The organism is Streptococcus halichoeri (assembly GCF_009870755.1).
Lineage (GTDB): Bacteria > Bacillota > Bacilli > Lactobacillales > Streptococcaceae > Streptococcus > Streptococcus halichoeri.
This window is the reverse complement of the sequence record NZ_WLZU01000014.1, coordinates 1-51,738: the sequence shown is the minus strand read 5'-3', so window position 1 is coordinate 51,738 and position 51,738 is coordinate 1. Positions and strand designations below refer to the sequence as shown.

52 protein-coding genes, 1 tRNA gene, 1 other RNA gene and 2 pseudogenes are annotated in these 51,738 nt (G+C 44.1%); 21 read left to right on the top strand and 35 right to left on the bottom strand.

Annotated elements, in window-relative coordinates:
- Nucleotides 1-265 precede the first annotated feature (265 nt).
- Both GWD08_RS04920 and GWD08_RS04915 read left to right on the top strand, forming a co-directional pair.
- Entirely contained in the window at nt 266-691 is a 426-nt protein-coding gene (locus tag GWD08_RS04920) for an HIT family protein (RefSeq protein WP_159544378.1), read from the top strand.
- Nucleotides 682-984 carry a hypothetical protein gene (locus GWD08_RS04915; protein WP_159564540.1) on the top strand — a complete coding sequence of 101 codons (303 nt, stop codon included), beginning with the start codon at nt 682-684 and terminating at the stop codon, nt 982-984. Before GWD08_RS04920 ends, GWD08_RS04915 begins: the two co-directional genes overlap by 10 nt.
- A gap of 181 nt (nt 985-1,165) precedes the next feature.
- On the opposite strand, the gene lytR is transcribed toward GWD08_RS04915, so the two are convergent.
- The 4 genes from lytR to GWD08_RS04895 all read right to left on the bottom strand — a co-directional run bounded on the left by lytR (nt 1,166) and on the right by GWD08_RS04895 (nt 5,127).
- Nucleotides 1,166-2,470: a glycopolymer--peptidoglycan transferase LytR gene (gene lytR / locus GWD08_RS04910; RefSeq protein ID WP_159564538.1), complete on the bottom strand. Its 1,305-nt coding sequence runs from the start codon at nt 2,468-2,470 to the stop codon at nt 1,166-1,168.
- Between the two features lie 11 nt (nt 2,471-2,481).
- Nucleotides 2,482-3,000: a GNAT family N-acetyltransferase gene (locus tag GWD08_RS04905; RefSeq protein ID WP_159564536.1), complete on the bottom strand. Its 519-nt coding sequence runs from the start codon at nt 2,998-3,000 to the stop codon at nt 2,482-2,484.
- Nucleotides 2,993-3,436: a tRNA (adenosine(37)-N6)-threonylcarbamoyltransferase complex ATPase subunit type 1 TsaE gene (tsaE, locus tag GWD08_RS04900; protein ID WP_159564534.1), complete on the bottom strand. Its 444-nt coding sequence runs from the start codon at nt 3,434-3,436 to the stop codon at nt 2,993-2,995. Before tsaE ends, GWD08_RS04905 begins: the two co-directional genes overlap by 8 nt.
- A gap of 269 nt (nt 3,437-3,705) precedes the next feature.
- Nucleotides 3,706-5,127, bottom strand: coding sequence for an NCS2 family permease (locus GWD08_RS04895; protein WP_159564544.1), 1,422 nt, complete (start codon nt 5,125-5,127; stop codon nt 3,706-3,708).
- A 240-nt stretch (nt 5,128-5,367) separates the two neighbouring features.
- On the opposite strand from GWD08_RS04895, the gene GWD08_RS04890 reads away from it, so the two are divergent.
- The 5 genes from GWD08_RS04890 to GWD08_RS04870 all read left to right on the top strand — a co-directional run bounded on the left by GWD08_RS04890 (nt 5,368) and on the right by GWD08_RS04870 (nt 10,028).
- The gene (locus GWD08_RS04890) at nt 5,368-6,180 is read left to right on the top strand and encodes an HAD family hydrolase (RefSeq protein WP_159544390.1); all 813 of its coding nucleotides are present in this window, start codon (nt 5,368-5,370) and stop codon (nt 6,178-6,180) included.
- Between the two features lie 368 nt (nt 6,181-6,548).
- Nucleotides 6,549-7,550: a PTS sugar transporter subunit IIB gene (locus GWD08_RS04885; RefSeq protein ID WP_159564532.1), complete on the top strand. Its 1,002-nt coding sequence runs from the start codon at nt 6,549-6,551 to the stop codon at nt 7,548-7,550.
- A gap of 295 nt (nt 7,551-7,845) precedes the next feature.
- On the top strand, nt 7,846-8,658 hold the full coding sequence (locus GWD08_RS04880) for a PTS mannose/fructose/sorbose transporter subunit IIC (RefSeq protein WP_159564530.1): 813 nt from the start codon (nt 7,846-7,848) through the stop codon (nt 8,656-8,658).
- Between the two features lie 14 nt (nt 8,659-8,672).
- Complete coding sequence (locus GWD08_RS04875; RefSeq protein ID WP_159544396.1) at nt 8,673-9,584, top strand: PTS system mannose/fructose/sorbose family transporter subunit IID; 912 nt, start codon at nt 8,673-8,675, stop codon at nt 9,582-9,584.
- 84 nt (nt 9,585-9,668) lie between these two features.
- Entirely contained in the window at nt 9,669-10,028 is a 360-nt protein-coding gene (locus tag GWD08_RS04870) for a DUF956 family protein (RefSeq protein ID WP_159544398.1), read from the top strand.
- 305 nt (nt 10,029-10,333) lie between these two features.
- Here the strand turns inward: GWD08_RS04870 and GWD08_RS04865 are convergent, their stop codons facing one another.
- The gene (locus tag GWD08_RS04865) at nt 10,334-11,401 is read right to left on the bottom strand and encodes an acyltransferase (RefSeq protein ID WP_159564528.1); all 1,068 of its coding nucleotides are present in this window, start codon (nt 11,399-11,401) and stop codon (nt 10,334-10,336) included.
- Between the two features lie 370 nt (nt 11,402-11,771).
- Between GWD08_RS04865 and serS the strand changes: the two genes are divergently transcribed.
- A complete protein-coding gene (gene serS / locus GWD08_RS04860) occupies nt 11,772-13,049 on the top strand; it encodes a serine--tRNA ligase (protein WP_159564526.1) in 1,278 nt (425 codons plus the stop codon).
- Between the two features lie 196 nt (nt 13,050-13,245).
- A pseudogene (locus GWD08_RS08785) lies at nt 13,246-13,371 on the top strand (ISL3 family transposase); the annotation flags it as partial.
- Nucleotides 13,372-13,556: 185 nt separating this feature from the next.
- Here the strand turns inward: GWD08_RS08785 and GWD08_RS04855 are convergent.
- The 16 genes from GWD08_RS04855 to GWD08_RS04780 all read right to left on the bottom strand — a co-directional run bounded on the left by GWD08_RS04855 (nt 13,557) and on the right by GWD08_RS04780 (nt 27,662).
- A complete protein-coding gene (locus GWD08_RS04855) occupies nt 13,557-14,327 on the bottom strand; it encodes an acetyl-CoA carboxylase carboxyl transferase subunit alpha (protein WP_159549947.1) in 771 nt (256 codons plus the stop codon).
- Nucleotides 14,320-15,192, bottom strand: a complete 873-nt coding sequence (accD, locus tag GWD08_RS04850) for an acetyl-CoA carboxylase, carboxyltransferase subunit beta (RefSeq protein ID WP_159544408.1) — start codon at nt 15,190-15,192, stop codon at nt 14,320-14,322. The genes GWD08_RS04855 and accD overlap by 8 nt, the downstream gene beginning before the upstream one ends.
- 8 nt (nt 15,193-15,200) lie before the next feature.
- Nucleotides 15,201-16,565: an acetyl-CoA carboxylase biotin carboxylase subunit gene (accC, locus tag GWD08_RS04845; protein WP_159544410.1), complete on the bottom strand. Its 1,365-nt coding sequence runs from the start codon at nt 16,563-16,565 to the stop codon at nt 15,201-15,203.
- Between the two features lie 41 nt (nt 16,566-16,606).
- Nucleotides 16,607-17,029, bottom strand: a complete 423-nt coding sequence (gene fabZ / locus GWD08_RS04840) for a 3-hydroxyacyl-ACP dehydratase FabZ (RefSeq protein ID WP_159549944.1) — start codon at nt 17,027-17,029, stop codon at nt 16,607-16,609.
- Entirely contained in the window at nt 17,019-17,453 is a 435-nt protein-coding gene (locus GWD08_RS04835) for an acetyl-CoA carboxylase biotin carboxyl carrier protein (RefSeq protein WP_408022837.1), read from the bottom strand. The genes fabZ and GWD08_RS04835 overlap by 11 nt, the downstream gene beginning before the upstream one ends.
- Nucleotides 17,454-17,481: 28 nt before the next feature.
- Nucleotides 17,482-17,718, bottom strand: a complete 237-nt coding sequence (locus GWD08_RS04830; protein WP_159564522.1) for a hypothetical protein — start codon at nt 17,716-17,718, stop codon at nt 17,482-17,484.
- 2 nt (nt 17,719-17,720) lie between these two features.
- Nucleotides 17,721-18,953: a beta-ketoacyl-ACP synthase II gene (gene fabF, locus GWD08_RS04825; RefSeq protein ID WP_159564542.1), complete on the bottom strand. Its 1,233-nt coding sequence runs from the start codon at nt 18,951-18,953 to the stop codon at nt 17,721-17,723.
- A 13-nt stretch (nt 18,954-18,966) separates the two neighbouring features.
- Nucleotides 18,967-19,701 (bottom strand): 3-oxoacyl-[acyl-carrier-protein] reductase, encoded by a 735-nt coding sequence (gene fabG, locus GWD08_RS04820; RefSeq protein ID WP_159564520.1) that lies wholly within the window; start codon nt 19,699-19,701, stop codon nt 18,967-18,969.
- A 1-nt stretch (nt 19,702) separates the two neighbouring features.
- On the bottom strand, nt 19,703-20,632 hold the full coding sequence (gene fabD, locus GWD08_RS04815; RefSeq protein WP_159564518.1) for an ACP S-malonyltransferase: 930 nt from the start codon (nt 20,630-20,632) through the stop codon (nt 19,703-19,705).
- A 15-nt stretch (nt 20,633-20,647) separates the two neighbouring features.
- Nucleotides 20,648-21,613, bottom strand: a complete 966-nt coding sequence (fabK, locus tag GWD08_RS04810) for an enoyl-[acyl-carrier-protein] reductase FabK (RefSeq protein ID WP_159564516.1) — start codon at nt 21,611-21,613, stop codon at nt 20,648-20,650.
- 142 nt (nt 21,614-21,755) lie between these two features.
- A complete protein-coding gene (locus tag GWD08_RS04805) occupies nt 21,756-21,980 on the bottom strand; it encodes an acyl carrier protein (protein ID WP_159544425.1) in 225 nt (74 codons plus the stop codon).
- Nucleotides 21,981-22,042: 62 nt separating this feature from the next.
- Nucleotides 22,043-23,017: a beta-ketoacyl-ACP synthase III gene (locus GWD08_RS04800; RefSeq protein WP_159564514.1), complete on the bottom strand. Its 975-nt coding sequence runs from the start codon at nt 23,015-23,017 to the stop codon at nt 22,043-22,045.
- A complete protein-coding gene (gene fabT, locus GWD08_RS04795) occupies nt 23,017-23,451 on the bottom strand; it encodes a fatty acid biosynthesis transcriptional regulator FabT (RefSeq protein WP_159544429.1) in 435 nt (144 codons plus the stop codon). The genes GWD08_RS04800 and fabT overlap by 1 nt, the downstream gene beginning before the upstream one ends.
- 73 nt (nt 23,452-23,524) lie before the next feature.
- Nucleotides 23,525-24,319 (bottom strand): trans-2-decenoyl-ACP isomerase, encoded by a 795-nt coding sequence (gene fabM / locus GWD08_RS04790; RefSeq protein ID WP_159560824.1) that lies wholly within the window; start codon nt 24,317-24,319, stop codon nt 23,525-23,527.
- A 664-nt stretch (nt 24,320-24,983) separates the two neighbouring features.
- Nucleotides 24,984-25,427 (bottom strand): D-aminoacyl-tRNA deacylase, encoded by a 444-nt coding sequence (gene dtd / locus GWD08_RS04785; RefSeq protein ID WP_159564512.1) that lies wholly within the window; start codon nt 25,425-25,427, stop codon nt 24,984-24,986.
- A gap of 15 nt (nt 25,428-25,442) precedes the next feature.
- On the bottom strand, nt 25,443-27,662 hold the full coding sequence (locus tag GWD08_RS04780; RefSeq protein WP_159564510.1) for a RelA/SpoT family protein: 2,220 nt from the start codon (nt 27,660-27,662) through the stop codon (nt 25,443-25,445).
- Between the two features lie 246 nt (nt 27,663-27,908).
- Between GWD08_RS04780 and nrdI the strand changes: the two genes are divergently transcribed.
- From nrdI to GWD08_RS04755, 5 genes are all read left to right on the top strand, one after another.
- The gene (gene nrdI, locus GWD08_RS04775; RefSeq protein ID WP_159544439.1) at nt 27,909-28,373 is read left to right on the top strand and encodes a class Ib ribonucleoside-diphosphate reductase assembly flavoprotein NrdI; all 465 of its coding nucleotides are present in this window, start codon (nt 27,909-27,911) and stop codon (nt 28,371-28,373) included.
- A gap of 106 nt (nt 28,374-28,479) precedes the next feature.
- Nucleotides 28,480-29,526: a M42 family metallopeptidase gene (locus GWD08_RS04770; RefSeq protein WP_159560830.1), complete on the top strand. Its 1,047-nt coding sequence runs from the start codon at nt 28,480-28,482 to the stop codon at nt 29,524-29,526.
- 371 nt (nt 29,527-29,897) lie between these two features.
- Nucleotides 29,898-30,224, top strand: coding sequence for a hypothetical protein (locus GWD08_RS04765; RefSeq protein WP_159564508.1), 327 nt, complete (start codon nt 29,898-29,900; stop codon nt 30,222-30,224).
- A gap of 158 nt (nt 30,225-30,382) precedes the next feature.
- Entirely contained in the window at nt 30,383-30,883 is a 501-nt protein-coding gene (locus tag GWD08_RS04760) for a hypothetical protein (protein ID WP_159564506.1), read from the top strand.
- A gap of 23 nt (nt 30,884-30,906) precedes the next feature.
- Entirely contained in the window at nt 30,907-31,314 is a 408-nt protein-coding gene (locus GWD08_RS04755) for a protein kinase family protein (protein ID WP_159564504.1), read from the top strand.
- Between the two features lie 128 nt (nt 31,315-31,442).
- Here GWD08_RS04755 and GWD08_RS08850 read toward each other — a convergent pair whose 3' ends face one another.
- From GWD08_RS08850 to GWD08_RS04700, 12 genes and pseudogenes are all read right to left on the bottom strand, one after another.
- Nucleotides 31,443-31,565, bottom strand: coding sequence for a hypothetical protein (locus GWD08_RS08850; RefSeq protein ID WP_268892466.1), 123 nt, complete (start codon nt 31,563-31,565; stop codon nt 31,443-31,445).
- A gap of 393 nt (nt 31,566-31,958) precedes the next feature.
- Nucleotides 31,959-32,153: pseudogene (locus GWD08_RS08955) on the bottom strand (LPXTG cell wall anchor domain-containing protein); the annotation flags it as partial.
- 1,312 nt (nt 32,154-33,465) lie between these two features.
- On the bottom strand, nt 33,466-34,293 hold the full coding sequence (locus GWD08_RS04745; protein WP_159548057.1) for an endonuclease/exonuclease/phosphatase family protein: 828 nt from the start codon (nt 34,291-34,293) through the stop codon (nt 33,466-33,468).
- A 79-nt stretch (nt 34,294-34,372) separates the two neighbouring features.
- Entirely contained in the window at nt 34,373-36,559 is a 2,187-nt protein-coding gene (locus tag GWD08_RS04740; protein ID WP_159564500.1) for a PTS transporter subunit IIBC, read from the bottom strand.
- Between the two features lie 1,078 nt (nt 36,560-37,637).
- Nucleotides 37,638-38,381, bottom strand: a complete 744-nt coding sequence (locus GWD08_RS04735; RefSeq protein ID WP_159564498.1) for a 16S rRNA (uracil(1498)-N(3))-methyltransferase — start codon at nt 38,379-38,381, stop codon at nt 37,638-37,640.
- Nucleotides 38,381-39,334 (bottom strand): 50S ribosomal protein L11 methyltransferase, encoded by a 954-nt coding sequence (prmA, locus tag GWD08_RS04730; RefSeq protein ID WP_159564496.1) that lies wholly within the window; start codon nt 39,332-39,334, stop codon nt 38,381-38,383. Before prmA ends, GWD08_RS04735 begins: the two co-directional genes overlap by 1 nt.
- A gap of 101 nt (nt 39,335-39,435) precedes the next feature.
- On the bottom strand, nt 39,436-39,870 hold the full coding sequence (locus tag GWD08_RS04725; RefSeq protein ID WP_159564494.1) for an NUDIX hydrolase: 435 nt from the start codon (nt 39,868-39,870) through the stop codon (nt 39,436-39,438).
- A gap of 11 nt (nt 39,871-39,881) precedes the next feature.
- The gene (locus GWD08_RS04720; RefSeq protein WP_159564492.1) at nt 39,882-40,226 is read right to left on the bottom strand and encodes an ASCH domain-containing protein; all 345 of its coding nucleotides are present in this window, start codon (nt 40,224-40,226) and stop codon (nt 39,882-39,884) included.
- A gap of 1 nt (nt 40,227) precedes the next feature.
- Nucleotides 40,228-40,698 (bottom strand): DUF3013 family protein, encoded by a 471-nt coding sequence (locus tag GWD08_RS04715; protein WP_159564490.1) that lies wholly within the window; start codon nt 40,696-40,698, stop codon nt 40,228-40,230.
- 94 nt (nt 40,699-40,792) lie between these two features.
- On the bottom strand, nt 40,793-41,542 hold the full coding sequence (locus tag GWD08_RS04710; protein ID WP_159564488.1) for a tyrosine-type recombinase/integrase: 750 nt from the start codon (nt 41,540-41,542) through the stop codon (nt 40,793-40,795).
- A gap of 198 nt (nt 41,543-41,740) precedes the next feature.
- Nucleotides 41,741-42,571: a KilA-N domain-containing protein gene (locus GWD08_RS04705; RefSeq protein ID WP_121205202.1), complete on the bottom strand. Its 831-nt coding sequence runs from the start codon at nt 42,569-42,571 to the stop codon at nt 41,741-41,743.
- Nucleotides 42,572-42,743: 172 nt separating this feature from the next.
- Nucleotides 42,744-42,953, bottom strand: a complete 210-nt coding sequence (locus GWD08_RS04700; protein WP_159544471.1) for a TM2 domain-containing protein — start codon at nt 42,951-42,953, stop codon at nt 42,744-42,746.
- Nucleotides 42,954-43,327: 374 nt separating this feature from the next.
- On the opposite strand from GWD08_RS04700, the gene GWD08_RS04695 reads away from it, so the two are divergent.
- The 7 genes from GWD08_RS04695 to GWD08_RS04665 all read left to right on the top strand — a co-directional run bounded on the left by GWD08_RS04695 (nt 43,328) and on the right by GWD08_RS04665 (nt 50,350).
- Nucleotides 43,328-43,624: a DUF4298 domain-containing protein gene (locus GWD08_RS04695; RefSeq protein WP_159564486.1), complete on the top strand. Its 297-nt coding sequence runs from the start codon at nt 43,328-43,330 to the stop codon at nt 43,622-43,624.
- A 208-nt stretch (nt 43,625-43,832) separates the two neighbouring features.
- Complete coding sequence (locus GWD08_RS04690; protein ID WP_159564484.1) at nt 43,833-46,004, top strand: amidase family protein; 2,172 nt, start codon at nt 43,833-43,835, stop codon at nt 46,002-46,004.
- 323 nt (nt 46,005-46,327) lie between these two features.
- Nucleotides 46,328-48,070 carry an aminodeoxychorismate synthase component I gene (gene pabB, locus GWD08_RS04685; protein WP_159564482.1) on the top strand — a complete coding sequence of 581 codons (1,743 nt, stop codon included), beginning with the start codon at nt 46,328-46,330 and terminating at the stop codon, nt 48,068-48,070.
- Nucleotides 48,071-48,119: 49 nt separating this feature from the next.
- The gene (locus tag GWD08_RS04680; protein ID WP_159564480.1) at nt 48,120-48,686 is read left to right on the top strand and encodes an aminodeoxychorismate/anthranilate synthase component II; all 567 of its coding nucleotides are present in this window, start codon (nt 48,120-48,122) and stop codon (nt 48,684-48,686) included.
- 33 nt (nt 48,687-48,719) lie between these two features.
- On the top strand, nt 48,720-49,985 hold the full coding sequence (locus tag GWD08_RS04675; protein ID WP_159564478.1) for a replication-associated recombination protein A: 1,266 nt from the start codon (nt 48,720-48,722) through the stop codon (nt 49,983-49,985).
- A gap of 92 nt (nt 49,986-50,077) precedes the next feature.
- A non-coding RNA gene (gene ssrS / locus GWD08_RS04670) (6S RNA) lies at nt 50,078-50,273 on the top strand.
- Nucleotides 50,274-50,277: 4 nt separating this feature from the next.
- Nucleotides 50,278-50,350 (top strand) — tRNA-Lys (locus tag GWD08_RS04665).
- A gap of 100 nt (nt 50,351-50,450) precedes the next feature.
- Here GWD08_RS04665 and GWD08_RS04660 read toward each other — a convergent pair.
- Together GWD08_RS04660 and GWD08_RS04655 are read right to left on the bottom strand one after the other, a co-directional pair.
- Nucleotides 50,451-51,572: a site-specific integrase gene (locus tag GWD08_RS04660; protein WP_159564476.1), complete on the bottom strand. Its 1,122-nt coding sequence runs from the start codon at nt 51,570-51,572 to the stop codon at nt 50,451-50,453.
- A 49-nt stretch (nt 51,573-51,621) separates the two neighbouring features.
- Nucleotides 51,622-51,738: DUF771 domain-containing protein (locus tag GWD08_RS04655; protein WP_159564474.1), on the bottom strand; the 117-nt coding region annotated here is incomplete at its 5' end.

Genomic DNA, 51,738 nt, shown 5'->3' with positions numbered 1-51,738 from the left:
TGCATTTAATTGGAAGAAAGGGCATCAGTGAATATTGTTGACCAATTGTTAAGACAAGGAAAGTCATTATTATCTCCCTTTGGACTATAACAAATTGGACAACAATATTAACTACGGGAATGATTCTGGATTGTAAAGGTTTGCAATATCTAAAGGCACATGCTAAGATAAAACTAAGTAACATGATTATTATTGAAGCGTGTCAAGCCACCATTCATCCTGTGGCTGGCCCTACTAAGCCATTTGCCCTCAGAAAGGATAGCCTATGAATGACTGTATTTTTTGTAAGATAATTGCCGGTGAGATTCCCGCATCGAAAGTTTATGAAGATGACCAGGTTCTGGCCTTTTTAGATATTACACAAACAACCAAGGGTCATACCCTGTTAGTACCCAAAAAACATGTCCGTAATGTGCTTGCCATGGATGCAGAAACGGCTAAAACAACCTTTGCAAGACTACCCAAAATTGCCCGTGGCCTACAAAAAGCAACCGGAGCACAAGCTATGAATATCATTAACAACAACGAGCCTCTGGCTGGGCAAACCGTTTTTCATGCCCATATTCATTTAGTGCCGCGCTACAGCAACAAAGATGGTATTGACATCCACTATACAACCCATGAGCCAGATTTTGCTGCCCTAGAAAGCTTGGCTAAAACCATCAGCAAGGAGGTCGCCCTATGCGATTAAGTACATTAGTAACTTTTGGTCTCTCAAGCGTTTTAGCCTATACCATTTTTCAAAACAAGGATAAGCTCCAAACAGCAGCAAAGCAAACCTTGCAAGAAAAAGAGGCCATTGAGGCGGATTTTAAACGCATCAAAACCAATTTAGCAACTATCAAAGCACAGATGCAAACCCTCGAAGACCTGAGTTCAGACTTAACCTATAAAACACGAGCTTTTCAACAAGATATTCAACCACGTCTTGATCTCATTAGCCAAAAACTGGCTGCACAGCAAAAAACCACTCCTCGCTCTTGATTTTAACTGCCTCGTTGCCCTTAGTAGAAGCGCAACTTAGCTTTTGCTAGTTTTAGAGGCAATTGCTAAAATCGCGCTCACTGGTACTTACGATTCAAAAAACCTCCAAGTGGTTACACCACAACTCACTCTCTAGCCAAATAAGCTAAGGATTGATTAAGTGTAACTAACTTAGAGGTTTTTATTGTGCTGTTTCGGCTGTAGATTGATCAGTAGCTGAACTAGGGGCTGCATCTGTCGTTGATGGGGCATTTGAAGGGGCAAGGCCAGCATCTGCTCCTTCAGAGGGTGTGTCTGCAAGCGAAGAACCGCCACTAAAGCGTGGCGCTGGTTCTTGCGCTTCTGACTGGGCACCGCCATAATACCTACTAGCATCAGGATAGTAATAGCCTTCTGTGTCTGACTGTGTGCCAGAGATGCCGGATCTTACCGAAACATCCGCACTGCTGCTATTTTCTTTCAAACGGCTGCCACCATATAATTCTTCATAAGTGATGGCATTAGTTTTTAAACTGGTTCTAGGACTTAGACCTAACTCCTTGCGAATGCGATTTTGCACCTCCAGCAGGTGTTCCTCGGGAACTAGCTGATAAGAGCCGCCATCAGCCAAGGTCACACCTTCGCCTTTTAGCTGATAGGTTTTGATGTGATTTAAGGCATCCTTGTATCCTAAAAGACTAGGGATTGTCCGCGAGGAAATCTCAATGTTGGTCTGCATATTATTGCTAACGGCTAGCAAGATTTTGCGATAAGAACTGACACTATCTAGGGCCAATACCTTTTTTAGCACCTTTTGAATGACTTCACGTTGGCGCTGTTGCCGGCCATAATCGCCGTCTGGGTCATCGTAACGCATCCGTGAATAAACAAGCGCCTGATGACCATTAATCTTATGGGTTCCTGGCTGTACTGTCGCTTGATATTCTGGCTCATGATCTGCTATGGAAATAGGAAAGTCAAATTTATTAGTAACCGTAATGCCACCCACAGCATCAACCAGATCAATGAGGCCCTGCATGTTGATTCGTACATACTTATCAACATTAATATGTAGCAAATCCTGAACTGTCATAATGGCCATAGGAGCCCCACCTGCGGCATAGGCAGCATTTAGCTTAGCTTCTACCCCTGTCATTTCATTGGACGGGCGGCCAGAAAGCTTGGTGAGAATATCGCGCTCCAAGCTGGTCATAGTGGTGCGTTTGGTTTTAGGATTAATGGTCACTAAAATCATCGAATCACTATTACCTTGCCACTTGGATTTTCGTTCTGCTGAGCCTGTATCAACCCCCATCAAAAGGATAGTGAAGGGTTTGGTCTGCTTGATCACATCTTTGCGTGTGGAATTGGTTGAAAAGTCCTTAAAGGTCTTCGACAGCTCGAGTGTTGAAAACCGATAGGCACTTGTTGCATAGACCCCCAAAGCCACTAAAGTTGAAAGCAAGATAGCTGAGAGCATGACTAAAATTTTATTACGAAGTTTCATATAGTTATTCGTTATAGACATAGACCCATGAGGTCAACATCTATCAATTCTCCATCCTTAGTTTTTATGGCCCGCTTTCGGGTCCCCTCAAATACAAAGCCACAGTGTCTATAAAGCTGTATGGCTCTGTGGTTCCTGCTTTGCACTGCTAATTCAATTTTTGCCACACTAGGCGTCTCTTGGGCCCAAGTAAGGCCCAGCTTAATCAGTTCTCGGCCTAAGCCATAGCCCCAGTAGGTTTTTTTGATGGCAATAAATAGCTCAGCAATATGGCTTGTTGCCTCAAAGTCCGAGCTAACAAGATTCAATAAGCCGGCTATTTGCCCGTCCACACGTAAAATGAGACAGAGCTGATCAAGCGCGTGTAGGCTTTGCAGGAGATAATTCTCAAGTTCCCTAGCATCACCTGTCATCAAGCGCTCAACCTCACTCAAATAATCTGTTTCCAAAGCCATTTGCCTCAGGCAGGCTAACAGTTCTCTTGCATCCTGCGGTTGAGCTTCATCAATAGTAATGATCGCTTCAGGCATGCTTTATGTCCTCGCAAAGCTGCTGTGCTCGCGCGCCTTGCGCCTGCAGGGTGAGTTGCCTTCCCTCTGGAACAATACGCAGCTCAATCGTGACAACATCACTGAACAAGGATTGATCAAGGAGCTCGCCCCATTCAATGACAGTAACACCATCTCCATAGAGGAAATCATCCAAATCAATCGAATCTGGATCATTACCAATTCGATAGACATCTAAATGAAACAAAGGCAGTCTTCCTTGGTATTCTCTAACAATCGTATAGGTCGGACTCTTAATCATTTGCTCAATAGCAAGGCCCTTTGCCAGACCCTTGGTAAAGGTTGTCTTGCCCGCTCCTAGATCACCAGATAAGATAAGCACGTCACCAGCTTTGAGTAGACGCCCTAATTTAGCACCTAGTGCTATCAATTCACTTTCGTTGTGTGTGTAAAACATATAGTCATTATATCAAATTTATTGTGGTCTTCCAATAGTTTCCTAACAGGGCCCACCAAGTGAAGGATTTTGAACACCCAAAAGGAGCAGGAAAGCACCTTTGAAAGCCGGTTTTTTAAAGTCTTTCAAGCTTAATGAGAATTGATGCACAGCTAAATTTTCTAAAAATATCATTTCTATACGAAACAATCCCAATAGAAACAAATAATCAGGCCAGTAAAAAAGGAAACCAGACTCCAAAGCTGATTCCCATAGTGTGAGGATTCTACCTATAAAATAGCTAAGCACAGAAAATTCAATAAAAACAGAGCATCTAATATCCATAAGACCAGGTGAATTTCTCTTGCCTGTCCTTTAATCACCTTGACCAAAGTATAAGTGAGAAAGCCTGCAGCAATCCCATATGTGATACTATATGTAAATGCCATAAAAAGGGATATAAAGAAAGCAGGAATGGCCTCAACAATATTATCCCAGTGAATGGATTTAAGGTGCGAGAGCATCATAATCCCCACAACAATCAAAACGGGTGCCGTAGCTTGGGCAGGAACAATCGAAACAAGAGGGCTAAAGAAGCTTGAAAGAGCAAATAATCCAGCTACTACCAAAGCAGTCAAGCCGGTTCTTCCACCCACACTAATCCCCGCTGCAGATTCAACATAGGTGGTCACATTGGAGGTTCCAAAAACGGCACCTAAAGTTGTCGCAACTAGATCAGAATAAAGGGCTTTGTCTAATTTTTGCGACTGCTGTTTGTCAGTTGTATTAGCTATAATGCCTACTTTTTGGCCTGTCCCAATCAAGGTGCCAATCGTATCAAAAATATCTGTCAACGAAAAGGCCAAAATAGCCATCAAGACACCTGGAATTCGCGATGGAACTGAAAACAAGGACAGCAAGCCCTCTTTTCCTAGAGCTACACCAAATACTTGCTTTAACTCAGCAAAAGAAGCTGATAAATTGGTAGCTTGCCAGTTAACCTGATCCAGCCTAACCACACCCAGCAAAATACCTACTAAGGTTGTCAAAAAAATAGAGATAATAACCCCACCGCGAGTACCTTTGACTGTAAAGAAAATAGTAAGAATTAAACCAATCAAGGATAACAGAACTGCCGGATTATCAAAAGCAACTAAGCCAGGTGTAGCAGCCGAATTTGCGGTAATGGCCGCTAGGCCCTTTGCCGCACCCTTGCCCGCTACGCTATAGGTCCCTGGATCAATGGAAAACTTCAAAAAGCCGGCATTTTTAATGCCAACATAGGCTAAAAAGGCACCAATCCCTGCAGAAATGGCTGCTTTCAGCACTGCTGGAATAGACTCAATAATCAGCTTGCGGACCTTTGTCAAGGTAATGATCAAAGAAATCAAACCACAGATAAATACCATCGCTAAAGCTTGTTGCCAGGTATACCCTAAGGCAAAAACCACAGTGTAGGTGAAAAAAGCATTCAAACCCATTCCTGGCGCCTGAGCATATGGGAGATTAGCATAAAAGGCCATCACCAGGGTACCAATAACCGCCCCAATAATGGTGGCTAAAAAAACGCCCTGGGTCGGCATACCAGTTTGAGACAAGATGGCCGGATTAACAAATAATATATAGGACATGGCAAAAAAGGTTGTCAGCCCTGCCGTCACTTCCGTACGCACATCTGTCCCATGTTCACTAAGTTTAAAAAACGTTTCCATCACTGTGGAATCTCCTTATCTTTTATTAGCACATCTATTAGCACATCAAAGTCAATCACAAGAGCGCAAACCTTGCTTAGTTTGTCTAGTAAATGAGCTTTTTACGAACATTAATTATATTTTAACAGTTTATCGTTCATAAATCAATCCTAAAAAGAGAAGCAGAGCTTTTTTCAGAGATAAGGTTTTCTTTTATCATTCTTTGCTCTCCTTTCGCGACTTTTTTGGTATAATCAATCTATGACCAAAAAAATTATTGCACTTGATTTAGACGGAACCCTGTTACGAAACGATAGCACCTTATCACATTACACAATCCAAACCATTAAACAAGTTCAGGCCAAAGGCCACCTCGTAGTCATCTCTACCGGGAGACCTTATCGAATGGCTTTAGATTATTATTTGCAACTGGAACTCAAAACACCAATGATTTCCTTTAACGGAGCCTTGACCCATCTACCGGAACAAAAATGGGCCTTTGAGCACAATGTTACCCTTGATAAAGCTTACCTCTTAAAACTCTTACAGCATCAAGATGATTTTCAGTTGGATTTTATTGCCAGTGAGTACCGTAAAAATTTCTATATCACCATGACTAACCGCCAAAAAATTGACCCCCAATTATTTGGCGTTGATGCTATTACTGATCAGATGGCCCTGGTCCGCTCTAAAATCACACGAAACCCCAACGCCCTCTTGCTGCAAACCTATCACGAAGATAAGTATGCTCTTGTCAAAAGCATGCGTGCTTTTTTCAAGGAAGAAATCGAAATTGATTCGTGGGGTGGCCCCCTCAATATTCTTGAAGTTTCTTCGAAAAATATCAATAAAGCCTACGCACTCAATTACTTATTAACCATCTTTAAAAGAGATAAACGTGACTTAATAGCCTTTGGTGATGAGCATAACGATACCGAAATGCTGGCCTTTGCTGGAACAGGTTACGCCATGAAAAATGCTAGCCCTGTACTTTTGCCCTACGCAGATCACCAACTAGACACCAGCAACGAAGAAGACGGCGTAGCTAAAAAACTTGAGGAACTTTTTTTATAAGTTAAAACGAAAGCAAATTTTCTGAAAGCTGCTTTCTTTTTTTGCACTTTTACGGCCAAATCGCTGCCGCATTTTCAATAATTGTAATAGTTTTTCAGGGAATTTTCTCTACCAAAAGCACAAAAGAAGGAGACTGACCACTTCTGTCTGATGCCTATTTATAGCCATTTCTTTCAGCTATATGAAAGATTTTTCATATTCATTATTATTTTTACGAAAGGTATTGCTTTTTTAGTGAAAACGTTTTACAATAGAGACGTTCTTGAATTTCGTTTTATTGAAAAAGAATTGCCAAATAAATCGTATTTGGAAAGGAGATTATTCTTCTTCAATTAAGCGAAAAAAATAATTAAGGAGGAAGAACAAGAATGGGTATCGGTATTATTATTGCCAGCCATGGTAAATTTGCTGAAGGTATTCATCAGTCTGGTTCTATGATTTTTGGCGACCAAGAAAAAGTTCAAGTTGTAACTTTTATGCCAAATGAAGGACCAGATGACTTATATGGACACTTCAACAATGCTATTGCACAATTTGATGCTGATGATGAAGTCCTCGTATTAGCTGATTTGTGGAGTGGATCTCCATTTAACCAAGCTAGTCGCGTGATGGGAGAAAATCCTGAACGTAAAATGGCAATCATCACAGGTCTTAACTTGCCAATGCTGATTCAAGCCTACACAGAGCGCATGATGGACGCAAGTGCTGGCGTTGAAAAAGTAGCCGCAAATATCATTAAAGAAGCTAAAGAAGGGGTAAAAGCTCTCCCTGAGACACTCAATCCTCTTGTCGAAGCTGAAAAAGCCGCAGCTGACGTCCCTGCAGAAGCTAGCCGTGGAGGCTCTATCCCTGAGGGAACTGTCATTGGCGATGGAAAATTAAAAATCAATCTGGCTCGTATCGACACGCGTCTCTTACATGGACAGGTTGCAACATCATGGACACCAGCTTCCAAGGCTAACCGCATCATCGTTGCCTCTGACGAGGTCGCAAAAGATGACTTACGCAAACAATTAATTAAACAAGCAGCACCAGGTGGCGTCAAAGCAAACGTTGTTCCAATTAGCAAACTCATTGAAGTTTCAAAAGATCCACGTTTTGGTAATACCCGTGCACTCATCTTATTTGAAACTGTCCAAGATGCGCTTCGTGCTATTGAAGGTGGAGTTGACATCAAAGAATTAAACGTTGGTTCAATGGCTCACTCAACAGGGAAAACGATGGTTAATAACGTTTTATCAATGGATAAAGACGATGTTGCAGCCTTTGAAAGATTGCAAGAACTCGGCGTGTCATTTGATGTGCGTAAAGTACCAAACGACTCCAATAAGAATTTGTTTGAATTAATCAAAAAAGCTAACGTCCAATAAAAGACGCCATTTTTCCATTAAATCCATTTTTTGTCCCATCTTCTGGCGACACGTGTATTTCAATAGAAAACTGGCTGTCTTGCTATGTTTAAGCAAAGGCTTGATGGTTAGCATCACATCTGATAACCACAGTTTATTGCTACATACAAGGCAAAATGCGTCTTAACTCATCTTTTAGCAAAGCAAAAAATAAGAGCTAAGACGACATAAAACACTCAACAATAGAATAAGTTTACTTCTTATAACTGTTCACTAATGGTAGAAACGATTAGTTGACTAATGAAAGGATAACAAAATGGCAGATATTTCAATTATCTCTATGATTTTGGTCGTTATCGTAGCTTTCTTTGCAGGGCTCGAAGGTATCCTTGACCAATTTCAATTTCATCAACCACTTGTTGCTTGTACCTTAATCGGTCTTGTCACAGGTCACCTCGAAGCAGGTATCATGCTTGGTGGTACCCTACAAATGCTGGCTCTTGGTTGGGCTAACATCGGGGCAGCCGTTGCTCCCGATGCGGCACTTGCTTCTGTAGCTGCAGCCATCATCATGGTTAAAGGTGGCGACTTCACCCCTAAAGGAGTAACCTTTGCTTACTCAACAGCTATCCCACTTGCTGTAGCTGGTCTTTTCCTCACAATGATCGTGCGGACAGTATCAACAGCCCTCGTGCATGCCGGAGATAAGGCTGCTGCTGAAGGTAACTTCTCAGCAATTGAACGTTACCACTTTATCGCCCTTTTACTCCAAGGTCTACGGATTGCAGTTCCAGCAGCCTTGCTACTTGCTATTCCTTCTTCAGCCGTGCAAGGCATCTTAGAAAAAATGCCAGAATGGTTAAACGGCGGTATGCAAGTTGGTGGTGCCATGGTTGTTGCCGTTGGTTATGCGATGGTTATCAACATGATGGCAACCCGTGAAGTATGGCCATTCTTCGCACTTGGTTTTGCCCTAGCCGCTCTAAACAACTTAACACTTATTGCCATGGGTACTATCGGTGTAGCTATCGCCTTCATCTACATTAACCTTTCTAAAATGGGTGGTGGCAAAGGTGGATCAGGCTCTAGCTCAAATGATCCAATCGGCGACATCTTAGAAGACTACTAGAAAGGAGTACGCACATGACTGAACAAATTAAATTAACAAAATCCGATCGTCAAAAAGTTTGGTGGCGTTCACAATTCCTTCAAGGTTCTTGGAACTACGAACGTATGCAAAATATGGGTTGGGCCTACTCACTCATCCCTGCTCTAAAAAAACTATACACCACTAAAGAAGACCGCGCAGCTGCACTTGAGCGCCACATGGAATTCTTCAATACCCATCCATATGTAGCGGCTCCTATCATTGGGGTTACCCTTGCACTTGAAGAAGAAAAAGCTAACGGTACGCCTGTTGAAGACAAGGCTATCCAAGGGGTTAAAATCGGGATGATGGGACCTTTGGCCGGTATCGGTGACCCGGTATTCTGGTTTACCGTTCGTCCAATCCTAGGTGCCCTTGGGGCTTCCATTGCTTCATCTGGAAATATCATGGGACCACTCATCTTCTTCTTTGGTTGGAATATTATCCGGATGGCCTTCTTATGGTATACCCAAGAATTTGGTTACAAATCAGGAAAAGAAATCACCAAAGACATGTCTGGTGGTATCCTTCAAGACATTACCAAAGGTGCTTCCATCCTTGGTATGTTTATCCTAGCTGTGCTTGTTGAACGTTGGGTATCTATCAAATTTACAGTAGACCTCCCAGCAACTAAACTGGCTAAAGGTGCTTACATTGAATTCCCTAAAGGCGTTGTTAACGGCACCGAACTTCAAGGAATCCTCGGCAAAGCCCTCTCAGGCCTAAGCCTTACACCTGAAAAAGCCAATACACTTCAAGGTCAGTTAGACTCCCTCATCCCTGGATTGATGGGACTACTCCTTACCTTCTTATGTATGTGGTTATTAAAGAAAAAAGTATCACCAATCGCAATCATTATTGCTTTGTTTATTGTTGGTATTCTTGCTCGTCTTGCAGGTATCATGTAAGAGGACACAAAAAGGGTTTCCGTCAGGGAACTCTTTTATGTTATAATCATAAGGAAATAGACTAAAGGATCGAACACAATAACAATGGTACAATCATTAAACACAACTGTCGACTTACAAACCACTGCCACCTCTTATTTAGGAATGGGAGGTAAGGTTGGTAATATTTTAGTGGGTAATCAGGCTCTGGAATTTTACAATGACAAAAATGTCAATGACTACATCCAAATTCCCTGGTCTTCCATTCAGCAAATTGGGGCTAATGTCTCACGTAAAAAGGTCAGCCGCCACTTTGAAGTCTTTACTGACCAGGGGAAGTTCCTCTTTGCTTCCAAGGATTCGGGCAAAATCTTAAAAATTGCCCGCACCTATCTGGGCAATGATAAAGTCATCAAGCTACCAACCTTGCTCCAGATCCTGCTTGCCAAACTAAAAGGTCACTAAGCCAGCAAAACGAGCTAGATTTAGCATGGGATTGAAGAAAGTAGCCGATTTGGCCACTTTTTTCAATCTTTTTTTGCTTGACGCTGACAAACCGTGACCAACTGATAGACACTTACTAGACGATGCACTGTGGGCACCTGATGCTAAAAACTGCCCAGCTCAGCTGATTTTTTCTGAGAAAAGTCTAAGAAAAGTCAAAAGCCCTCACCAATGAGGTGGGGCTCAGTGCTAGTGAGTGGCTTGGCGGTACAGTTTTTGTCCCGGTCCTTCTTGGGGGAAACAACTAGCCTAGATGCTCTCTTTAGTCAGTCATTATAGGGGAATTTTCTGTCGAACCACGCCAAAAATTGACGAAAATGCACTTGCTTGAAAATATATAGACGCAGGCGCTCCACTGTAAAAGCCAGCAGATAAATGGCGATAGCTGCTCCTAGTATCAGCAAAGGATAAAAGAAAATGGACTCTTGTACAAAGGAAGCAGCAAAATCCCGGACAAAATAACGGACGATGAGAGGGTGAAGATGGCAAAGATAGACACCCAAGGTGGTCGGTGCTAACACAACAATCATTTTATGGAACCAAGTGCCAGGTGTAATTTGGACCTTGGCAAATAAGATAAAAAAGCAAATGGCACCCAGCGTAAGGGTCGGTGACACATACCAGTACCAGATATTGCCAACCAAGAATTTCATGATATAGGTAGCTACTAATGATAAGAGATAAATGCTGATGAGGTAGCTGTTTTTAAAAAGGGATAAATCTAAGCGCCTCAGGTAGGCCCCTAAAATGTAGAGAATCATTAACCAAGTCATCTCAAATCCCTTACTTAAAGAGAATTCACTGACACGATTATTCATTAATGCTGGCAATAATGAAAATACACCAAACATCAAAATAACGAGGTGGTAAAGTTGACGATTGGTTAACGACTGGATGCCATTAGTGATGAGTGGCATAAAGATGAGCAACCCAAAATATGCTGTAATGTACCAATATTGTCCACTAACAATAGGCAAAAAGGCATTGCGCCAATCCATCAGACTAACCGGATAACCAAACAAAGCAAACAAGCTTGTGATGCTAAACGTATAAAAGAAAACCTGAGCCCAGATCGCTAAGAGTTTAGAATAGCGATAAATCGAATGAACTCCGACATAACCACTGATAAGCGCATAGCAATTCACCGCCCCATACACCAGGACCTGGATCATCCAAGTCACAATAAAATAAGCATCCGTCTGCCCTTGCACCGACGAGCGCAGCCCACCCTTGCCTAAAACATGGGTGATAACAATCATAAACATCGAAATAATCCTAAGAAGGTCAAGTCCAGTATTTCGTTGCGATTTTTGTTCACTAAGATAGTTTTTCATATTCCTATTCTAGCATAGGCCAAAGCAGATCCAAAACCTCAAGTATGCTAGACAAAAATGCTGCATGCAGTCTGAACTTACTGACAAAGCTCAGCATTTCCCAAAGGCACAACCCTAGCCCACAGCAAATTTTTATTTACATTTAAAACAAAATGGTCTATAATGGCACTAACGGATAAGTAATATGCTTGTTGCTTTCAGAGAGCCTGCGGTTGTTGTGAGCAGGTAGCAAAAGGATATGAAATTCTACCGTGTTTATTTTGTTATCCTAATTAAGTGCACAGATTGTGAAGCTGGATGGAACCGCGCCTAAGCGCTCCAGCATGACCAAGCTGTGCTTTTTCATTTAATATTTGAAAAGGAGTTAACGATGTTAGATTTAAAACGTATTCGAACTGATTTTGCCCAAATAGCTCAAAAATTAAAAGGTCGTGGTGTTTCAAAAGACACACTGACAACCTTAAAAGAACTTGATGAAAAGCGCCGGCAACTCTTAGTAACTTCTGAAGAATTAAAAGCAGAGCGAAATACCGCATCAACTGCTATCGCCCAAGCCAAACGGGAGAAAGAGGATGCCTCACAGCAAATTGCTGAGATGCAAAAAGTGTCAGCTAAAATCAAGTCTATCGATGCCGAATTAGTAGCTATTGACGACCAAGTAACTGCCATCATTACCACCCTACCAAATCTTCCACATGATAGCGTACCGGTAGGAGCAGATGAAGATGACAATGTCGAAGTACGCCGCGTTGGCACGCCACCGACTTTTGATTTTGACGTCAAAGCCCACTGGGATCTTGGTGAATCGCTAGACATCCTGGACTGGGAACGCGGGGCAAAAGTTACTGGTTCACGTTTTCTTTTCTACAAGGGACTTGGTGCTCGCTTAGAGCGTGCTATCTATAACTTTATGCTTGATGAACATGCCAAAGAAGGCTACACCGAAGTTATCCCGCCTTACATGGTTAACCACGATTCGATGTTTGGTACAGGACAGTATCCAAAATTCAAAGAAGACACCTTTGAATTAGCTGATACAGACTTTGTCTTAATTCCCACAGCTGAAGTCCCCCTAACCAACTACTACCGCGGTGAAATCTTAGACGGTAAAAAACTACCGATTTACTTTACGGCTATGAGCCCTTCATTTCGTTCTGAAGCTGGTTCAGCCGGACGTGACACCCGCGGACTAATCCGCTTGCACCAATTCCACAAAGTCGAAATGGTCAAATTTGCCAAACCAGAAGAATCCTATGATGAATTGGAAAAAATGACGGCCAATGCTGAGAATATTCTTCAAAAATTAAAGCTCCCTTACCGTGTGATTACACTATGTACGGGAGACATGGGCTTTTCAGCAGCTAAAACTTATGACGTGGAAGTCTGGATTCCAGCTCAAAACACCTACCGTGAAATCTCTAGCTGTTCAAACTGCGAAGATTTCCAAGCACGGCGCGCACAAATCCGTTACCGCGATGAAGCCGATGGCAAGGTGCGACTCTTACATACCTTAAATGGCTCTGGGCTTGCTGTAGGGCGGACCGTCGCAGCCATTCTCGAAAATTATCAAAATGAAGATGGCTCTGTCACTATTCCAGAAGTTCTACGTCCTTACATGGGCGGTGTTGATGTGATACGACCAAGCTAATTTCAAAAGAGGCTAGGAAATTAACTTCCTAGCCTTTTGCTGCTCTTAAGTGGATTAACAAATCAATCTTTTTTGGCTCTATCATTTCTGTAGTGGGTAAATCCACTCTGGAAATGATAGGCCTTTTTCATGCAGACAAAAAGTTCCATATGACTTATAATGAAAAGCGACAAAACAACTCATTCGAAAGCATCATATGGAACAACTCTGTCCTACTACAGAATTAATCGGAATTAAAGACAAAAATATAGCTTTAGACAACGTTTTTCAACATAAGACGCACATTGAACTCTATGCAAGGCTGGATTATGAGCCAAAAAAAGCAAGCCGCAAAAACTTACTATAAGCCAAAAACGAATGAAACGATGATAAACCTGTCTCAATCGTAAGCATTCGTTTTTTAGGTAATGTTAATCAGATGATTTGATTGATTCACTGCTGATTATATAGTAAGGGAGTGCTTGCACTGATGCCAGACATGAGCACATCACATTTCCAGCTTACTTCTTAAAATTTGCGGAAACGCTGGTAACGTTGCTCTATCAATTCTGAAATGCTTAGTTGAGACAACTTAGCCAACTCCTCAATAAGCTGGTCTTTGATAGCTTGGATAATTTCACTAGAGAAGTAGCCTCGTTCAGGAATAATCCGGTCAATCACAGTCAGCTCTTTTAGCTCCTTGGAGGTCATTTTCATCAATTCTGCTGCTTGCGTTGCGCGCGAGCCATCCTTCCATAAAATGGAGGCAAAACCCTCTGGACTTAATACAGAATAAATGGCATTTTCAAGCATCCAGACTTGGTCGGCTAGAGCTAAGGCTAGCGCTCCACCAGAGCCCCCTTCACCAATAATGATGGCAATAATGGGGACTTTTAAATCACTCATTTCAAACAGATTTTGCGCAATAGCTTGGCCTTGACCCCGCTCTTCAGCCCCTATGCCAGGATAGGCTCCCGCTGTGTTGATAAAGGTGATAATGGGACGGTTAAATTTTTCTGCCTGCTTCATTAGGCGCAAAGCCTTACGATAGCCTTCCGGGTGCGGTTGACCAAAATTTCGAAGCAGATTGTCCTGGAGATTTTTTCCTTTTTGGATACCAATCACAGTAACCGGCTGACCAGCTAGATAGCCGACACCTCCTATCACTGCACCATCATCACCAAAGTGGCGGTCGCCATGTAATTCCATAAACTCATCAAGAATCAGCTCCGCGTATTCTAAAGCCGTGGTCCGGCCCTGATCACGGGCTTCCTTGAGAATTCTTGACACGTCAGTCATTTCGTGCACCTCCATGCAAAGCAACTAAATAGGCAATGGTTGTGGGCAATTCTGTCCGCTTCACAATAGCATCAACAAAACCGTGGTGGAGCAAAAACTCTGAACGCTGAAAATCTTCTGGCAGATCTTCACGCACTGTCGTTTCAATCACCCGACGTCCAGCAAAGCCAACTAAGGATTGCGGCTCTGCTAAGATAATATCGCCTTGCATGGCAAAGCTAGCCGTTACACCACCAGTAGTTGGATCCGTTAAGACCGTCAAATAAAACAAACCAGCATTAGAATGGCGCTTGACAGCAGCCGATACTTTGGCCATTTGCATCAAGCTCATAATACCTTCTTGCATCCGGGCACCGCCTGAGGCGGTGAAAATAACCACAGGTAACTGTTCGTTGAGTGCCTGTTCAAAAAGCAGCGTGAGCTTTTCTCCCACGACCGTCCCCATACTGGCCATGATAAAATGTGAATCCATAACCGCAAGGGCTACGCGCTGTCCCTGAATGCGGGCCAAGCCGGTCAAAACCGCTTCATGCAAGCCTGTTCTTGCTTGCGTTTTCACCAATTTCTCCGCATAATCTGGAAATTGTAAGGGATCTTGATTCGGTAGATCCTGATAGAGTTCTTCAAACGTATCGGGATCAATCGTAATGGCTAAGCGTTCATGCGCTGAAATCCGGAAATTATAGCCACATTTGGGACAAATCTTGGCAAGACCAAGGTCTTTTTGGTAAATCATATGGCGGCAAGCAGGGCACTTAGCAAATAATTCATCGGGAACTTCTGGAACAGTATCACTCAAAGGACCCTTCTTAGAGTGGTGCGGAGTGATGCGGATATATTTATCTTTGTTACTAAATAAAGCCATGTCGCCTCCTAGTCATTGGTATATTCAGGTAAAAATGTCTCCATCAAAAAGGAGGTGTCATAGTCCCCTGCAATCACCTGCTTATTAGAGATTAAGTCCATCTGGAATTCTGTATTCGTCGCAAGACCACCAATCTCAAGCTCATAGAGGGCCCTTTGCATCTTCATCAAAGCATCAAAACGATTCTCCCCATGGACAATAATCTTAGCAATCATACTATCATAATAAGGAGGGATCGTATAACCTGGGTATACAGCTGAATCAACCCGTAAACCAAGGCCGCCACCTGGCAAGTATAGCTCATCAATCTTACCTGGACTTGGAGCAAAATCTAATTTAGGATTTTCGGCGTTAATCCGACACTCAATCGCGTGCCCACAGATGGTAATATCAGCTTGTTGGTATTCCAGGGGAAGACCGGCTGCAATGGTGATTTGTTCTTTAACAATATCAATCCCTGTCACAAATTCGGTGACGGGATGCTCTACCTGGATGCGCGTATTCATTTCCATAAAATAGAATTGCCCGCTTTCAACGTCTAGTAGAAATTCAATCGTTCCTGCATTTTCATAGCCAACAGACTGGGCTGCTCTAACCGCCGCGTCGCCAATTTTTTTGCGCAAGCTTGGGCCAATAGCAATAGATGGACTCTCTTCTAAGACCTTTTGGTTATGCCGCTGCAATGAGCAATCCCTTTCGCCCAAATGAATAATATGGCCATTATGGTCTCCTAAGATTTGCACTTCGATATGGCGCGCTGGGTAGATGACTTTTTCAATGTACATAGCGCCATCGCCAAAGGCACTCTGGGCTTCTTGTGAGGCCGAAAGAAAAGCCTCCTCAAGATCTAATGGAGACCTGACTTTGCGAATGCCTTTTCCACCGCCACCTGCTGCTGCTTTGAGCATGACGGGATAGCCAATCTGATCAGCTACCGCCTTGGCTTCTTGCGGGCTGGCTAGGGCACCATCTGAGCCAGGAATAACTGGCACACCGGCCTTGCGCATCGTGGCCCGCGCATTGATTTTATCCCCCATTTGGTGCATTACCTTAGCAGAAGGACCGATGAACTTAATCTTCATCTCCTCGCACATGGTGGCAAACTTAGCGTTTTCACTTAAAAAGCCAAAGCCTGGGTGAATCGCTTGCGCACCAGTGACCAGGGCAGCTGAGAGGATGGCATTCATATTCAGATAAGAATCTGTAGCCCGGGCTGGGCCGACACAAATGGCCTCATCAGCTAATACCGTATGTAAGGCATCTTTATCTGCCTCAGAATAGACTGCTACAGTAGCAATGCCTAGTTCTCGTGCAGCTCGGATAATGCGAACGGCAATCTCTCCTCGATTGGCAATTAATATTTTTTGAAACATTTCTTAAACCTCCACAGAAGTTTCCTAAATCAAGGCTGAGATCAGTTAGCAAGGGCAAAGGTCAAGATGCCGCTGGCAGCTAATTGACCATCAACTTCTGCCTTGGCCGAAACCACAGCCATCCGACCACGTCGTTTAAGGAAGGTCACCGTCATCACTAATTGATCCCCTGGTCGCACTTGCTTTTTAAAGCGCACCTTATCCATGCCAGCATAAAAAACAAGCTTGCCTTGGTTTTCTGGCTTGGAGAGCTCCAAAACACCCGCCGTCTGGGCTAAAGCTTCCATAATAAGGACACCTGGCATCACAGGATAGCCAGGAAAATGTCCTTGGAAAAAGGGTTCATTAATGGTGACATTTTTTAAGGCAACAATGTGTTGATCTGTTTGTTCTAAAACACGATCAACAAGCAACATGGGATAGCGATGAGGCAAGGCCTCTTGAATTTTTTCATTATCTATCATCAATTCGCACCAAACCTTGTCCAAACTCAACAACATCCTCGTTATTGACGAGGATTTCTGTAATCACACCATCTGTTGGTGACGGAATTTCATTCATGACCTTCATGGCTTCAATAATCAGAAGGGTTTGTCCTTTGGTTACATGATCACCAATAGCCACAAAGTTAGCCTTATCTGGGCCAGGTGAGCGATAAGCAACCCCAACCAGAGGGCTTTCCACCACTTGACCAGCTTGTGGCTGATTTGCTTGGGATTGACTACCCTCTTTGGTTGCTACTTGCTCCTCTTGTGGTGGCCTATTGTCTTGAGTATCTAATTGAGGCTTAGCTACAAGAGAATGATGATCATTTTTACTAAAGTTAATTTCTTGATCCTGTGTTTTAAAGGAAAATTCTCTTAGACTTGAGGCATCAAATTCGCGCATCAAGTCTTTTAGTTCTGCTAACTCCAAATTAAGTCTCCCAATCTTCAAATTCCAAAATGGTTCCCCGAAAAAGGTGTTCGTCTTGTGTCAGATGATTTACTTGTGACATTTGCTCGTCATTTTGATTGACAGTAATCCTTAACTGCTCTTCTACTGGATGATTCTTTTTAAAAATAAGATCAATTTTTTCAGTCTTTAGTGAAAACTCATGTACACCTAAAGTTTCTAAATAGGAAACCAAATCTTTAATTTCTTCAAAAGTCACACTTAGTCCTCCCAGCGCTTAAATGCTAAAACAGCATTGTGGCCGCCAAAGCCAAAGGTATTGGATAAGGCATAAGGAATATCAGTTTCTAATCCTTGGCCATAAATAACATTCGCTTTAATATCCTCTGACAAGGCCTGGGTGCCCGCCGTCATCGGGACATAATTGTGACGCATAGCTTCAATAGTAGCAATCGCCTCAATCGCACCCGTTGCCCCCAAGGCATGGCCGTGGTAGGACTTGGTTGAAGATACCGGCACCTCTTGGCCTAATACAGCAACAATCGCGCTGCTTTCTCCCGTTTCATTGGCCTGAGTCGAGGTTCCATGTGCATTGACATAGCCAACTTGCTCAGGGCTAATTCCAGCTTCCTCAATAGATTGTTTGATAGCCTTTTGAGCGCCCAAACCAGCTGGGTGGGGTGAGGTCATGTGATAGGCATCACAGCTGCGACCATAACCGACAATCTCCGCATAGATGGTTGCCCCTCTCTTTTGGGCATGTTCTAAGCTCTCTAAAAGCAACATACCAGAGCCTTCACCCATGATAAAGCCATTACGCTCCTTATCAAAAGGAATTGAGCTTCTCTTTGGATCAACTGTGGTAGAAAGGGCTGTCAAGCTTTGGAAACCAGCAATCGCAAAAGGCGTAATCGAAGCTTCCGAGCCACCGACTAGCATCATATCTTGCTGGCCAAATTTGATATGATGAAAGGCTTCGCCAATAGCATCATTAGAAGAAGCACATGCCGTATTGACGGACTTACTAATGCCTTGGGCTTGCATCTTCATTGCAACATTCCCAGCAGCCATATTTGGCAAGGCCTTAGGCAAGGTCATCGGTTTAACACGTTTTGGTCCTTTAGTATTTAATCTTAGGACCTGCTCTTCGATTTCTTCGATGCCTCCAATCCCAGAAGCGACAATCACACCAAAGCGATCTTTGTTAACCTCATCAAGTGACAGCTTAGCCATTGCGACTGCTTCATTAGCGGCATACATAGCATAGAGCGAATAGTCGTCATAGCGATTAGTGTCTTTTTTGATAAAGTAACGATCAAAGGGGAAATCTTTGATTTCAGCGGCATTTTTAACGTCAAATTCACTGGCATCAAACTTGGTAATAGGACCAATACCTATTTTACCATTTTTTAGGCTGGACCATAAGGTTTCAGGTGTATTTCCAATTGAAGAAGTTACCCCATAGCCTGTAACTACTACACGATTCAATGTCATCATTTTACCTCTCTTAATACATGGTCATGCCACCGTCAATAGCCAGCACTTGACCTGTGATATATGTTTGAGCTGCTAAGTAGGTTACTAAATCAGCAACTTCGCAAGCTTGACCAATCCGCTTCATTGGAATTTGGCTTAAAATAGCTTCTTGTGTTTTTTCTGATAGCACACCGGTCATATCTGAAGCAATAAAACCTGGTGCAAGGGCATTGACAGTGATGCCACGGCCAGCAACTTCACGTGCAACAGATTTGGTAAAGCCAATCAAGCCCGCCTTAGAAGCGGCATAGTTAGCCTGACCGACATTTCCCATAAGGCCAACGACACTGGATATGTTGATAATAGCACCTTGGCGTCCTTTTGTCATCGGTTTCAAGACGGATTGTGTCATGTTAAAAGCACCCGTCAGGTTGACACGCAAGACTTGCTCAAAATCCTCTTGGGTCATTCTAAGCATGAGCTTATCATTGGTAATGCCCGCATTGTTGACTAATACATCAATAGACCCCAATTGATCAATGGCTTCTTTGATCATTCTTTGTGCGTCTTTTTCTTGCGACACATCACCGCTAATAGCAATCACTTTATTTTCTGGACCTGCCACTGAGGCGATCAGTTCTTCTGAAATAGCAGAGCGGGCATTTAAAACAACATTTGCCCCTTTTTGCGAAAAAGCTTGCGCAATTGCTAAACCAATGCCGCGGCTAGATCCTGTAATAAAGACATTTTTTCCAGTTAATTCCATATTATCCTTTCTTTCCAGTCAGGTAATGACGTAAAGACGCCACATCCTCAATACTATAACAAGGTAAATCCTTATCGATTTTTTTAATGAAACCACTTAGTACTTTTCCGGTACCAAGCTCAAGCACTTCATCAACACCATAGTTTTTTAGACTAGCAATACTGTCATAAAATCGCACCGGCTCCATCACTTGACGCGCAAGCAATTCCTTAATCCGACCGTGCTCCATAATCTGGGCTTCTGTATTTCCCACTAACGGGCAAGAAAAGGGGGCAAAGTGAAGCTTTTCCAACTCCCCTGCTAACCGCCGACTCGCCTCACTCAGAAGTGAGGTATGAAAAGGCCCTGAAACATTAAGTGGGATGAGCCGCTTAACTCCCTTGGCCTTGAGCAGTTCAACCGCCTGATTGACAGCCTTAGTCTCACCACCAATCACAATCTGTTGCGGCGTATTGTAGTTGGCTGGCGACACCACACCATAGTCACTGGCTGCTTGACAGGTCTCTTCGATGACTTGAGCGGGCGTATTGAGCACCGCCACCATCTTACCAGAACCCGCAGGCGCCGCCTCTTCCATAAACTGCCCTCGCTTAGCCACTAGCAGCAAAGCATCCTTAAAGCCAATAGCACCCGCAGCCACAAGGGCGGAATACTCACCCAGCGAAAGACCCATCACAATATCTGGCTCAACTCCCTGCTGCGCGAGCAATCGGCTAATCGCTACCGAGGTCGTTAAGATAGCTGGTTGCGTGTAGCGGGTCTGATTAAGCTTATCTTGCTCCTGGTCAATCAAGGCCCGTAGATCATAGCCCAACAACTGACTAGCCTGATCAAAGGTCTCACGCACAAGCGGATAGGCGTCATAAATATCACGGGCCATCCCTAGTTTTTGGGCACCTTGACCAGAAAATACAAATGCGATTTTTGCCATTTTAAAACCTCACTCCTACATATCTTGAGTCAGCCAGCGCTCAGCTTGCTGACAAATAGTAGCTTTTGCCTCAGCAATAATCTCTTCAATAATTGCCTGACAGCTGGCTTCTTGGGTAATCAGACCAGCAATTTGTCCGGCCATTAAGGAGCCCTGCTGCACATCACCATCAACCACCGCAGCCCGTAAGGCCCCCGCGCCCATAGCTTCAATATCTTGAGCAGATTGGTTGCCTTTTAAATACTCTTTTTCAGATTTGGCATAAGCTGTCGTTAGTTTATTTTTTAAAGAGCGAACAGGATGCCCAACAATCTGAGCTGATACGACTGAGTCAATATCCTTAGCCTGGAGAATTTTCTGCTTAAACTGAGGATGAGCGTTGGATTCTGTGGCCACGACAAAGCGTGTCCCTAGCTGGACAGCCTCTGCTCCTAACATGAATGCCGCAGCGGCGCCAGCTCCATCTGCAATACCTCCAGCAGCAATAACTGGTACAGAAACGGCCTGGACCACTTGGCGTACAAGTGTCATGGTTGTCAATTTACCAATGTGGCCGCCTGCTTCCATCCCTTCTGCAATGACCGCATCAACGCCTAATTTTTCCATACGTTTGGCTAGAGCCACACTTGGTACAACTGGAATGACAACGATACCAGCCTGGTGGAAACGCTCCAAATATTTGCCAGGATTTCCTGCTCCAGTGGTCACCACTTTGACCCCTTCTTCAATCACAAGGTCAACAATGTCATCAACAAAAGGAGACAGTAGCATAATATTAACCCCAAAAGGCCGATCAGTAATTGCCTTGACGCGTTGAATATTAGCTCTTACAATTTCTTTTGGCGCATTACCGCCACCAATAATCCCTAGTCCCCCAGCATTTGAGACCGCTCCTGCCAAGTCACCATCTGCTACCCAAGCCATTCCTCCTTGAAAGATGGGATACTCAATACCCAGTAATTGCGTTATGCGTGTTTTCATTTTTACCTTCTATAATTTAGCAATAAGACTAATTTAATTTGATAATCAAACTAATTTAGCAAGAAAGAAGAGTGAGATCCTCAAGGTCTGGTCATCTCACTCTCTCTTTAAGATTGACTTATTTTCTCGTTTATAAATGTGATTACTTGTTTTTTTCTTCAACGTAAGCCACAAGGTCGCCTACCGTATTCAAGCCTTCTTCTGACTCGATCTGGATGTCAAAAGCATCTTCGATTTCAGAGATGACTTGGAAAACGTCTAAAGAATCGGCATCAAGGTCATCAAAAGTCGTTTCCATTTTGATTTCTTCTGGTTCTTTTCCTAATTCTTCAACGATGATTTCTTGTACCTTCTCAAATACTGCCATTTTATTTCTCCTTAAAAAATGTAACGTAATAGTTTTATCACTGTGTCTGGTACACAAGCTAACTAAATTTTAACAATTAGTGTTCCCCATGTCAAACCTCCACCAAACCCAGAAAGCAAAACAAGCTTGCTGCCATCTAAGGTCAAGCGGCCCTGCTCAAAAGCTTCCGACATCAGAATCGGAATGCTGGCAGCGCTAGTGTTGCCATAATGCATCATGTTTTCTAAAAATTTGGCACGAGGTAGGTTCATTTTGCGCGCCATTTTATCCAAAATGCGCTGGTTTGCCTGATGTAATAATAAATAGTCCAGTTGGTTTTTATCAAGCCCCGACTGCTCGATAAGTTGGACAATGCTTGTTGCAACATCGCGGACGGCAAAGTCAAAGATCGCTCGTCCCTCCATCTGGATAGCTGTCTTTTTTGCCTGGCCTTGTGAATAAGGTGACGCTAGCGGGCTTGCGCCCGAGGTCAAGGTGTGGCCTCTTGAGCCATCAGTATGTAAGGATTCCGCCAAAAAGTGCGGGCGCATCGTTTGCTCGATCAGCACACCACCTGCTCCGTCACCAAACAAGACAGCTGTTGAGCGATCTGTCCAGTCCAACATCTTTGAGGTGACCTCAGCACCAATAACCAGACCTTTTTGGTAAGCACCTGATCGAATCAGCTTATCAGCCGTGGCTAAGGCAAAAACAAAGCCACTGCAGGCAGCTGTCATATCAAAGGCAAAAGCCTTGCTAGCTCCAATCCCAGCTTGGACTTTAGCTGCCGTTGATGGCATACTAGCATCTGGGGACATTGTGGCGATAATGATAAAATCAATCGCCTCTGGGGCGAGCTGTGCTTGTTGTAAAAGTTTCTCAGCAACAGCAATGGCTAAGTCGCTGGTGTTTTCTGTTTGGGTTATACGACGCTCCTCAATGCCGGTCCTTGACCGTATCCAGTCGTCTGTTGTGTCCATGATCTTAGCCAAATCATGGTTGGTCACCACTTGATTGGGAACATAGTGTGCCACAGCTCCAATCCTTGAATAAGGCATTAGACAAGATCCTCCAAAAATTGATATAGGTTTTTTAAGCCTCTTTCCATAGCTTTAGTAGCATCGTCGTCCATTTCGGCGACAATTCGCGAAAACATATTTTTATGGAATTTAGCGTGCAAGCGATCCAGCAGCCGTCCTTTTTTGGTTAAATGCAAATAAACGACTCGCCGGTCCTCACTTGAGCGGGTTCGCTCAATATAACCTTTTTTCTCTAATTTATTAAGGCTTGTTGTTACTGTACCTAGGGTCACCATTAACTCCCTAGCAATATCACTAGGCGTCACCTTGGGATATTTGCCAATAATCTCAATGGTATGCATTTCTTTAATCGAAATATCCTTGAATTGACTGGTCTTAAGACTCATTTCCTCAATCACTAGGATGCGGTTAAAGATGGCAACCAGATATTCATTAATTTGCTGATACTCCACTTTAACACCTCCTAACAATAAGCTTTGATAGTCGAATTGTATCAAAGGTCAAACTATATTGCAAGATAAAAACTCAAAGGAGGCTGGTAAAGCGGGGGCGTCTGCGTTCGGTAAAAGCCTGTACCCCTTCACGAAAGTCCGGCTGAAAGGCTAAGCTTGTTTGCTGCTGCAATTCTTCTTTGGCATAGGCTTCCCAGTGTGTAAATAGGCTTTGCCAGATGAGTTGCTTAATCGCGCGATAAGAGTGACTAGAGCCGCGGCGGAGCTTTTTCAAAAGCCGATCTAAGGCACGGTCCATGTCTGCTGGGGGAAATGTCTGATAGACAAAGCCCAGTTCCTTGGCCTGCTCGGCCGTCACAGCGTCGCCGGTCATGGCCAATTGCAGCGCTTTGTTTAAGCCGACAGCGCGTGCTAAGAGAAAGAGCCCACCGGCATCTGGGGCCAAGCCCACATTGACAAAGGCCTGGATAAAGCGGCTGCCCTCTGCAGCTAAGCAAAAGTCAGCGGCAAGTGCCAGATTAAAGGCTGCGCCGGCTACGGCACCATGGGTGCAAACGATAACTGGCAACGGCAAGTGCTTAATGGCAAAACTCATCTCTTGGACCAGCTCAGCAATTGTCACCAAGGAGGAAATATCATCTTGGTCTATTGCCTCTTGCATGGTGGCTAAATCACCACCAATGGAAAAAAGCTTGCCTTTAGCCCGAATCACGAGAAAGCGGCAGTTAGCCGTCTCTTTGACTGTCTCTAGGGCTGCTAGAAAGGCTTGGCACATCGGTACATTAAAGCCATTGGAGCGCTCGGGCTGGTTTAAGGTTAGGGTCGCCACATCCTCTTGGAAAGCCAGTGTGATGTAATCATTAGTCATTGTTTGTCCTTTGTCTAAATCCCATACCTCTCTATATTATTTTATCGTCAAATAATTTGATAATCAAATTATCCGTTATTATTTTAACGCAGTTTACCAGACAATGCAAGTTTTTCTACAATTTTTTCTTAAAAAAATCATTATAAAGCGACAATATTTAAAAAACATCAGAAAATGATGCCTACCTAGCAGCAACAGCTCGTTTAATAACAGCTATCAGTGTTAGTGTCGCAAGCAAGCAACCACCCAGAATTAACTGAGCGGTTGCTTTTTTATTAGAACTTATCTCATGATTGCGTGGGGGCGCCAATAGGGGGATGCGGTGTTAAGAGAAATTCAATTTGTTATTAATGTTGATAAAACGTGCTCTACATTGCTTAAATTTAAACTACCTAGTCATTTTGTTAATGATACACCTTTTATTTTCATTAGTTGATACCAAAGAATGCTCTAATTTCATCTGGGTCATTAACATATTTAACGTCTGAGAGGTCGACCGTCTTGGGGGTTACGTCTCCTCTCGCGCTTAGTTATCAGTCACCCACTACAGTTGACAATGAGCCAGATTTTTATGCCGCTACTTTTTTGATGATGTGAAGTCTTAGGATGACTTCTCATAACCTGCCAGATAAGCCTTGACAACTTTCTACCGGAGTTTGACTTGCTAAGGGTTTTTGGTATCTAAGACAATGGTCACTGGACCGTCATTGACAAGACTAACCTGCATATCAGCGCCAAAGACACCGGTCGCTACCGGGCAGTAGTGGCTTAGGGCCTGGTTCAAGTCCTCATAGTACCTGCGCGCAAGCTCGGGTCTTGCACCGCCATTGAAGGCTGGCCGGTTGCCCTTTTTGGTGTCAGCAAACAGGGTGAATTGCGAGACCGACAAAATAGCACCGCCAACGTCTTGCAGGGAGAGGTTCATTTTTCCTGTCTGGTCGGCAAAGATCCGCAGCTGGACAATCTTGCGGACAGCGTAAGCCAGATCGGCTGCTGTATCTGCTGGATCGACACCGACTAGTAGGAGTAAGCCCCTATCAATAGCGCCAGCGATTTTTCCGTCAATGGTAACACTGGCCTGGCTGACGCGTTGGATAATAATCTTCATGGTTAACCTCCTCGTCTAGCCGTTGGTGCGCTTAACGTTATAAACGTCGGGTACAGCTTTGATTTTTTCGACGACGGTAGTGAGATGAGCTAGGTTGGGAATGCCAAAGCTGACATGGATATTCGCAAACTTCATGTCTTTGGATGGCTGGGCATTAAGGGTCGAGATGCTCTTGGTTGAATTAGAGAGGATCTGCAAGACATCATTGAGAAGGCCACTGCGATTTAGGCCGTAAATGTCAATCTCAGCTTGGTATTCCTGGCTCGAATGGGCCATGTCCCATTCGACGTCAATCAAGCGCTGCTCATAGCCTTCTTGCGACTTGATATTATGGCAGTCAGCACGGTGGATGGCAATGCCACGACCCTTGGTAATATAGCCTTCAATCGGGTCACCAGGCACTGGATTACAGCATTTGGCAATCCGCATCAGTAAGCCAGTCGCCCCCTGGATGATGACGCCATTTTCGCTACGGACCTTAAGCACATCGCGATTATGCTGGACAACACCCCCGCCATTGACTAATTCCTCGGCCTCAGCCTTTGCCTTTGCCCGCTCTTCTTCGCGGCGTTCTTTTTCGGTTAATTTATTAAAGACCGCAATCGCACTAATGTCACCAAAACCAACGGCAGCATAGAGGGCCTCTTCGCTTTTGACACTGAGCCTTGGTAGGACTTCTTCGATCCTTTTCTTATCTAAGTATTTATTAGGAATATAGCCCTGCTCTTGAAAATAGCTGACCAAGAGCTCGCGCCCTTTATTGATGGACAATTCCTTGTCCTGATTTTTAAAGAACTGTCGAATGCGATTGCGGGCCTTGTTGGTCCGAACCAGCTTAATCCAGTCCCGACTAGGGCCAAAGGAGTTGTGGTTGGTCACAATCTCAACCACATCGCCGGTCTTTAGCTTAGCTGTGAGCGGCACCATCCGGCCATTAACCTTGGCGCCCACAGCTTTTTCGCCCACCTGGGTGTGGATGGCATAGGCAAAATCAATCGGGCCTGAGTCTTTGGGCAATTCCTGAACAGCGCCTGTAGGTGTAAAGACATAGATGCGTTCAGAGAAGATTTCCTCCTTGACCGCATCCACAAAGTTTTTAGCATTGCCATTGGAGGCATCCTGCAGCTCGACTAGTTCATTGATCCAGTTCATGCCGACCTTTTGGTCAAGCGGGCTAACCTTGCCCTTCATGCCCTTTTTGTAGGCCCAGTGGGCTGCTACCCCGTATTCAGCCACGCGGTGCATTTCCTGCGTTCTGATCTGGATCTCAATAGGACCTGTGGGCCCATAGACTGTGGTGTGGATGGACTGATAGCCATTGGCTTTTGGAGCAGCAATGTAGTCTTTAAAGCGGCCAGGCATGGGCCGCCACAATTCGTGGATGTAGCCAACCATGGCATAGACATCGCTTTGCGTTTCCATAACACAACGAATGGCAATCAAGTCAAAGATTTGGTCAAAACGCTTCTTCTTGTCACGCATCTTGCGGTAGATGGAGTAGATGTGCTTGGGCCGGCCATAAACTTCCCCATAAAGCCCTTGTTCATTGGTATAGGCGATGATCTTTGCGACAATCTCATCTACCAGGGCTTCACGCTCGCGGCGTTTTTCCCGCATCATATGGGAAATCTTGTAAAATTCGGTCTCGTTGAGGTAACGAAAGGCCAAGTCTTCTAGCTCCCACTTAATGCGACTAATCCCCAAGCGATGGGCCAAAGGAGCATAAATCTCCATGGTCTCACGTGAAATGCGCTCTTTTTTATCCTTGCGCAGATGCTTCAGCGTGCGCATATTATGCAAGCGATCAGCAAGTTTAACCAAGATTACCCGGATGTCCTTAGACATGGCCATGAGCATCTTGCGGTGATTCTCAGCTAGCTGTTCTTCATGTGATTTATACTCAACCTTACCAAGCTTGGTAACCCCATCTACAATATCACGCACATCTTTGCCAAAGTCGGTCTCAATATTATCTAAGGTAATGTCGGTGTCTTCGACCACATCATGCAAAAAGCCACAGACAACAGTGACAGCATCCAGCTGCAAGCCAGCCAAAATACCGGCAACCTGGATGGGGTGGATGATATAGGGCTCACCGGATTGACGGACTTGGTAATAATGGGCAGCCGTCGCGTAGTTTAAGGCAAACTGAACCAAGGCCACATCGCTTTCACTCATGTACTTGGCCGTCATCGCAATGACGTCTTCACCTGTTAAGTTAATCTCTTTAACCATGTTTTCCTCATTAAAAATACTTTCTCCTATTTTAACACTTTCACTGCAAAAGCAAAAGGACATTTCTTTTATGTGGGGTTCCTCCCCTACGGGGCCTGTTTTGTTTCATCGCAAAGCTAGCTCTAAGGCCTAGCTCACATCCTCAGGGTCCTAGAGCTATGAGATACAGCCTAGCTCAGCCTTGTTAAGCCCTATATATTGTGCTAAACTGTAAGTTAACAACAAGATATAGTAATAGGAGGCCACATGTCAAGAGTAACGATTGTATTTATTAGCCTCAGTGGCAACACGCTGAGTTTTGTTAACCGGCTAACAGACTATCTCAAGCAAACATATGGCGTTGAGACCAGGGCCATCAATATTAAAACCTTAAATCACCAGACTTTCAAGGTGACCGAGCCCTTTGTAGCGATTTTACCCACCTATCTCGAAGGCGGCAACGGCCTGGATTCTGGCGATGTGGAAATTCTGACAACGCCGCTTGGCGACTTCATCGCAGCCCACGACAATGCCAAGCGGTGTTTTGGCATTATCGGTTCAGGCAATCGCAATTTCAACCACCAATATTGCTTAACAGCCAAGCAATACCATCAACGCTTTGGGTTTCCTATGCTTGGGGATTTTGAGATGCGGGGAACCTCAGCTGATATTGAACGTTTAGCAGCGGTGATATTGGCAGAGCAAGACCGATTCATCAGCGCCCACAGTTAGCCCTAGTCACTCTAAGATCTTGCTAGCCTAGGGTCAGTGAGGGTTTAGTTCTACTATTAACCATGCTATAATGATAAGGAAAACTTTTGTGTAGATTGGAGTTCGCATGCAAACAACGGTTTCTTATATTACTAGCTTAGCTAATATCCCCTCGCCGACAGGCTTTACGGCCAAGATTATGCAATATGTGGCATCAGAGCTACGGAGCTTTGGCTATGAGCCGATTTTGACGGCCAAGGGCGGCTTGATGGTTACAGTGCAAGGGCAAGACGACCAGCACCAGCGGGTGGTAACGGCGCATCTGGATACGCTGGGTGCCATGGTGCGAGCGATCAAGCCTGACGGCCGACTCAAGCTGGACTTGGTGGGTGGCTTTGTTTACAATGCCATTGAAGGTGAAAACTGCACTGTGCATGTGGCTAAGACCGGCCAGGAGATTTCTGGCACCATCCTCATGCATCAAACCTCCGTGCATGTCTACAAGGATGCCGGTACAGCTGAGCGCAATCAGGCCAACATGGAAGTGCGGCTAGATGAAAAGGTCACAACAGCAGAAGAAACAGCCGCTCTAGGCATCGAGGTTGGAGATTTTATTTCCTTTGATCCACGGGTGGTGGTGACTGAGACCGGCTTTATCAAGTCCCGGCACTTAGATGATAAGGTCTCTGCTGCTATCTTGATGAAACTCTTACAAGACTACAAGACCAAGCAGATCACCCTGCCTTATACGACCCACTTTTACTTTTCCGCCTTCGAAGAAGTCGGACACGGGGCTAATTCGAGTCTGCCGCCGCAAACCCTTGAATACTTGGCAGTGGACATGGGAGCTATGGGTGATGACCAAGCCACAGATGAATACACCGTCTCCATCTGTGTCAAAGATGCCTCTGGCCCCTACCACTATGACCTACGCCAGCATCTGGTGGCGCTGGCTCAGGCGCAAGCGATTCCCTATAAGCTAGACATCTATCCTTACTACGGCTCAGACGCTTCAGCCGCAATGCGCGCAGGTGCCGAAGTCCGCCATGCCCTTCTGGGTGCAGGAATAGAGTCCAGCCACTCCTATGAGCGGACACACACGGACTCGGTCCAGGCCACAGAGCGACTGGTCGACGCCTACCTCCAAAGCCCCATGCTAGGCATCAAGCCCTAACCAGCAGGCACTGCTACCTCCTCAAAGCCTTGTGGAGGTTTTTTGGTTGGCTTGCAGGGACTGGACTGTACGGACTGTAGGGAGGATGGGCGATGGGCGATGGGCGATGGGCGCAAGCACGACAGACGCCAAGGGCGAATTGCCGAGCAGAGCAAAACGAGCAAAAGCCTGGGCTCACGCCTTAAAGCTCGACGCGGCAAGGAGCTTGTTTAGTAGATTTTATAATTAATTACTAATTTATTAAGATTTGCTAATTTTGAACTCATTAAACCCTTACCTTTAGGAGAACCTTCTAGTATAATAAATCCTGTTAGGTAGAAAAACGGCGCCAAGTTTGCTAACTAACAAATATGGAGAAGAAGGTAACTAAAATGAAAATAGTCAAGAAAAAAGCAATCGCTACAGTGGCAGTCCTTGCCCTAGCAGGCATTGGCCTAACACAAGTGTCAACTGCTTCTGCCGACACAACTAAATGGGACCCAACTACTGTTGATTTGTATCGTGGGTTTATTAAAATTTATAAAACTCATCTCCCAAATAGTCTTACAGCACAACAAGTCGAAAAACAATTTGCCCAAAAAACGGGGATTTATTGGGAAGACGCTGATCACGATTTAGAGGAGCAACTCTCAGATGCAGTTTTGGGAGATTTGCTAATCCATTATCATTCAACTTCAAAAACTAACAAAGCTAACTAAAAGCAAATGACTAGGCTTGCTACTATAATTTAAATTATAAAAACTGACCCTTAATGAGCCTTTTAAAAGGCTTATTTTTTATTAATTTATGAGTTTTTGATTAGCGTAAATTTTAATGAAAGGGTTTACTTGCAATAGTCCTCCATAGTATAATAAAGGTGTTAGAAGCAAAAGAAACGGCGCCGTTTTTAAAGTCTAACAAAGAAAGTAAGGTAATTCACATGAAACAGTTCCGCAAAAAAGCAATTGCTTCTCTAGCTGCCCTTGCCTTAGCCAGCCTATTTAGCCTAACACAAGTAACAAGTGTTTCAGCGTATACTGAACATCAACGACAACAATCAGAAATCACAATTGCTACTTATCGTAAAGAGATTAAACTTTTTAAGGCCTTATTAAGAAGGCAAAAATTTTCTGACTTTGAAAAGCTAGAAACTGAATTTCTCAATGAGAATAAAAAACCTGAAGAAAAAGTTGTCTGGAAAGAAGGATATAGTCGCTCTGCTCCAGACACTAACTATTTTGCTGGCGAACTAGAGGATAGTTTTACAATAGAGCAATTTAAAAAATTTGAAAAAAGCGATGAGGAAGCTGCTAAATTAGCTGAAGAGTTTATAACAAAATTAATGGATTTTTATATTAAAAAATACACACAAGGTTAACTTATTTTACGAGGAAAAACAACATGAACAAAAAATCAATTGCTGCACTAACTGTGCTTGCCTTAACAAGCCTATTTAGCCTGACACAAGCGACTAGCGCTTCTGCTGCTGAACAAGGTACAATGACTGTGCAGTCTATGGAGAAAAATTCGGACACGCTTCGCAAAGAAATCAAAAATACAAAAGAGCAATTAAAGAAAAAATTTGGAGAAAACGGTGATACAGCTGCCGCGGAAGATAGATTAGACAGTCTAGAAAAGGAAATTCCTTTTATGATTAGCAGCTTTAGAACACGTCACTATGACTGGTATCAAAAGAACGAATTTCCCACACGTGATTTAGAAGACAAACTCACAGCTGAAAATGATTTAACAGATTTGCTCAACCAGTATCAAAGTATTCTTCAAAGACTAACAACCACTCAGGCTTAGCCTATTTTCCTGCGAACGTGAGCGGCTGGCCGAGCCGAGCCGCTCAGCGCAGCCATTTGCTCAAAAGCCAAATAATGCGCCTCTAAAAGCTTTGTGCTGGGGCCTCGTACTCTCTCTATAATAGTTGTTTACCAAGGCTGGCACGCTGGTTTAGGCTCAAAAGGCTTAAGCAAGCGCCGTTCGGCAAAGAAAGCTCGGTTGGGTAGTAACGAGACATGATTCCCACTTTTGTGGGTGTCATGTTTTTTCATTTGCCCGCGCGTCTCCCAGCAGCTGTCTCAGGCCCTTGTAGCGCTGCTGGAGCATAGCTGGCGCTTGGGTTGGTCTAGGGGGGTTGTTGCTAGGAAGTGCTAGGAAGAGCTGACTAAGGCAGGTTAGCACTATCCTAATCAGCTTTGCTAAGGGTGCGCAGCCCTGCGCGCCCTTATGTTGAGCTTGCGCCGTTTGAAAAGCCAACCTTTTTGTGGCTGACTCCCCACCAGGAAAAGTTAGCTGGCTTGATAGGACTCAGTTGAACCAGAGGCCAGGCACACAAAAAAGAGACATCTAGCAGCTTGCTAAGCAAGTTGCTAGATGTCTTCTTTTTTTGTTTTATCTTAAGGACTAGGCCGGCAGGGCTAGCAAGCTAGCTACCTGGTTAAGCCTTAGTTTTCTTCTTTGCGTTTGCGAGCAAGAATCCCAGCAGAAGCCATAACGGTTAGGGCTGCAGCTGTAAAGAATGGGTTGCTTGCTGCTTCACCAGTTGATGGTAATTGTGCAGCCTTGTTGTCCATACTTGGTGCCATCGGTCCAACTTGAGGAGCTGATGCGTGGTTAGCTCTACCCATCTTGCCTTTGGTATCTGTCGCTTGATGTGCTTTACCTTGTGGTGCAGCTGGAGCCTCAGGTCCTTTAGGTGTTTCTTGAGCTTTTTTCATGTCCTCAAGTTCTTTTGTCTTATCGGCTAGTTGTTGTTCAAGCACTGCTAATTTTTTATTGAGCTCTTCTTGGTTTGCTTGAAGGGCTTGGTTTTGTGCTTGTGCTTCTTCAAGCGCTTTAGCTTGTTCAGCTTTTAATTGCTCAATTTGGGCATCTTTTGCGGCCAAGTCATGTTTAGCTGACTCAAGCAAACGGTCGTAGGTAGCTTGGTCGGCAGCTTGTTTTTCTTTAGCAGCAGCGAGCTGTTGATCAAGTTCGTCCCTTTGTTTAAGGAGGTCACCAATTTCTTGGGCAGCTGAGTCTGCGCGTCTTGCAGCGTCTTCTTTGTTGGTCGCTAATTCTTGCTCTAAAGCTTCACGTTTGTGCAAGAGCTCACCAATCTCTTCAGCAGCTGCTTCACCACGTCGTTTAGCATCTTCGGTAACAGTTGCTAATTGTTGCTCAAGGGTAGCACGCTCACCCAACAAGCGGCCAATTTCTTCAGCACCTGCTTCAACGCGTCTTTGCGTGTCACCAAGTTTGATTTTGAGGTCTTTCTTGACTTCTCTTAATTTTTTCTTGACTTCTTTTAGTCTGTCAACTTTTTCTCTCAGAGTCTTATTTTGTTCAGTTTTTTTCGCTAATTGCTCCCGACTCTCATTACGTTCCTTCATAATTGTTTCGTAATTCTTATCTTCCGGAGCATACACCGGAGCTGCATGCGCAGTTGTCCCCACGCTTGCTGCACCAAAGAGGCTGGCTGCTAGCAAGCTGCTGGTGAGAACTTGGCGGCAGAGCGTTTTTTTAGCTGTTTCTTTTTTCATTTTTCTTCCTTTTCTCCTCTAAAATCCTTAGGCCAATCAGCATACGATTGACGAGCGATAGGTGAGTCTACCGCTAGGTTCGTCCTCATTATAGTCTGTTCGAGGAAGCGAGAAAAGGTCGCTTTTATTTGATTTTAATTAGTTTTTGATTAAGAAAAGACTGCCAAAAAATAGCAGGATGAGAAATTTATGGTTGGCTACATCATGTCGGCAAAAACACCGGATCGGGGCGGCTTGTAGGTGTTCCCCAAGCTCACACAGACTTAAAGTCAGCAATCCCTGAGGTCTGCAATGATGATTTTGCCTTTTTTGTGAACTGCTCTGTAGCAAGGCCAACTGTCGCGGGACTGTGGTCGCACGCTCTTTTGCTGACTCCTGCCTTTTCCCTTTGCGCCTGAGCTGACTGCTAGCTGGGCGATTTCTCTTAGACTTAGCTGGAGGAGGCCCAATCTGCTTCGACTTCTAGGCCATAGTGGTCGCTAACGATCGGGGCCTGGCCGCCGTCAAAGGTAATGGCGGAGCGTTCAATGCAAAAGTCTGCACTGGTGAGGATATGGTCAACCTTATAGGGTTCTTTGCTATCTTGCCAGCCATCAATAGCAGCTAAGATGCTATGATCCCCAAGGGACACATAGGCTATCTGATGGCTGTCTTGGAGCTGCAAGTCGCTAGCCATCATCAGGCGGTAACCAGCCAAATCGGTGGGGTTGTTAAAGTCCCCCATCAAAACGAGCGGTCCATCTATTTGCTTGAGACGCTGCTCGAGTTTTGCCCATTCCTTGGCAAAGCCTTTTTCATACCAAGAAGCGTGCAGGCTGACAAAAGTCACTGCCTGGCCGTCCAGCTGTGTCTTGGCAATGAGCACGCGCCGGGTGTGGTAGTCCAAAGGATCATCCACTTCTGAAATGAGCAGGCTCTCTGGGGTGAAGGGCGTTTTTGAGAGAATAGCTACGCCTTCTTGGTAAATGTCATAGCCGATGTGACTATAGGCCCAAGACCAGTAGTAAGATCGGCCGTGCTTTTGCAGGTAGGTGACCAAAAGCAGGGCATAGTTATCCCGATGAATAATCGGCGTCCCTTCAATTGCGAGATAATCATAACAATTGATTGCTGGACTGCTATCTGTTAATTGGTTAATCTCTTGCAGGCAAATAACATCATAATCCTGAGCTAAAATATGCTCTGCCAGGTCAAATAATTTTTTCAAAGCATTGACTTCCATCCATGAATGGGTATTGATGGTGAGCCATTTCATCATTTCTATTTCTCCTTAACTTTAGTTGAACAAGAAGAGTGATAGCCTGTGCCACATGCAGAGAATCTATCACTCTTTTTGCCTATAGTTGGACAGTTGCTACAGCTGTTTTGGCGGCTTGTTTGCCGGTCTTGTCCAGTTGGACTGCTTGAATGTCCGTTTGGTTGGTAAAGACGACAACTACTGTTGTCTCGTGGTTAGCCGAGCGGATAGCGGCTAGGTCTGCCACTACCAAAAGCTCACCTGCAGCCACACGTTGCCCTTCTGTAACTTTCACAGAGAAGGGTGCGCCATTTAAAGCAACCGTATCCAACCCCACATGAACCAGAACTTCCAAACCATTATCAGTAAGTAAACCAAAGGCATGCTTGGTCGGAAAGACGCTAGTAACCAGGCCAGTAACGGGGGCATAAATATGCCCACTGCTAGGTTCTACTGCAAAGCCATCACCCATCATCTTGCCAGCAAAGACTTGATCATCTACTGCCGTAATGGGCATAACTTCTCCATCAGCAACACTGAGAATGGTTTCTTTGGCATGCTTAATGTGGCTGCTAGATTGGGCTGTTTGGCTGCTTGAGAAGTCAGCAGCTGGAATAATCGCCCCAGAATCCAATAAATCTTGAATATCTGATTTTAAAATATCAGCTTTTGGCCCATATACGGCTTGCACACCATTGCCCTTGACAATCAAGCCCATAGCGCCAGCTTTTTTCCAAAGGTCTTCAACACCAACCTGAGCAGGTTCTTTGACCGTCACGCGCAGGCGAGTCATGCAGGCATCCACGTCAGCAATATTGTCAGGACCGCCTAACAAAGAAATAATCTTTACAATTTGTGAATCAGCAGCAGCGACCGGGCCTGCTTTAGTAGCAGACTCTGTCTCACTTAGCATATCTGCATCATAGTTACCAAGGCGGCCAGCTGTCGCCAGATGCATTTTCTTAATCATAAAATCGGCAATGACATACATGATGGCAAAAAAGAGGAGTGACACCCAGACAAAGTTAAGCAAATCCATGCCAAGACCGGCCTTGATGGCCATCGGTGTCCGAGTCAACAACTCAATATTACCAAAGGAATGCACCCGCAAGTGCACGAGATCGGCCATGGCAAAGGAGGCTCCTTGTACTATCGCATAGACCAAGTAAAGTGGCATAGCTGCAAACATGAACATGTATTCCAAAGGCTCGGTGACCCCAGTAAGGAAAACAGCTGCCGCAGCCGAGATGAACATCATCTTATACTTGGCTTTTTTATCTGGGTCGACATTGCGGTACATGGCTAAAGCAACCCCCATGAGCGTCCCTGTAGCACCAATCATTTGCCCAACTTTAAAACGAGCCGGAGTGACGCTGGTCATTAAATGATGATAGGCTTCTGTTTGGCCTGAACTTTTCAAGCCAACCAAATCTGTAACCCAGGCTAACCAAAGTGGGTCTTGGCCAAACACCTTAGTACCAGCACTTGCTCCGGTCATAACCTCATAGGTACCACCCAAAGCAGTGTAGTTCATGGGAATGGTCAACATATGGTGCAGGCCAAATGGCAATAAGAGCCGTTCCAGGGTTCCATATAAGAAAGGAGCCAGGATTGGGGCAGAATCTTGCGAAGAAGCAATCCACATGCCAAAGCCATTAATTCCTGATTGGATCAAGGGCCAGATGAGCGCTAAGCCAAGTGCGACTAGCGTGGAACGTAAGATAACCACAAATGGCACAAAACGTTTACCATTAAAGAAAGTTAAGACTTCAGGTAATTTGCGATAATTATAGTATTTGTTATAGGCAGTAGCTCCAACAAAACCAGCAATGATGCCGACAAAAACCCCTGTATTTAGGGCTGGTGATTCCAAGACACTGGTAAAGTAGTCCTTTACAATCATCGTCGTCCCAAGAAAGCTCTTAATCTTGGCATTAGGGTCAGCCAGCATGGCTGCATTGACACCATAAATAGCTCCAGTAATGCGATTAATCAAGACAAAGGCTAAACCTGCAGCAAAAGCTCCACCAGCTCGTTCTTTCGCCCAGCTGCCACCAATTGCTAAAGCAAACAAGAGGTGAAGATTGCCAATAACGCCCCAACCTATCTGAGCAATCACATTACCAATGGTTACCAAGGTTTGTGACTGTGGGTTAATCAGTGGGATAGAGTTCCCAATACTAACCATTAAACCCGCAGCAGGCATAACGGCAATAACTACCATGAGACATTTTCCGAATTTTTGCCAGAATTCGAAACTAAACAGTTGCTTGAATGATCCTTTCATTCGACCTCTCCTTTAAAACGAGGCGCTACAAGCAGCTATAAAAGCTCTGAGCGACAAGTATGTAATCGTTTTACGCAAGCGTTTGCGTTATGTGTTTTTATTATACCTGCCTGGCCACGATTTGTAAAGCGTTTTCTTAAACCTTTCTGTGACTTTTCTGAGCATCTCCTTGCTATCGTTTAGTCGCTTATCTGTCAATTGGTTCTGCTAGGAAGCAAACAGCAAAATAAGTCAGCTCCAAGTCTTTTGGGCAAGCTTTTGATAACTGTATTGAGGCTTTGGTAACTGTCGTTGGCCTTAACAGCCTAGCTCTTGCTCCTTGTGTAACAAATGGCGCTGCACCAAGTACAAAGCCTTCTCGCACCTAGCGGCTTGAAGCTACTGATGATTGATGAACCAGACAAGTATTTACCTGAACTATACGCATAGAGTCTGGCACAATCTCACTATGATATAAAGGCCAATTTCTAACATATGCCAGCTTGCCTGGCTGACTGCAGTACTTAGACTCGTCTGCCCCTCCTGCCACATGTGACAGGGCGATAGGATCTAAAAGCTCAAACTGGTCCATTTTTGTATGCATGTTAACAATCTCCTCTAGTATCATTTTCAGCTCTGACAGTACGTCAGAGTGCCAGTATAGCATGCAAATCGAAGGAAGCGACTGCTTTTTCCTGAAATGCTCCTAAAAAGTCTTAAACGGTAAAAAGATAAGTGGGGCGCTGCTTTAGTGTTCAGCAAAAAAAGCTGTACCCGGCTAAAGCAAGACTTAAATAAAAAGTATTTGCTGCTAAAGACTCCTGCCCAAAGCCAATTGAACTTCATAGAAAACTTATCCCAACAAGAAAAACCGCCACCTGGACGGTAACGGCGGGCAAAATCTGCCTATGCGCTGTTTAGAGTTCTAGCCGGGCAGAAGGCGCGGGCCTGTCAGCTGATCTAAGAAGTCTAGCTTCGAGCCTACTGATGAGCAAACTGGCAAGAAAGCATAATTGCACTGCGCAAGTCAACCTTGCTTGCTCAATCTTTCTCAGGCACCTGGTTTGCCAGCTATCAATGCTTGGCTTTTAACAAAGCCTCAGCCTTGTAGCTCAAGGGCATAACTAAGGGCGCTTAAGGCATAGAGCGGCGCTGTTTCTGTCCGCATAATCCGTGGGCCTAGACCCACTAGCTGTGCACCGGCCGCCTCTAGCTGAGTGACCTCTTGGGGTGAAAGCCCCCCTTCTGGCCCAAAGATAAGGAGCAACTTTTGACCCGGTTTGATTTGGGAAAAGGCTCGCGCTAAGGCTGCTTGCTCACCTCTTTTAGCCGCTTCTTCGTAGGCTACCAAGATAGAGTCAAAGTCAGATAGCTGCGCTAAAAAATCAGCCTGACGAGGGAATAAGCGGACAGCTGGCAGCCGGTTGCGCTTGCTTTGCTCGGCCGCTCCCAAGGCGATCTTAACCAATTTCTCTTCTTTTTTGGTGAGTTTCTTGCTGTCCCACTTGACCACTGACCAGTCTGCAGGAAAAGCCCAAATAGCATGGGCGCCAAGCTCGGTAACCTTTTGGGTGATCAAATCCAGCTTGTCACCCTTAGGGAAACCCGAGGCAATGGTGACCTCAACTGGTAACTCAACGCTGTCTGTCAGAGTCTCAAGGATTGCTAGGGTGTAAGCTTGACTGTCTGTGACCTGGGCCAAGTATTTTTGGTGGTCAGTAAACACGATGATCACCTGGTCTCCCTCGCTCAAGCGCATGACGTGAAACATGTGCTTAATGGTCGCTTTGTCGCTAATAGTCAGCTCTGTTACTGCTGGGCTATTGATAAAATACTGTTGCATTAGCCGCCGATTACTCCTGATATGTCATCTGTTTTTTTAAAGACAAGGGCGTTCCACTCGCCTTGTATCATATGGGTTTCAAGGAAAAAGCCTGCGCTAAAAGTAGCTTCTAATACCAGGTCTAATTTCTCTGAAATGATCCCTGATAAGATTAGATAGCCCTCGTCTTTGACCAAGCGGTAAGCATCATCAGTTAGCTGTACCAAAATATCTGCCAAGATATTAGCGACAATCACGTCTGCTTTTTGGTCGCAGCCTTTGAGCAAGTCGCCAGTGGCCACATGAATCTTTTCGCCACCCGGGTTCAAATCAATATTTGACTGAGCCACGCGCACCGCCACATCATCTAAATCATAAGCGTAGATGGCTTTGGCGCCAAGGAGGCTACTAGCAATGGAGAGGACACCAGAACCTGTGCCCACGTCAATGACCGTTTCACCACCGCGAAGAACTTGTTCCAGGGCAAAGAGGCTCATCTTGGTTGTGGGATGCGTGCCTGTGCCAAAGGCCATACCCGGATCCAGCTTGATCACTTTTTCTTGTGGCTGGGCTGCGTAGTCAGTCCACAAGGGCACAATGGTCACATCATGAGTGATGCGAGCTGGCGCATAATATTTTTTCCAATTTTCAGCCCAGTCTTCTTCTACTAATTGATGGCTTTCAATAGTGGCTGGCCCCACTTCTAAACCTGAATGCATGAGCCTTTGTAGCCCTGCTTGAATGCTTGCTTGGACCTCTGTCAGATTCATGGTATCTGGGAAATAACCCGTTACCGCTACTACTTCTGACTGCTCTATATCTGGGTACAATTCCCCAAAGCGATCTTCCTGACCAATATAGTCTGCACTATCAGCAATGGCTACGCCTTGACTACCTGCCTCAATTAAAATATTAGAAGTTGCTTCATGCGCATCACGATGCACATGAACCGTCACTTCTTGCCATGTTTCCATAGTTATGTCCTTTCTCCTTTTAACAATTCCTCTAAGTCTCTGATACTTTTGTTAATTTTAACAATCCTTAAACACTGAAATACCGACACTCGTCTCACTAGTCACTTTTGCTCATCTAGGTAAGCTGCCAAGTGTTCTTGTAATTGAGGCGCAGCCTTCTTACCCGCTAAAAAATCCTTCACCGGCACCCACTTGTAAGTCTGACCTTCATCTCCAAAATGAATGGCTTTAACAAGATCCTTACTAATCATGAACACTATGAAAATAGAGTAAATCTCCGGATTCGTAACCCCTTGATAAGCTTTTTCCCAGACGACCATATCTTGTGAAATCGCAATTCCTAGTTCTTCCATCACTTCACGTTGCACACATTCAAACGGTGTTTCTAAACCTTCTCGGCCCCCACCAGGCAAATCCCAGGTGTCAGGAAAAGGGATGGTAGGCTTATTATCTCTTAAAATGGTCACAAGGTGTTGGTCTTGCATTAAAGCAATTTTCACTCCGGAAAAAACGCATGCCTGTGTCGATGATGTCATATCCGTCTCCTCTACAGCAGTGATAACTCAATACCGACTACCCCATACTGGGCTTGCTGTTCCTGACTATAATAGCATTCCATGTCTTCTGGACGAGCCTTCTCCAGTTCTTCTTTCCGATAGCCACAATTATCTAAGGGTAACGACTGATAAAGCTGAGCGAAGTCGTCAAAATAATGAAGCTCAACCACCTTTGTCCACAACATCTGACTACTATCATCTGTTCTAACAAATACGATGGTATCATCAACTTGGACCTTTTGCCGCTTCTCGTCATTCAGACGCAATTCAATCGTCTTTGTACCTGAGGCAATCATCTCAAAAGGTTTAGGGCTTAGCATCATCTCATGTATCATCTTAGTACCTCGGATAAGGGTAACATTCTGTCTCTTTCAACTCTGCTCGGCCTTCTTCAAAAGCTTGCGCGTTCCATTCTAAAGCAAAATCAACCTTGCTGTCATCAGCTAAGAAATCCATTAAATCGCTGTGCCCTTCAATAGCAACATCGTTGAGAAATTGTGCAAAGTAAGCTAAGAATTCACGAGAGAAGCCCTTTTTAACGTCAAAAGGAATGGTAACCAAATAATCTGCTGCATCAAATTGAGACTTGGCAGGGTTGTAAAAGAGCACGTAGTCCTCAAAGACAATGTCGTCTTGGGTCACTTCTCCACTGTCGTCAATGGTTTGGATAGCTTCTTTATTTTGGTCTTCTAAAATAAAAGTCAGCTCAACCGCATGATTTTTCTTATCCCAATCCATAGCATAATCATAGTGAAAATACTTGTCCATCTCTTCTTCTAATACTGATAAAAAGCCAAATTTTGCCATCTTTTTTATACCTAATCTTTCTAAACGCTGATATATAAGGTTTTGTAAGACCTCATTCGTTTACTTAAAAATGTTTTGTGTCCCTTTTTGTGTACTAAATACTATTTATTGCTTTTTCAAAGAATGAAACTGCTTCTTTTTCTTTGTCCTTGGATAAGTGAGAATAGACATCCAAAGTCATGGCTAGGGTTGCATGACCTAATCTGTATTGTAATTCTTTATAACTGATACCAGCATTCAATAAGAAGCTGGCATGAGTGTGCCTAAAAGCATGAAAAGTAAATCTAGGTATACCCGCTTCTCTACACACTCTATCTAAAGCGCTTTGTCTTACGAATGTATGAAAATACTTCCTTGGCAACACAATATCACGCGCAGGATTGTACTGAATTAACTGTAATAAGATACCATGCTGTAATATCCTGTTTGTGATTGACCGAGCGTTAACATAATTAATAGTCTTCTTTGATAAATCATTGATGAACGTTTGAACATCACTAGAGGTGATTTTATCTAATGTCATCTTACCAAAATAAGGCAGGATATGCTTGTTTAACATGCTTACCATACTATTGTAGCTTTGAGGCTTCAAGGTCATTTTATAATTAATCAGCCACATATCAGTTAAATCTTTAAAAGTCTTAACTTGTACTTTCTTTGAAGCCGTCTGACCGTTCGCTTGAAACTCATACTTGGCTAACTTGATATTATTCTTTAATTCTTTCTTGGTTCGCCCTGATACACTGGTCCTAGCTTTCTTACCTGTTACCCGGTCAACACCAAGATAAACACTAGCACGATAAACGATTGTACCGTTTTTCTTTTTGTATTCTGTTATTTTCATATTCTTACCTCTTCTAACCACCCACAAGCAAGTAAAGGAATTAGATAGGTAAAGTCAGTAATTGGCGTTACTGAAATATTGGAAAATAGTGGAATTTGGCGCGTGGGTATCAGATAGTCATGATTTAGATGTCAAACTTCCGTCAACTTCACCAATAATTCTAAAGTAGCGCCGACCAAAGTTGAGTGCAGGGCTTTTTTATTTGTTATCTAATTTTTTCAATTCTTGAAGAGCTTTTTGATTATTGTTAACAAGTGTTTGATACTGTTCTTTAGCTATTCGGTTTAGTTCTTTTAGTCGAGTTGGGCTATCAATTCCAGATTTTATCATTTCAGAATTGAGTAATTGGATGTTATTGATAACCAGCAGTTCCTCAATACTAGCGTTATCTCTTAGATTCCCTTCTTTATTTGGAAATTGTTTTTGAAATTGCTTGGCAGTCATCCCAAAGACAGCGACATTCACAAGGTCTGCTTCATTGGCATAAGCGTAACGTTGTTGGGCTGGTGTGATGGTTGGAACAATGTGTTCTTTAACAGCATCAGTTTGAAAACCGTAATTGAGTTTAGATAGGTAGCGATTGGCTCTCCACTCAATTTGATTCTTATAAGCTTCCTCTTGCTTTAGTCTTTGGTAGTCTTGTATGATGTAGAGTTTGAACTCTGGGGAAATCCACGAAGCAAACTCAAAAGCAATATCGGAATGAGCGTATGTACCTCCACCACGTCCTGAACGTGAGGTAATGCCGATTGCATTTGTTGAAGAAATCCATTTTTGAGGAGACAATGTAAAACTATTTAATCCAGCTTGATTTCTAAAGGTGTCGAATTCGACCCCTTTAAAATTTGGATTGTGTAACTTTTCCCATGCTCCTAGAAATTCAATTGTGTTTCTGTTTCTCATCCAATTTTTGACGACCTCTTTAGGCTCAGTTGGATTGCTGTACCTAGCAATATCAGTCAAACTGATGTAGTCAGTATTATCTGTAAGTAGTGTAATTTCACTCCCGTTTGCCGTAATTTTTACCATATCTTACATTCTTTTCTAACATTTCCTTTATTGACAAAAGCGCCATTTCGTCAATACATAAAAAGCCAAATTTTGCCATTATGTTTCCTGTAATCTTTCTAAATATTATGAGCTTAGGAGCCTGTGGGCTTAAGTGCTGCCTTGCACCATCAAATCAACTCCGCTTAGGCTGCTAAATATAGAAGTTCCCTTCTCTATCAGCTGGCTTAAAGAGAGCCAAAATAGCACTGATAAGAGCCAAAAAGTGAGGAATGAAGGTCCAGCTAAAGATCAGGTATAGGATGCCTCGACCTGTTTGTCCGGCATAAAATTTATGGACACCAAGTCCACCTAAGAAAAAGGCTAATAGAATATAAATCACTTTGTTTACTTTTCTTGGCATCGGTATTTCCTCCTTAATGAACACTAAGTGCAAAATCTTGTCTACTTACTATCGACTGTTTTTGGATAGCTTTAGCAAAAATGGCAAAAGGCCAAGCTGAGCATCAGGCTGATGCCTCCTGCTGGCTCGCTCCAGCTGGCTAAAGCCACACATAAGCAGCCGCCATACCATCTGTAGCAGAAATAGGGTATCTTGTGGTGATTATATCACAAAGGCTGCTAAAGCGAAATCTTTTTTCTTTATTTAAGAAAGCACTCCAAGGACTGATTTTGCCCCATAAGTCGCTAGAAAAATCTGACAGATACCCTTTTCAGATGCTTTTTGGGTAAAAATAAGATAGACTGTAATCATCGTAAAAGTAAGAGGTAAACCACATGAATAAGCAAGATATTGCCATCATTGAAACATATGAAGAGAAGTATGATCACTTTTTACCCGTCCTCAATCAGCTAAGGTCAAGCCTTGACGCCTTTGAAGAGCATTACCAGGATTATCTGGATGTCCGTGATTTTTATGGCAGCGACAAGTGGCTAGAATTAGCCGAATACGACCATGTGCCGGTCAAAAACGGCATCTTGAGTGAGGACCAGATTTTTAACTTAATCGGAGAGCATAATGAATTGCTGGGCAGACTCATGACACTGGCAACTCAAATGTATAAAGACTTATAACAGCTAGTGTCAGCCCTAGGCAAAGCCACTCTAGAAAACTCAACTGCTGATCTGCTGGAAGCACCGGGCAAATGAGGCGCCAAAAAAAGCTGACCAGCGTTCTGGTTTTTAATGTGCCTATTCTTTTTTGATTTTTGGAAGCGTTTTTCTTGTTTTTTTCTAATCCTTGATTACAATTAAAGTATTGACACTAAATAAGGAGATTGACATGGCAAAACCAGAACACCATATACAATTACAGTCACGCCCCCTTCTAATAGCTAGTCTCTTGCTAACGGGGAGCTTTTTTCTTGCCTCTCCAGCGCTAGCTCAAGCGGAGCCGGCTAATGCGTCAGTAAGCCAGCCCCCTAATACTCGTGTGGCAGCTGTAGAGGCTTGGCCCCAAGCTTTGCCTAGTGCTGATCCTAAAACCAATTCTGTGTCTGAGTCAGCTGCTCGGGCGCTAGCTATGGGCAAAGAAACGAGAGTCACTTCTACCAGTACAGTTGATGACAATCTGGTACTTGCGCCTAGTTCTGATGCTAACGCGCGGCAGGATCAGGTCAGCTCTGGGGCTCCTGGAGCTCAGGAACCAGTCAGTGAGTCCAGTCTAAGTGCTGGGGCGCGCACGCTTGGTCCCAAGATCACGCTTAAGGACTACCAAGCCGCGAGCGCCAGTCAACTGGCTGATTGGGTTCGTCATAAGCAGGTCACTGGTGATCAATTGCTCACTTTTGCCCTAGAAACGATTAAGGCTACAAATCCTGAGTTAAACAATGTCATCAGTCTGCGTGAGGCGGCAGCCCGAAAAGAAAGTGCTGCGCTGCTTGATCAGGGGCAACCCTTTTATCGGGTACCGCTTTTGGTTAAGGGGCTGGGGCACACCATTGCTGGTGGGCAAAACACCAATGGCTTGGCCTTTTTGCGTGGACAGACCAGCAAGGGGACGTCCTCTTATGTCAAGGCCTTACAAAATGCTGGTTTTGTCGTCATTGGTCAGACCGCCTTTCCGGAAATGGGTTGGATTAATGTGACCAATTCTGATCTCTACGGCGTCACGCATAATCCATGGAATACAGCTTATAATCCAGGTGGTTCTTCTGGTGGTTCAGCAGCAGGGGTGGCTGTAGGGCAAGTACCGATTGCTAGTGCATCAGATGGCGGTGGCTCAACTCGGATTCCGGCTTCTTGGACTGGGCTAATCGGCTTACACCCAACGCGCGGCATTTTGGCCGGCAATTCTGCTGCTAGCACCAATAATGTCAGCCATTTTGCCTTAACCAAAACGATGGAAGATACCCAAAGACTCTTTGAATTTCTCCTAAAAGCAGAGGCCAAGCCCCACCAAACGACACAGCACCTAAGCACCGCTATCCCAATTGCTTACACAACACAGACACCAGCTGGGACTCCCATTTCAGACGAAGCTGTTTGGGCCGTAAAAGAAGCTGTTGCCTTCCTCAATGAGCAAGGTTTTCAAACCGTTGAAGTCAACTACCCCGTTGATGGTAAAAAAATGATGGAGGCCTACTATACCCTTGCGGCTAAAGGGGCCCTTGCTATTGACTTTATGGCCAACCAAAAACTGGGGCGCCATCTCCAAAAAGAAGATGTCGAGCTGCTCTCCTTTGCCCTCTATCAAACAGGTAAAGACTTAAGCCCACAAGACTTAAATGACGCTTGGGCAAGTATCACACAAATGACCGAGCAACTCAACCAATTTTATCAAACTTATCCCATTTTTCTAACCCCAACCACGGCCTATCCAGCACCTAGGGCTGATTATCAGCACATTAGCGAGCACTTTAAGCCCATCTTAGCTGACCTGTCCCATTATTCTAAAGCCGAAAAACGCACTATCATCTACCAGCAATGGCTGCCCGCTTGGACCTTAACACCTTTTACCCAGTTGGCTAATTTGACGGGAACACCGTCGCTATCTCTGCCGACTCACGTGACCAAGGCCGGATTGCCCTTAGGGATTTTGGTTAATAGCGCAGCTAATCATGACCGACTCCTCCTAGAACTAGGCCAAGTCTTCCAAGAGCACGGCCGCTTCCAAACCCTCTGGCATCACACACAGCCAGAGCCAGCTGACCAGGCCACCATTCCCCCGGATAAGCACACAACCCATCAGCTTGCGCTACACAGACAAGGACTTGCTAGTAAGCAAGGGCAAGCTGTTAGAATCCATTTTAATAAAGCTTGGGGTAGGGGCACCACCGCACATCCTAGGGCCGATCAGTCAAACACCAGCCAGCTGCTAGCAAAGACAGCAGTCACACTGCCTGATACGGGTGAGCAGAGTGCGCCAGCCACAGCCATTTTCATGAGCAGCCTCGTCTTCTTTTCTGGAGCCGCTGCTGCTCTGGGGATTAACAGCAAGAAAGACAGTAAGTAACTCTCAAACCAGCAGCTGCTTTTCTAAAAAGCAATAAGCAAAAGCAAGCCTTACTCTGTTAGCTTGCGCAAAACCAGACAAAACGAATGCAGAATTAATCAGCAAGCAGCTGTCTTGATCATTGCATTCGTTTTTGTTTTTTACTGCTTTTAGACAAAAATTCTAGCAGCGTAACTACTGGTACGGTGCTAGAGTAAGTGGGCCTTCGAGCTGAAAAAAGAAGGGCACGAGGTACTAAATCTCTGAACTTTTGACTCTGATTACCTTCCTTTTCTTGACCATTTAACCCCCTATGTTAAGCGCTGCTATGGTATAATTTGACTATGCATAGAAAAACCATTATCGATTTCAAAGAACTTGGCCACCGCTATCTTTTTGAACATCCTTTTCTGGAATTAATAGCTAAAGAATGCGACCAAGTTGGGGAGGTCATTGCCCAGGTCCAACATTACCAACAAAGCGGCTATTACGTTGTAGGCTATCTGAGCTATGAAGCGGCTGCTTTTTTTAACGGTGCCCTACAAACATACGATAAAGGACTAGGCAAAGAATATTTTGCCTATTTTACTGTACATAAGAGCTGTCACATCGAAGAGCTGCCGCTTGACTATAAGAATGTTGCCATTGCCGATCAATGGCATAGCACGACTCAAAAGCTGGCTTATCAAAACGCTATTGCAGCTATTCATAAGGAAATGCGCCAGGGCAATACCTACCAGGTTAATTACACTATTCAACTGACCAAAGACTTACAGCTAGCTGATAGTTTAGCGATCTACAATAAGCTTGTTGTCGAGCAGGGCGCCAATTACAACGCTTATATCGCCCATGATGACTTTGCTGTCATCTCAGCCAGTCCCGAGTTATTTTTCAAGCAAGAGGGAAACCGCCTCATCACGCGACCGATGAAAGGGACGACAAAGCGTGGCGTCAATACTTACTTGGACCAACAAGCACATGATTGGCTACAAGCTGATAGCAAAAACCGCGCTGAAAATATCATGATTGTAGATTTGTTGCGCAATGACATGGGAAAAATTTGCCAGACAGGCAGTGTGCAAGTCGATAAACTTTGTGACGTTGAGCAGTATTCGACAGTCTGGCAAATGACCTCAACGATTAGTGGAAAACTCAAACCCAAGTGTGACCTTTTAACGATTTTGACGGCTCTATTTCCCTGTGGTTCCATCACAGGCGCACCCAAAGTCGCTACCATGGCTATTATTAAAGCTTTAGAGCCAAAACCAAGAGGGGTTTACTGTGGCACCATTGGAATCTGCCTGCCAGACGGCCGTAGGATTTTCAATGTTCCCATCAGAACACTGCAACTCAGTGACAATCAAGCCACCTATGGTGTGGGTGGCGGGATCACCTGGCAAAGCAAATGGGAAGAGGAATACCAAGAGGTACACCAAAAAACAGCCTTTTTGTATCGGCAAAAGCAACACTTCAACCTCAAAACAACGGCCAAGGTTGCTAATCAAGACATCCTTGGGCTGGAGCGCCACCTCAAGCGACTCAAAGAAGCGGCCGCTTATTTTGCCTACCCCTATGAGGAAAGTAAGCTAAGGCAAAGCCTCACTGCCTACCTGGAAAACAAAGATAATCGCACTTACCGACTAGGCATTTCCCTACAAAAAAATGGCGAGCTCATCCTCCGGGATCAAGAACTAACCCCTTTGCCTGAGCATTTTCTTCAGGCGCAGCTCGTTTTACAGAATCAGGCTGTGAAAGACTCACCCTTTACCTACTTTAAAACCAGCTACCGCCCGCACATTACTGTCAAGCCTTATGAGCAGATCTTCTATAATCAAGAGGGACTGCTCTTAGAAACGTCTATTGGCAACCTCTTCATTCAGCTTGGCACCATGCTTTACACCCCACCAATAGCTGCAGGTATTTTACCTGGTATTTACCGCCAAGAGCTTTTAGAGACTGGACAGGCCCAGGAAAAATGGCTAACGCTAGCTGACTTGCACGTAGCCACTGCTATTTTTGGTGGTAATGCTGTGCGAGGACTTTATCCACTCAGTCTGCAGGCCAATCAAAAGCCTTGCTTGCTGTGAGCAGACCAGGAGAACGCCCTGCCTCAATAAGACAGTTATTAAGGAAACTATGATACTCTTAATTGATAATTACGATTCATTCACCTACAACCTTGCTCAATATTTAAGTGAGTTTGACGAAACGATTGTCTTGTGCAACCAGGACCCAGATTTATATGAAATGGCTGAAAAAGCGGATGCTCTGGTCTTTTCTCCTGGCCCTGGCTGGCCAAAAGAAGCTCAGCACATGGGCCAACTCATCCGGGACTTCTACCAAATCAAACCCATTTTAGGCGTCTGCCTAGGACATCAAGCCCTTGCTGAGACACTGGGTGGGAAACTGCGCCTGGCCAAACGCGTCATGCATGGCAGACAAAGCATCATTGAAACCCAGGGACCAGCCAGCCTCTTTCGCTCCCTGCCCCATCATATAACGGTGATGCGCTACCATTCGATCGTTGTCAAAGAACTACCCAAAGATTTTATTGTCACTGCTCGAGACTGTGAGGACCAGGAAATCATGGCTTTTGAGCACCAATCACTGCCCCTTTTTGGCCTACAATTCCACCCTGAAAGCATCGGAACGCCCGAAGGCATGACCATGATTGCCAACTTTATTGCAGCCATTCGCCATTAATCATGCCAAGAAAACAAACAGGAGGTCAAGCAGATGCCTGATAATTTAGCACTAAGAATGCGCCCAAGAACGATTACAGAGGTCATCGGCCAGCAGCATCTCGTAGGAGAAGGTAAGATCATTCGTCGGATGGTTGATGCTAACATGCTCTCCTCCATGATCCTTTATGGGCCGCCTGGGATTGGTAAAACCTCGATTGCTAGTGCCATCGCTGGCGCTACTCAATTTGCCTTTCGAACCTTTAATGCCACCACAGATAGCAAAAAACGGCTCCAAGAAATCGCCGACGAGGCAACTTTCTCTGGCGGACTAGTGCTGCTCTTGGACGAAATTCATCGCCTGGACAAAGCCAAACAAGATTTTCTCTTGCCCTTGCTTGAAAATGGTAAGATTATTATGATCGGCGCAACAACAGAGAACCCCTTCTTTTCTGTGACACCAGCCATTCGCAGTCGGGTGCAGATCTTTGAGCTGGAACCACTCTCCAACCACGATATTAAAACTGCTATTGAGCGCGCTATCACTGACAAGGAACGTGGCTTTCCTTTTGCCATTGAGCTTGATGCTGAGGCGCTTGATTTTATTGCTAGCGCAACCAATGGTGATCTGCGTTCAGCCTATAATTCACTAGATTTAGCCGTCATGTCCACCAAGGAAAATCCAAACGGTCTGCGACACATCACCCTTGACATCGTTGAAAACAGTCTACAGCGCTCCTATATTACCATGGATAAAAATGGTGACGGTCATTACGACGTGCTCTCAGCACTGCAAAAGTCCATTCGTGGTTCTGATGTCAACGCCAGCCTCCACTATGCAGCGCGTTTAGTCGAAGCCGGCGACCTGCCAAGCCTAGCCAGACGCCTTACGGTGATTGCTTATGAGGATATTGGCTTAGCTAACCCTGAAGCCCAGGTTCATACCGTCACCGCACTTGATGCCGCCCAAAAAATTGGCTTTCCCGAAGCCCGCATCCTGATAGCTAATGTTGTCATTGATCTTGCCTTATCCCCAAAATCCAACTCAGCCTATCTGGCCATGGATGCTGCCTTAAGCGACCTTCGGCGCTCAGGTAACCTCCCAATCCCACGGCATTTACGCGATGGCCACTATAGTGGCAGCAAAGAACTAGGCAATGCCAAAGGCTACCTCTATCCCCACGATTATCCGGAAAAATGGGTCAAACAACAGTATTTACCAGATAAATTAAAAACCAGAAATTATTTCCAAGCCAACGAAACGGGTAAATATGAACGCGCCCTAGGGGCCAACAAAGAGCGAATTGACAAGCTTTCTTAGGGAAGGGGTTCATTCTTTTAGCAATCGGTTTCACATTTTCGTCATTTAGGACTTGAAAAAAACTCAAAAAGTGGTATCATTAATACATCAAAACATTGCTGTGGCATACGAGTTCACATCTAAGTGTTGACCGACTATTTCTTTGTATTTCGGGAAACAAAGTCCCCCTCTAGTCTGCAAGCCGTTCCACGCGGAAGCAACTTTCAAGAGGGAGCACGTTACCCACCTGCTTATTTTTGTGCGGGATCAATACAATCCGTGAACAACCGGTGCCAATACAGCATTCTTTGTTGCCTCCTTAGCTCAGTTGGTAGAGCAGTAGACTCTTAATCTATGGGTCACAGGTTCGAGCCCTGTAGGGGGCATTAATAATAGTGTCAAAAACCTTGATTTAAAAGTTTTTTTTCTTTGTTTTGGCTAATTTGTTCTAAATTTGTTCTAGAAGATATTTTTTAAAAATTAGTTTTAAGATACTAAACTTCTGACCGTTTCATATTCCTTATTTATTACTTCTGTCAAGACGTGACCATAAGTTTCAAGTAACTGTGTAATATCCTTATGACCCATTAATCTTGCAACTACCCAAATATCAACACCCTTAGCTAATAAATAACTTCCATAGGTATGTCTCGCACCTGTTGCAGTCATTTTTGAATCAATATTTAAGACATGTAATACATTTCTCAAACTTTTATTAATGGCACTATTTGATGACACACCGTACCTATAATCATAAAATATTTGATTATTAATATTTACAATTTTTAAATTTTTCAACATAACTTGCTGATCATCCTTCAAACGTCTTAAGATTAATGCTAAAGATTGACTAATAGGAATAGTACGAATAGAAGTTTTTGTTTTAGGTGGACTAAAAGTTCCCTTATCACCACTAAATCTTCTATACGTCTTGATTTCTAGATCCTCAAAATTAACATCATCCCAAGTTAATGCTAAAGCTTCACCCACTCGTAAACCTGTTTTAAATAACACCAGTAATAAATAATAAACGATACTATTTGAATAATCTAAATTATTTTCTAAATAAGATATTACTTTCTTGTAATCAGAAATACTATGTAGATATTTTTCATCTGCATCCTTAACAAATTGCCTACCAGCTATGACAACTCCATCTGTAAAGTCAGATAATAAAATGCCATCTCTTTTTGCAAACTGAATGGCTTTTTTTATATCAGAATTTAATCTCCTGACATGATTTTTAGTATATTTTTCAGCATACATATTCAATTTTCTTTGATACGCACTATGCTTTATTTTATTTACTTTCTGATTCCCAAAAAGTTTACGAATAACCGAACCCCTAATAAAATATTTATTTTTGGTAGTCTCTGCTAAATTACTAGGTTTAATAATTAAACTATACCATTCAAACCATAGATCATACAAAGTTATATCAGATGATATAGAATTCACTAGTGACTTTTGTTGCTCCATTCTCATAGCTTCATTCATAGCCTCACGCTTTGTCTTAAAACCTGAACCAGAAGCAACTAACTCACTTTTTTCATTAAAGATTCTATAATCCCATAATTTCTTTTTACCTCTTTGTCTATATGTTGCCATTTTTCTCCTTTCCTAGACATCAAGGAATTTATCCTCAATATTATATCATTTAATTATTTAACAAAATAAAACCAAAATTTTCTTCAAAATATTTTCTAGCTCTAGTTGCTAATATTTTATAACGACTACCTTTACCCTTAGGATAAACAATAAAACCGTTTGGATT

Coding starts and splice junctions, on each gene's coding strand:
- GWD08_RS04920 (WP_159544378.1), top strand. CDS start 266: ATGAATGACTGTATTTTTTGTAAGATAATTGCCGGTGAGATTCCCGCA.
- GWD08_RS04915 (WP_159564540.1), top strand. CDS start 682: ATGCGATTAAGTACATTAGTAACTTTTGGTCTCTCAAGCGTTTTAGCC.
- lytR (WP_159564538.1), bottom strand. CDS start 2,470: ATGAAACTTCGTAATAAAATTTTAGTCATGCTCTCAGCTATCTTGCTT.
- GWD08_RS04905 (WP_159564536.1), bottom strand. CDS start 3,000: ATGCCTGAAGCGATCATTACTATTGATGAAGCTCAACCGCAGGATGCA.
- tsaE (WP_159564534.1), bottom strand. CDS start 3,436: ATGTTTTACACACACAACGAAAGTGAATTGATAGCACTAGGTGCTAAA.
- GWD08_RS04895 (WP_159564544.1), bottom strand. CDS start 5,127: ATGGAAACGTTTTTTAAACTTAGTGAACATGGGACAGATGTGCGTACG.
- GWD08_RS04890 (WP_159544390.1), top strand. CDS start 5,368: ATGACCAAAAAAATTATTGCACTTGATTTAGACGGAACCCTGTTACGA.
- GWD08_RS04885 (WP_159564532.1), top strand. CDS start 6,549: ATGGGTATCGGTATTATTATTGCCAGCCATGGTAAATTTGCTGAAGGT.
- GWD08_RS04880 (WP_159564530.1), top strand. CDS start 7,846: ATGGCAGATATTTCAATTATCTCTATGATTTTGGTCGTTATCGTAGCT.
- GWD08_RS04875 (WP_159544396.1), top strand. CDS start 8,673: ATGACTGAACAAATTAAATTAACAAAATCCGATCGTCAAAAAGTTTGG.
- GWD08_RS04870 (WP_159544398.1), top strand. CDS start 9,669: ATGGTACAATCATTAAACACAACTGTCGACTTACAAACCACTGCCACC.
- GWD08_RS04865 (WP_159564528.1), bottom strand. CDS start 11,401: ATGAAAAACTATCTTAGTGAACAAAAATCGCAACGAAATACTGGACTT.
- serS (WP_159564526.1), top strand. CDS start 11,772: ATGTTAGATTTAAAACGTATTCGAACTGATTTTGCCCAAATAGCTCAA.
- GWD08_RS04855 (WP_159549947.1), bottom strand. CDS start 14,327: ATGACTGACGTGTCAAGAATTCTCAAGGAAGCCCGTGATCAGGGCCGG.
- accD (WP_159544408.1), bottom strand. CDS start 15,192: ATGGCTTTATTTAGTAACAAAGATAAATATATCCGCATCACTCCGCAC.
- accC (WP_159544410.1), bottom strand. CDS start 16,565: ATGTTTCAAAAAATATTAATTGCCAATCGAGGAGAGATTGCCGTTCGC.
- fabZ (WP_159549944.1), bottom strand. CDS start 17,029: ATGATAGATAATGAAAAAATTCAAGAGGCCTTGCCTCATCGCTATCCC.
- GWD08_RS04835 (WP_408022837.1), bottom strand. CDS start 17,453: ATGCGCGAATTTGATGCCTCAAGTCTAAGAGAATTTTCCTTTAAAACA.
- fabF (WP_159564542.1), bottom strand. CDS start 18,953: ATGACATTGAATCGTGTAGTAGTTACAGGCTATGGGGTAACTTCTTCA.
- fabG (WP_159564520.1), bottom strand. CDS start 19,701: ATGGAATTAACTGGAAAAAATGTCTTTATTACAGGATCTAGCCGCGGC.
- fabD (WP_159564518.1), bottom strand. CDS start 20,632: ATGGCAAAAATCGCATTTGTATTTTCTGGTCAAGGTGCCCAAAAACTA.
- fabK (WP_159564516.1), bottom strand. CDS start 21,613: ATGAAAACACGCATAACGCAATTACTGGGTATTGAGTATCCCATCTTT.
- GWD08_RS04805 (WP_159544425.1), bottom strand. CDS start 21,980: ATGGCAGTATTTGAGAAGGTACAAGAAATCATCGTTGAAGAATTAGGA.
- GWD08_RS04800 (WP_159564514.1), bottom strand. CDS start 23,017: ATGCCTTATTCAAGGATTGGAGCTGTGGCACACTATGTTCCCAATCAA.
- fabM (WP_159560824.1), bottom strand. CDS start 24,319: ATGACTAATGATTACATCACACTGGCTTTCCAAGAGGATGTGGCGACC.
- dtd (WP_159564512.1), bottom strand. CDS start 25,427: ATGAAGATTATTATCCAACGCGTCAGCCAGGCCAGTGTTACCATTGAC.
- GWD08_RS04780 (WP_159564510.1), bottom strand. CDS start 27,662: ATGGTTAAAGAGATTAACTTAACAGGTGAAGACGTCATTGCGATGACG.
- nrdI (WP_159544439.1), top strand. CDS start 27,909: ATGTCAAGAGTAACGATTGTATTTATTAGCCTCAGTGGCAACACGCTG.
- GWD08_RS04770 (WP_159560830.1), top strand. CDS start 28,480: ATGCAAACAACGGTTTCTTATATTACTAGCTTAGCTAATATCCCCTCG.
- GWD08_RS04765 (WP_159564508.1), top strand. CDS start 29,898: ATGAAAATAGTCAAGAAAAAAGCAATCGCTACAGTGGCAGTCCTTGCC.
- GWD08_RS04755 (WP_159564504.1), top strand. CDS start 30,907: ATGAACAAAAAATCAATTGCTGCACTAACTGTGCTTGCCTTAACAAGC.
- GWD08_RS08850 (WP_268892466.1), bottom strand. CDS start 31,565: ATGAAAAAACATGACACCCACAAAAGTGGGAATCATGTCTCGTTACTA.
- GWD08_RS04745 (WP_159548057.1), bottom strand. CDS start 34,293: ATGATGAAATGGCTCACCATCAATACCCATTCATGGATGGAAGTCAAT.
- GWD08_RS04740 (WP_159564500.1), bottom strand. CDS start 36,559: ATGAAAGGATCATTCAAGCAACTGTTTAGTTTCGAATTCTGGCAAAAA.
- GWD08_RS04735 (WP_159564498.1), bottom strand. CDS start 38,381: ATGCAACAGTATTTTATCAATAGCCCAGCAGTAACAGAGCTGACTATT.
- prmA (WP_159564496.1), bottom strand. CDS start 39,334: ATGGAAACATGGCAAGAAGTGACGGTTCATGTGCATCGTGATGCGCAT.
- GWD08_RS04725 (WP_159564494.1), bottom strand. CDS start 39,870: ATGACATCATCGACACAGGCATGCGTTTTTTCCGGAGTGAAAATTGCT.
- GWD08_RS04720 (WP_159564492.1), bottom strand. CDS start 40,226: ATGATACATGAGATGATGCTAAGCCCTAAACCTTTTGAGATGATTGCC.
- GWD08_RS04715 (WP_159564490.1), bottom strand. CDS start 40,698: ATGGCAAAATTTGGCTTTTTATCAGTATTAGAAGAAGAGATGGACAAG.
- GWD08_RS04710 (WP_159564488.1), bottom strand. CDS start 41,542: ATGAAAATAACAGAATACAAAAAGAAAAACGGTACAATCGTTTATCGT.
- GWD08_RS04705 (WP_121205202.1), bottom strand. CDS start 42,571: ATGGTAAAAATTACGGCAAACGGGAGTGAAATTACACTACTTACAGAT.
- GWD08_RS04700 (WP_159544471.1), bottom strand. CDS start 42,953: ATGCCAAGAAAAGTAAACAAAGTGATTTATATTCTATTAGCCTTTTTC.
- GWD08_RS04695 (WP_159564486.1), top strand. CDS start 43,328: ATGAATAAGCAAGATATTGCCATCATTGAAACATATGAAGAGAAGTAT.
- GWD08_RS04690 (WP_159564484.1), top strand. CDS start 43,833: ATGGCAAAACCAGAACACCATATACAATTACAGTCACGCCCCCTTCTA.
- pabB (WP_159564482.1), top strand. CDS start 46,328: ATGCATAGAAAAACCATTATCGATTTCAAAGAACTTGGCCACCGCTAT.
- GWD08_RS04680 (WP_159564480.1), top strand. CDS start 48,120: ATGATACTCTTAATTGATAATTACGATTCATTCACCTACAACCTTGCT.
- GWD08_RS04675 (WP_159564478.1), top strand. CDS start 48,720: ATGCCTGATAATTTAGCACTAAGAATGCGCCCAAGAACGATTACAGAG.
- GWD08_RS04660 (WP_159564476.1), bottom strand. CDS start 51,572: ATGGCAACATATAGACAAAGAGGTAAAAAGAAATTATGGGATTATAGA.